Origin of the sequence: Clostridioides sp. ES-S-0049-02, assembly GCF_020658465.1 — a bacterium.
Classification (GTDB): Bacteria; Bacillota; Clostridia; order Peptostreptococcales; family Peptostreptococcaceae; genus Clostridioides.
Genome location: NZ_JACVWG010000003.1, coordinates 57,672 through 115,342 on the forward strand (window position 1 = coordinate 57,672; position 57,671 = coordinate 115,342).

60 protein-coding genes and 1 riboswitch (2 of these 61 cut by a window edge) are annotated in these 57,671 nt (G+C 29.2%); of the genes, 56 read left to right on the forward strand and 4 right to left on the reverse strand.

The genetic code is table 11. The features are described 5' to 3' along the window. From IC213_RS09020 to IC213_RS09075, 12 genes are all read left to right on the forward strand, one after another. Nucleotides 1-346: the end of an RnfABCDGE type electron transport complex subunit B gene (locus tag IC213_RS09020; RefSeq protein WP_227434326.1), read on the forward strand. Its footprint begins 626 nt before the window's first position; 346 of the gene's 972 nt are visible here — the last part of the coding sequence; its start codon lies off the left edge, out of view; the stop codon is at nt 344-346. Nucleotides 347-565: 219 nt separating this feature from the next. After that, the gene (locus IC213_RS09025) at nt 566-1,150 is read left to right on the forward strand and encodes a Maf family protein (RefSeq protein WP_227434074.1); all 585 of its coding nucleotides are present in this window, start codon (nt 566-568) and stop codon (nt 1,148-1,150) included. Between the two features lie 44 nt (nt 1,151-1,194). Continuing rightward, nucleotides 1,195-1,854, forward strand: coding sequence for a RadC family protein (gene radC, locus IC213_RS09030; RefSeq protein WP_227434327.1), 660 nt, complete (start codon nt 1,195-1,197; stop codon nt 1,852-1,854). Nucleotides 1,855-1,924: 70 nt separating this feature from the next. Continuing rightward, nucleotides 1,925-2,986 (forward strand): rod shape-determining protein, encoded by a 1,062-nt coding sequence (locus IC213_RS09035; protein WP_269469188.1) that lies wholly within the window; start codon nt 1,925-1,927, stop codon nt 2,984-2,986. Between the two features lie 9 nt (nt 2,987-2,995). Next, nucleotides 2,996-3,889 (forward strand): rod shape-determining protein MreC, encoded by an 894-nt coding sequence (gene mreC / locus IC213_RS09040; protein WP_227434075.1) that lies wholly within the window; start codon nt 2,996-2,998, stop codon nt 3,887-3,889. 15 nt (nt 3,890-3,904) lie between these two features. Next, entirely contained in the window at nt 3,905-4,393 is a 489-nt protein-coding gene (gene mreD / locus IC213_RS09045; protein ID WP_227834669.1) for a rod shape-determining protein MreD, read from the forward strand. Between the two features lie 11 nt (nt 4,394-4,404). Further along, nucleotides 4,405-7,383 carry a penicillin-binding transpeptidase domain-containing protein gene (locus IC213_RS09050; RefSeq protein ID WP_227434077.1) on the forward strand — a complete coding sequence of 993 codons (2,979 nt, stop codon included), beginning with the start codon at nt 4,405-4,407 and terminating at the stop codon, nt 7,381-7,383. A gap of 98 nt (nt 7,384-7,481) precedes the next feature. Continuing rightward, a complete protein-coding gene (minC, locus tag IC213_RS09055) occupies nt 7,482-8,165 on the forward strand; it encodes a septum site-determining protein MinC (RefSeq protein WP_227434078.1) in 684 nt (227 codons plus the stop codon). Nucleotides 8,166-8,188: 23 nt separating this feature from the next. After that, a complete protein-coding gene (gene minD / locus IC213_RS09060; protein WP_227434079.1) occupies nt 8,189-8,986 on the forward strand; it encodes a septum site-determining protein MinD in 798 nt (265 codons plus the stop codon). Nucleotides 8,987-9,003: 17 nt separating this feature from the next. Then, nucleotides 9,004-9,288 carry a cell division topological specificity factor MinE gene (minE, locus tag IC213_RS09065; RefSeq protein WP_054273171.1) on the forward strand — a complete coding sequence of 95 codons (285 nt, stop codon included), beginning with the start codon at nt 9,004-9,006 and terminating at the stop codon, nt 9,286-9,288. 84 nt (nt 9,289-9,372) lie between these two features. Then, complete coding sequence (gene rodA, locus IC213_RS09070; protein ID WP_227434080.1) at nt 9,373-10,503, forward strand: rod shape-determining protein RodA; 1,131 nt, start codon at nt 9,373-9,375, stop codon at nt 10,501-10,503. A gap of 40 nt (nt 10,504-10,543) precedes the next feature. Then, nucleotides 10,544-10,957, forward strand: coding sequence for a methylglyoxal synthase (locus IC213_RS09075; protein ID WP_227863018.1), 414 nt, complete (start codon nt 10,544-10,546; stop codon nt 10,955-10,957). 145 nt (nt 10,958-11,102) lie between these two features. Here the strand turns inward: IC213_RS09075 and IC213_RS09080 are convergent, their stop codons facing one another. Then, the gene (locus tag IC213_RS09080) at nt 11,103-12,296 is read right to left on the reverse strand and encodes an FprA family A-type flavoprotein (protein WP_227863019.1); all 1,194 of its coding nucleotides are present in this window, start codon (nt 12,294-12,296) and stop codon (nt 11,103-11,105) included. A gap of 307 nt (nt 12,297-12,603) precedes the next feature. Here IC213_RS09080 and IC213_RS09085 point away from each other — a divergent pair, with 307 nt between their 5' ends. The 9 genes from IC213_RS09085 (at nt 12,604) to IC213_RS09125 (ending at nt 20,929) form a co-directional block, all read left to right on the forward strand. Beyond that, nucleotides 12,604-14,448, forward strand: coding sequence for a TIGR03960 family B12-binding radical SAM protein (locus IC213_RS09085; protein WP_227482186.1), 1,845 nt, complete (start codon nt 12,604-12,606; stop codon nt 14,446-14,448). A gap of 1 nt (nt 14,449) precedes the next feature. Next, nucleotides 14,450-15,148, forward strand: a complete 699-nt coding sequence (locus tag IC213_RS09090) for a TIGR03936 family radical SAM-associated protein (RefSeq protein ID WP_227482187.1) — start codon at nt 14,450-14,452, stop codon at nt 15,146-15,148. Nucleotides 15,149-15,167: 19 nt separating this feature from the next. Continuing rightward, nucleotides 15,168-16,589, forward strand: coding sequence for an Rne/Rng family ribonuclease (locus IC213_RS09095; RefSeq protein ID WP_227482188.1), 1,422 nt, complete (start codon nt 15,168-15,170; stop codon nt 16,587-16,589). A 100-nt stretch (nt 16,590-16,689) separates the two neighbouring features. Continuing rightward, complete coding sequence (rplU, locus tag IC213_RS09100) at nt 16,690-17,001, forward strand: 50S ribosomal protein L21 (protein WP_003419082.1); 312 nt, start codon at nt 16,690-16,692, stop codon at nt 16,999-17,001. A gap of 14 nt (nt 17,002-17,015) precedes the next feature. Continuing rightward, nucleotides 17,016-17,333 (forward strand): ribosomal-processing cysteine protease Prp, encoded by a 318-nt coding sequence (locus tag IC213_RS09105; RefSeq protein ID WP_227434086.1) that lies wholly within the window; start codon nt 17,016-17,018, stop codon nt 17,331-17,333. A gap of 13 nt (nt 17,334-17,346) precedes the next feature. After that, nucleotides 17,347-17,637 carry a 50S ribosomal protein L27 gene (gene rpmA, locus IC213_RS09110; RefSeq protein ID WP_003419086.1) on the forward strand — a complete coding sequence of 97 codons (291 nt, stop codon included), beginning with the start codon at nt 17,347-17,349 and terminating at the stop codon, nt 17,635-17,637. A gap of 110 nt (nt 17,638-17,747) precedes the next feature. Further along, nucleotides 17,748-19,025 carry a GTPase ObgE gene (gene obgE / locus IC213_RS09115; protein ID WP_227434087.1) on the forward strand — a complete coding sequence of 426 codons (1,278 nt, stop codon included), beginning with the start codon at nt 17,748-17,750 and terminating at the stop codon, nt 19,023-19,025. Nucleotides 19,026-19,054: 29 nt separating this feature from the next. Continuing rightward, a complete protein-coding gene (locus tag IC213_RS09120; RefSeq protein WP_227434088.1) occupies nt 19,055-19,423 on the forward strand; it encodes a YhbY family RNA-binding protein in 369 nt (122 codons plus the stop codon). 93 nt (nt 19,424-19,516) lie between these two features. Next, nucleotides 19,517-19,623: riboswitch (SAM riboswitch) on the forward strand. A gap of 103 nt (nt 19,624-19,726) precedes the next feature. Next, nucleotides 19,727-20,929 carry a homoserine dehydrogenase gene (locus IC213_RS09125; RefSeq protein WP_227434089.1) on the forward strand — a complete coding sequence of 401 codons (1,203 nt, stop codon included), beginning with the start codon at nt 19,727-19,729 and terminating at the stop codon, nt 20,927-20,929. 131 nt (nt 20,930-21,060) lie between these two features. Here IC213_RS09125 and IC213_RS09130 read toward each other — a convergent pair whose 3' ends face one another. Both IC213_RS09130 and IC213_RS09135 read right to left on the reverse strand, forming a co-directional pair. Further along, nucleotides 21,061-21,627: a tyrosine-type recombinase/integrase gene (locus IC213_RS09130; RefSeq protein WP_227434090.1), complete on the reverse strand. Its 567-nt coding sequence runs from the start codon at nt 21,625-21,627 to the stop codon at nt 21,061-21,063. 268 nt (nt 21,628-21,895) lie between these two features. Further along, nucleotides 21,896-23,155, reverse strand: coding sequence for a sporulation integral membrane protein YlbJ (locus tag IC213_RS09135; protein ID WP_227434091.1), 1,260 nt, complete (start codon nt 23,153-23,155; stop codon nt 21,896-21,898). 124 nt (nt 23,156-23,279) lie between these two features. Between IC213_RS09135 and IC213_RS09140 the strand changes: the two genes are divergently transcribed. The 5 genes from IC213_RS09140 (at nt 23,280) to IC213_RS09160 (ending at nt 28,826) form a co-directional block, all read left to right on the forward strand. After that, entirely contained in the window at nt 23,280-23,993 is a 714-nt protein-coding gene (locus IC213_RS09140) for a FadR/GntR family transcriptional regulator (protein WP_227482189.1), read from the forward strand. A gap of 117 nt (nt 23,994-24,110) precedes the next feature. Next, nucleotides 24,111-25,385 (forward strand): nickel-dependent lactate racemase, encoded by a 1,275-nt coding sequence (gene larA, locus IC213_RS09145; RefSeq protein ID WP_227855013.1) that lies wholly within the window; start codon nt 24,111-24,113, stop codon nt 25,383-25,385. A 16-nt stretch (nt 25,386-25,401) separates the two neighbouring features. After that, nucleotides 25,402-26,190: an electron transfer flavoprotein subunit beta/FixA family protein gene (locus tag IC213_RS09150; protein ID WP_227863020.1), complete on the forward strand. Its 789-nt coding sequence runs from the start codon at nt 25,402-25,404 to the stop codon at nt 26,188-26,190. Between the two features lie 13 nt (nt 26,191-26,203). Then, nucleotides 26,204-27,424, forward strand: coding sequence for an FAD-binding protein (locus tag IC213_RS09155; protein ID WP_227836218.1), 1,221 nt, complete (start codon nt 26,204-26,206; stop codon nt 27,422-27,424). Between the two features lie 10 nt (nt 27,425-27,434). Further along, nucleotides 27,435-28,826: an FAD-binding oxidoreductase gene (locus IC213_RS09160; RefSeq protein ID WP_227482191.1), complete on the forward strand. Its 1,392-nt coding sequence runs from the start codon at nt 27,435-27,437 to the stop codon at nt 28,824-28,826. Nucleotides 28,827-29,130: 304 nt separating this feature from the next. On the opposite strand, the gene IC213_RS09165 is transcribed toward IC213_RS09160, so the two are convergent. Further along, nucleotides 29,131-30,411, reverse strand: a complete 1,281-nt coding sequence (locus tag IC213_RS09165; protein ID WP_227863021.1) for a nucleotidyltransferase — start codon at nt 30,409-30,411, stop codon at nt 29,131-29,133. 454 nt (nt 30,412-30,865) lie between these two features. Here IC213_RS09165 and IC213_RS09170 point away from each other — a divergent pair, with 454 nt between their 5' ends. From IC213_RS09170 to xseA, 30 genes are all read left to right on the forward strand, one after another. Further along, nucleotides 30,866-32,062, forward strand: coding sequence for an acetate/propionate family kinase (locus IC213_RS09170; protein WP_227434098.1), 1,197 nt, complete (start codon nt 30,866-30,868; stop codon nt 32,060-32,062). A gap of 92 nt (nt 32,063-32,154) precedes the next feature. Then, nucleotides 32,155-32,679 carry a YceD family protein gene (locus tag IC213_RS09175; protein ID WP_227434099.1) on the forward strand — a complete coding sequence of 175 codons (525 nt, stop codon included), beginning with the start codon at nt 32,155-32,157 and terminating at the stop codon, nt 32,677-32,679. A gap of 24 nt (nt 32,680-32,703) precedes the next feature. Next, nucleotides 32,704-32,880 (forward strand): 50S ribosomal protein L32, encoded by a 177-nt coding sequence (gene rpmF / locus IC213_RS09180; RefSeq protein ID WP_003419113.1) that lies wholly within the window; start codon nt 32,704-32,706, stop codon nt 32,878-32,880. Nucleotides 32,881-33,081: 201 nt separating this feature from the next. Then, on the forward strand, nt 33,082-33,639 hold the full coding sequence (gene fapR, locus IC213_RS09185) for a transcription factor FapR (protein ID WP_227434100.1): 558 nt from the start codon (nt 33,082-33,084) through the stop codon (nt 33,637-33,639). A 10-nt stretch (nt 33,640-33,649) separates the two neighbouring features. Continuing rightward, entirely contained in the window at nt 33,650-34,672 is a 1,023-nt protein-coding gene (plsX, locus tag IC213_RS09190) for a phosphate acyltransferase PlsX (RefSeq protein WP_227482194.1), read from the forward strand. Nucleotides 34,673-34,697: 25 nt separating this feature from the next. Then, a complete protein-coding gene (locus IC213_RS09195; RefSeq protein ID WP_227434102.1) occupies nt 34,698-35,684 on the forward strand; it encodes a beta-ketoacyl-ACP synthase III in 987 nt (328 codons plus the stop codon). 106 nt (nt 35,685-35,790) lie between these two features. Further along, on the forward strand, nt 35,791-36,720 hold the full coding sequence (gene fabK, locus IC213_RS09200; protein ID WP_227863022.1) for an enoyl-[acyl-carrier-protein] reductase FabK: 930 nt from the start codon (nt 35,791-35,793) through the stop codon (nt 36,718-36,720). Nucleotides 36,721-36,735: 15 nt separating this feature from the next. After that, nucleotides 36,736-37,686: an ACP S-malonyltransferase gene (fabD, locus tag IC213_RS09205; protein WP_227434104.1), complete on the forward strand. Its 951-nt coding sequence runs from the start codon at nt 36,736-36,738 to the stop codon at nt 37,684-37,686. Next, the gene (gene fabG, locus IC213_RS09210; protein ID WP_227434105.1) at nt 37,686-38,435 is read left to right on the forward strand and encodes a 3-oxoacyl-[acyl-carrier-protein] reductase; all 750 of its coding nucleotides are present in this window, start codon (nt 37,686-37,688) and stop codon (nt 38,433-38,435) included. Before fabD ends, fabG begins: the two co-directional genes overlap by 1 nt. A gap of 64 nt (nt 38,436-38,499) precedes the next feature. Continuing rightward, nucleotides 38,500-38,724 carry an acyl carrier protein gene (acpP, locus tag IC213_RS09215; protein WP_227863023.1) on the forward strand — a complete coding sequence of 75 codons (225 nt, stop codon included), beginning with the start codon at nt 38,500-38,502 and terminating at the stop codon, nt 38,722-38,724. 28 nt (nt 38,725-38,752) lie between these two features. Continuing rightward, nucleotides 38,753-39,991: a beta-ketoacyl-ACP synthase II gene (gene fabF, locus IC213_RS09220; RefSeq protein ID WP_227434107.1), complete on the forward strand. Its 1,239-nt coding sequence runs from the start codon at nt 38,753-38,755 to the stop codon at nt 39,989-39,991. A 243-nt stretch (nt 39,992-40,234) separates the two neighbouring features. Further along, nucleotides 40,235-41,953, forward strand: a complete 1,719-nt coding sequence (locus IC213_RS09225) for a diguanylate cyclase (protein WP_227482196.1) — start codon at nt 40,235-40,237, stop codon at nt 41,951-41,953. A 30-nt stretch (nt 41,954-41,983) separates the two neighbouring features. Next, a complete protein-coding gene (locus tag IC213_RS09230) occupies nt 41,984-43,984 on the forward strand; it encodes a sigma 54-interacting transcriptional regulator (RefSeq protein ID WP_227482197.1) in 2,001 nt (666 codons plus the stop codon). A 359-nt stretch (nt 43,985-44,343) separates the two neighbouring features. Next, on the forward strand, nt 44,344-44,589 hold the full coding sequence (locus IC213_RS09235; RefSeq protein WP_227434110.1) for a TIGR03905 family TSCPD domain-containing protein: 246 nt from the start codon (nt 44,344-44,346) through the stop codon (nt 44,587-44,589). A 35-nt stretch (nt 44,590-44,624) separates the two neighbouring features. Beyond that, nucleotides 44,625-45,350, forward strand: a complete 726-nt coding sequence (locus IC213_RS09240) for a gamma-glutamyl-gamma-aminobutyrate hydrolase family protein (protein ID WP_227863024.1) — start codon at nt 44,625-44,627, stop codon at nt 45,348-45,350. Between the two features lie 21 nt (nt 45,351-45,371). Then, nucleotides 45,372-46,685, forward strand: coding sequence for an APC family permease (locus IC213_RS09245; protein ID WP_227434112.1), 1,314 nt, complete (start codon nt 45,372-45,374; stop codon nt 46,683-46,685). Nucleotides 46,686-46,890: 205 nt separating this feature from the next. After that, nucleotides 46,891-47,430 (forward strand): GNAT family N-acetyltransferase, encoded by a 540-nt coding sequence (locus IC213_RS09250; protein ID WP_227434113.1) that lies wholly within the window; start codon nt 46,891-46,893, stop codon nt 47,428-47,430. An 89-nt stretch (nt 47,431-47,519) separates the two neighbouring features. After that, nucleotides 47,520-49,505: a fructose-1,6-bisphosphatase gene (locus tag IC213_RS09255; protein WP_227482198.1), complete on the forward strand. Its 1,986-nt coding sequence runs from the start codon at nt 47,520-47,522 to the stop codon at nt 49,503-49,505. Nucleotides 49,506-49,704: 199 nt separating this feature from the next. Next, nucleotides 49,705-50,673 (forward strand): stage III sporulation protein AA, encoded by a 969-nt coding sequence (spoIIIAA, locus tag IC213_RS09260; RefSeq protein WP_227823629.1) that lies wholly within the window; start codon nt 49,705-49,707, stop codon nt 50,671-50,673. Continuing rightward, entirely contained in the window at nt 50,663-51,184 is a 522-nt protein-coding gene (locus IC213_RS09265; RefSeq protein ID WP_227482200.1) for a stage III sporulation protein AB, read from the forward strand. The genes spoIIIAA and IC213_RS09265 overlap by 11 nt, the downstream gene beginning before the upstream one ends. 16 nt (nt 51,185-51,200) lie before the next feature. Next, entirely contained in the window at nt 51,201-51,398 is a 198-nt protein-coding gene (gene spoIIIAC / locus IC213_RS09270; RefSeq protein ID WP_009888937.1) for a stage III sporulation protein AC, read from the forward strand. A gap of 24 nt (nt 51,399-51,422) precedes the next feature. After that, entirely contained in the window at nt 51,423-51,800 is a 378-nt protein-coding gene (gene spoIIIAD, locus IC213_RS09275) for a stage III sporulation protein AD (protein WP_227434329.1), read from the forward strand. A 100-nt stretch (nt 51,801-51,900) separates the two neighbouring features. Then, nucleotides 51,901-53,106, forward strand: coding sequence for a stage III sporulation protein AE (spoIIIAE, locus tag IC213_RS09280; protein WP_227434117.1), 1,206 nt, complete (start codon nt 51,901-51,903; stop codon nt 53,104-53,106). Nucleotides 53,107-53,165: 59 nt separating this feature from the next. Next, nucleotides 53,166-53,777: a stage III sporulation protein AF gene (locus IC213_RS09285; RefSeq protein ID WP_227434118.1), complete on the forward strand. Its 612-nt coding sequence runs from the start codon at nt 53,166-53,168 to the stop codon at nt 53,775-53,777. 11 nt (nt 53,778-53,788) lie between these two features. Next, nucleotides 53,789-54,343 (forward strand): stage III sporulation protein AG, encoded by a 555-nt coding sequence (locus IC213_RS09290; protein WP_227863025.1) that lies wholly within the window; start codon nt 53,789-53,791, stop codon nt 54,341-54,343. Between the two features lie 26 nt (nt 54,344-54,369). After that, a complete protein-coding gene (locus IC213_RS09295; RefSeq protein WP_227434120.1) occupies nt 54,370-55,059 on the forward strand; it encodes a SpoIIIAH-like family protein in 690 nt (229 codons plus the stop codon). A gap of 109 nt (nt 55,060-55,168) precedes the next feature. Then, on the forward strand, nt 55,169-55,531 hold the full coding sequence (locus IC213_RS09300) for an Asp23/Gls24 family envelope stress response protein (RefSeq protein WP_227836211.1): 363 nt from the start codon (nt 55,169-55,171) through the stop codon (nt 55,529-55,531). An 84-nt stretch (nt 55,532-55,615) separates the two neighbouring features. Then, nucleotides 55,616-56,122: a transcription antitermination factor NusB gene (gene nusB / locus IC213_RS09305; RefSeq protein ID WP_227831238.1), complete on the forward strand. Its 507-nt coding sequence runs from the start codon at nt 55,616-55,618 to the stop codon at nt 56,120-56,122. After that, nucleotides 56,106-57,218, forward strand: coding sequence for an O-sialoglycoprotein endopeptidase (locus IC213_RS09310; protein WP_227831237.1), 1,113 nt, complete (start codon nt 56,106-56,108; stop codon nt 57,216-57,218). The genes nusB and IC213_RS09310 overlap by 17 nt, the downstream gene beginning before the upstream one ends. Continuing rightward, nucleotides 57,215-57,671 carry the 5' portion of an exodeoxyribonuclease VII large subunit gene (gene xseA / locus IC213_RS09315; protein WP_227863026.1) on the forward strand. Its footprint extends 749 nt past the window's final position, so 457 of the gene's 1,206 nt are visible here — the first part of the coding sequence; its start codon is at nt 57,215-57,217; the stop codon falls past the right edge of the window. The genes IC213_RS09310 and xseA overlap by 4 nt, the downstream gene beginning before the upstream one ends.

Sequence of the window (57,671 nt, forward strand, 5' to 3'; positions counted from 1 at the left end):
ATGTACTGCTGGATGTATTGGTTGTGGAATGTGTGTAAAAGCTTGTAAATTTGATGCAATAATATTTGAAAACAAAATAGCTAAAATAGACCCTAGTAAGTGTGTAGGTTGTATGCAATGTGTAGAAAAATGCCCTACAAAAGTAATATCAGGTGATATAGCTAAAAGAAAGAAAGTTACTATTGACCAAGAACTTTGTGTGGGATGTACAGTGTGCAAAAAACAATGTAAGTTTGATGCAATAGAAGGTGAATTAAAAGAAAAACATAAGGTAGATGCAGACAAATGTGTAGGATGCCATTTATGTATGGAAAAATGTCCAAAGAAAGCTATTAAAATTTTGTAATATGGACAAAATAAAGATATGGAATAATTTCCATATCTCTAATGAGTACATAAAACAGAGGTATGGAATAATTTCCATACCTCTATTTTATGTATATTTATTTTATTGGTAATAAATATAACAATAGTGTAACAAAAAAGGTTCGACATTTCTGTTGAATTTTTTACAATATAGTGATAGACTAAATAGGTACAAATTACGTACAAATGAGGTGAATAAATGAATATAATCTTGGCATCAGCCTCTCCAAGAAGGAAAGAAATTCTAGAGAATACAAATGTAAGATTTGATATAATTAAAAGTGAAATTGATGAGATTATATTGGAAGGTGAAGCACCAAAACATTTAGTTATGAGATTAGCTTTTGAAAAAAGTATGTTTGTAGCATCTAAACATAAGAAAGATGTTGTTATTGGAGCTGATACTGTTGTTGTTTTAGATAATGCTATTTTAGGAAAGCCTAAAGATGAGTCTTGTGCAAGAGACATGCTAAGTAGACTATCTGGAAGAGAGCATCAAGTCATAACAGGTATTAGCTTAATAAACTTGTGCAAAGATAAAAAAATAATTGACTATGTAATCAGCAATGTAAAATTTAAAACGTTATCAGAAAAAGATATTGAGGATTATCTGAAAACTAAAGAGTCATTTGACAAAGCAGGAGCTTATGGAATACAAGGATATGGAGCTTTGCTAGTTGAAGAGATTAGAGGCGATTATTTTAATATAGTTGGACTTCCAATTTCAAAGTTAGGTGACTTGTTAAAGGAACATTTTAATATAAATCTTTTTTATGGAGTGTGATTTATCTGAAAAAGTCATTTAATTCAACCATTAAGGTAAAAGAAATGGCACTAGAGGAAAGACCCAGAGAAAAGATGCTTGCTGAAGGAGTAGAAAGCTTATCAAATGCTGAATTGTTGGCTATACTTTTAAGAACTGGTAACAAACATAAAAATGCAATCGAGTTAGCCAACTATATAATAAATAAAGATATTCAGGGTATTAGACATTTAGAGGAAATGACAATAGAGGAGCTGTGTAATATAGATGGAATTGGATTGTCAAAATCAGCCCAAATTAAAGCAGCTTTAGAACTAGGCTTTAGAGTAGCTAGTTTTAAACCTATGAAGTATAAAATAAAAAATCCTTGGGATATACATAAATATTATATGAATAGTCTGAGGTATTTGAAAAAAGAGGTTTTTAAGGCAGTTCTTTTAAATACAAAAAATGAGATAATATCTGATGTAGATATATCTGTAGGGACTTTAAACTCATCATTAGTCCATCCTAGAGAAGTTTTTAAAGAAGCTATAAAGAGAAGTGCAAGTAAAATAATAGTGATGCATAATCACCCCTCAGGAAGTGTAGAACCATCAAAGGAAGATAAAAATATTACATCAAGACTTATTAAATGTGGAGAAATAATTGGGATTGAAATAATTGACCATATAATAATTGGAGATGGATTATACTTTAGCTTTAAAGAAAATATGATAATTTGACTTTATATGTGATAAAATAGTAGGAGAATGTTTTAAACATGATTCTTAATTAGTAGGAAGGAGTAAAATCATGGCTAAGGAAAAAAAGAAAGAAAAAAGAGGTTTTTTTAGTTTTAACAAGATGACAAAGGATATGGGAATAGATTTAGGGACTGCAAATACATTAGTTTACATAAAAGGACAAGGTATTGTTGTTAGAGAACCCTCAGTTGTTGCAATAAGAGATGACAGTAAAGAAGTTTTAGCAGTAGGTGAAGAAGCTAAAAAAATGATAGGTAGAACACCAGGAAATATAGTAGCTATAAGACCAATGAAAGATGGAGTAATAGCTGACTTTGATATAACTCAATCAATGATTAGTTACTTTATACAAAAAGCAGCTGATAAAAAAGGTGTTGTAAGTCCAAGAATAGCTATATGTGTTCCTTTTGGAGTTACAGAAGTTGAAAAGAGAGCTATAGAAGAGGCTGCAAGACAAGCTGGTGCTAAAGATGCATTTCTTATAGAGGAACCAATGGCAGCGGCTATAGGAGCTGGATTAAAGGTTGAAGAGCCAGAAGGTAATATGGTAGTTGATATCGGTGGAGGTACTTCAGAAATAGCTGTAATATCTCTAGGAGGAATTGTTACTGCTAAATCTATAAGAATTGGTGGAGACGAATTTGACGAGTCTATAGTTGCCTATGTAAAAAAAGAATATAATCTTATGATAGGTGAAAGAACTGCTGAAAATGTTAAAATTAGCATAGGTTCTACATTTAAAGATGATGAAGAAATAAATATGCAAATAAGAGGTAGAGATTTAATATCAGGGTTACCTAAAACAATAGAAATATGTTCTACAGAAGTTAGAGAAGCATTAAAAGAGCCTGTGAGTTCAATAGTAGATGCTATAAAATCTACATTAGAAAAGACTCCACCAGAATTAGCATCAGACATAATGGAAAACGGAATAATGCTAACAGGAGGAGGAGCTTTACTTAGAGGTCTTGATAAACTTATTACACAAGAAACAGGAATGTCTGTTCAAATAGCAGAAGCTCCTCTTGATTGTGTTGCACTTGGAACAGGAAAGTCTGTTGAAGACCAAGAAATTTTTGAAAAAGTATTAATGATGAATGCTAAAAATTAGAAGTTGGTGATGGCCTTGAGATTTGACAAGAATAAAAATGAGAAAAAAAGGATTAATGTTAAAGTGATAGCAACGGGCGTAGTTGCTATCACTTTAATTGGAATTGTGGGTATATCAATTGGTAAGTTTTCAAGTGGAAGCCCAGTAAACTTAGGTGTAGCATCAGATGCTATTACAAGTGTAGGAAAAGGAATAAATGATGGATTTTCATTTATAAAAAATGGTTTTAAAGATATCTTAAATTATAGAGATAACTCTGAAAAGGTAAAAAAATTAGAATCAGAAAATGAAAAGCTTAAAAAAGATGTTATAGCTTTAAATACCAAATTAGACAAGACAGAATCATTAGAAGAATTAAAGAAGACACTTAGCTTTGTAGAAGAAAAATATAAAGCAACGAGTATTTCTACAAGTGTTGTAGGTAAAAATGATGGAAACTGGTATGAGAGTTTTATAATAGGTGCGGGAAAAAATTCAGGTGTAAAAAAAGAAAGTATAGTTATGAATGGCAGTGGTCTAGTTGGTATAGTTTATGAAGTTTCCAACGATTATAGTAAGGCAATTTCACTATTAGATTCTAAATCATCTGTAAGTTTTAAATTAGCAAAAAATGCTAGTGCTAAAGGAGCAATTACTCAAAATACTACTTTAGACAATAAGGATAGTTATAATAGTAAAGGTTATTTACAAGGTTATATGTTTGACTCATCATATAATGTAATTCAAGGAGATATAATAACAACATCTGGTCTTGGATTTTTCCCAGAAGGCATACCAATTGGTGAGGTTGAAAAGGTAATTGATGATAAAGATAAATCACTAAAATATGTAGTTGTAAAACCTTATGTTGATTTTAAGAATATAGATGACGTTGTAGTCATAGAACCAAGAAATATAGGATAAAGGGGATAAAAAACAATGAAAAAAGTTTTACTTTGTCTATTGGGTATTGTGGTTATGACTCTAGAAAATAGTATAACAAATTATATAAATATTTTTGGAATAAGCTTTAACTTAGTTCTTATATATGTAACTATAATTTCTCTTTATTTGGATGAATTAGAAGGTGGGATTATAGCAGCCATAATAGGGCTTATTAAGGACATAACCATTGGTGGAATTCTTGGTGTAAATGCATTAGTTTTGTTTGTTATTGCATATGCGATTGGACACATGAGGGATCAACTATATAAAGGTAGCTATATTATTACTTTCGTTTTGGTTTTAATAGGAAGTTTAATTGATTCAATTGTCAATATAGGTACATCTAGTATAATCTATCAAAGCTATAGCATATCAACACTTTTAGTAAAGGGTCTACTAGTAGCACCAATAGTGAATAGTTTAATTGGTTTAATAATATATCGCTTGTCTAAAAGAGCAGTTTTAAAACTTAAAGAAGATTAGTTGGTGATTTCATGGAAGAAAATAAACAAGTTGATAGATTTAAAATAATGAAAATAGTCATAAGCGTGATATTTTTAGCTATTTTAGTAAAAATAGTCTACATGACTACATTTAAATATGAATACTACAATGAGTTAGCTGAAAATAAAACATATAAAAAATTGGCAATAGAGGCTCCAAGGGGAGAAATAAAAGATAGATATGGAAGATTGCTAGCAGGAAATAAAAATTTATTTACTGTTCAAGTTTCAGGTAACGATATTAATAAAAAAGATGCTAATAAGCGTTCAAGAGCAAATGAAATATCATTGAAGCTTATAAATTTACTTGAGAAAAATGGTGAAGAATATGTAGATGAATTTCCTATATATGTAGAAAATGGAAAGTACTATTATACATATGACAGAGAGATTAGAGAATATAAATCAGAAAATGGAATACCAAGTGATTATAATGCTAAAGAGAGTTTTTATTACTTGGTAGATAAACTTATATCAGCAGGAATCTTGTCTCAAGAAGATAAAAGGTTAGATGCAACAAAATTACAAGCAAAACTAAATGAAAATGGATACTATCCTCCTATTTTAGTTAGTAAATGGATGTTTACAGCAGAGAGAGATAAGAGAGATTGGTTGGCCAGTTATAAAATAAAAGAGACTAATTTGAGTGCTGAAAAAGCGTTTGAAAAAGTAAGAAATAGCGATGCATTTAAGATTGATAAAAGTTTAAGTAATGAAGATGCAAGAAAAATAATGGTTGTAAGAGATTTAATAAAATCAAAAGGATATTCTCAATATAATCCAGTAACAATTGCAAAAGATGTAGGAGAAACTACCATTGCACAGATTGAGGAAAGTGCTATGGACCTTGTTGGTGTTTCAGTAGCAGTTGAACCAGTAAGATATTATCCTAATGGAACTTTAGCTTCACATATGTTAGGATATGTAGGAAAAATGCCATCAACTCAAATAGAATCATATCTACAAAAAGGATATAAAACAGGAGATATGGTAGGTCTTGCAGGAGTAGAAAAAAGTAATGAAAGCAAGCTAAGAGGAACTGATGGTTATAAAATGGTTAAAGTTGATGCATTGGGTAGAATCAGTAAAGAAATTGAATCAAAAAAACCTAAATCAGGAGATACTGTATACCTTACATTAGATAAAGATTTACAAGAAGTTTCAGATAATGCATTAAAACAGATAATAGAAGTTGCTTCAAAAGGAGGTACTTTTAAAAGTAAGTTTGGGGATAAGCCAATTAGTGCATATGCAGGAAAGGCACAATCAGCAGCTCTTATAGCTATTGATGTTAAAAATGGAGAGGTTTTAGCTTCATCAAGTTATCCTGACTATGACCCAAATAAATTTGCAAAGGGTATTTCTACAGAAGACTATAAAGCACTACAACCAAAGAATCCAAATGACTTACTAGCAGGAAGTCCACTATTAAACTTAGTTACACAAGGGGAATTCCAGCCAGGTTCTTCATTTAAGATGGTAACCTCAATGGCAGCTTTAGAAAATGGTCTAAATCCAAATTTCACTATAAATGACCCTGGAGTTATTATGCTAGGGAAAAAATCATTTGGGGACTATGTGTGGAACCATGGTAGAGGAAATCATGGTATGACAAATTTATATAAAGCTATACAAGAGTCTTGTAACATATATATGGCAACTATTGGTACAGGTAAGACATGGCCAGATGGAAAAAGTATTGGTATAGATATGAATGCAAATAAGATACTTGAGTATGCAAAACTATTTGGATTAGATGAAAATACTGGGCTTGAAGACGAAGTAGAAGAAAGAGCAGGTAAGGTGCCTAGCACAGAGGATAAATTAAAATCAACACAAGCATTGTTAAAATCAGCTTTAGATAGAGAAATGGCCAATGACTTTGTTGATATAACTAGAGATAAAAATCCTAAAGAATACGAAAAAAGAATTGATGAAATTGTAAGTTGGGCAGCTGAAAAGAAAACTCCTGGTAGAGTAGAAACGATGAATAGATTGAAAAAATTGGATGTTAAAGAAAATAGAGTGGAAGATGTAGCGGATATGGCGGTATTTAGTTACTTTAACTTTGCAAAATGGAGTACTGCTGATACATTCAACTTAGCTATAGGGCAAGGTGAAAATGCCTATACACCAGCTCAAATATCAAGATACGTAGCTGCTATAGCAAATGGAGGTAATTTAGTAGAATTATCTGTAGTTGATAGAGCTGTTTCAAGTGATTATTCATCAGTAAAAATTAATGACCAAAAGAAAGTGGAAAAAATACCTTTCAAAAATCCAGACAATCTAAAGGAACTAACAAAAGGTATGAAATTGGTTGCTAGACAAGGTACAGCAAAAAGTGCTTTTGCTGATTTCCCAATAGATGTAGCAGCAAAGACTGGTACAGCTGAGAAAAGTGGTAAAATACCTACAGATAATGAATATGAATATTTAAAGAGTCATATGTCATCTTATAATGTTAATCTAAATGATGCAATTAAAATGGCTGATAAGATGAAGGCAGAAAAAGAAAAAGAACTTTCATTAGCTAAAGAAAAAGAAATAAAGAAAAAACTAGAAAATAAAGATTTAAAAGACGAAGAAAGAAAGAAATTAGAAGAAGAATTAGAAGATGGAGTAAAAGTTAAATTAGAGGATACTGATAAAGTGAATTCTTCATATTTAAGAAAAGCTATAAAAGAATTAAATCCAAAAATAACAGATGACCAAATAGATAAGTTTAAAGCAGATTATGGTTCTTTTACATGGACTGTTGCATTTGCACCAGCAGATGACCCAGAAATAGCTGTTGTATGTGTAATTCCTCAAGGTGATTCAAGTGTATTCTCACTTTTACCAACTAGAGAAGTTATTGGAACATATATGGGATTAGAGCCAACTAATGGTAAAAAAGACAACAAGACGGATGATGTTAATAATTCTTCTGACGAAAATATAAATTTCGAGTCACAAATCAATAGATAAGTTAAATCCATTTATAAACTTTAGCTTTATGTAGAAAAAATAAAAGGGTTTAAAGCGCATTTGAAGAATATAAATGATATATCACTCTGGAGGTTGTTATGTCTTTAAGAGAAATTTGTAGTCAAGAACTAGTAGAGTTCAAGGGTAATAAAAGAGGGATAATAGTAAATATAAAAAGAGAAGCTCCATTTGAAGAAATACAAGAAAATATAATAAACAAATTGGAAGCGTATGTTGGTTTTTTTAATGGTGCTAAAATTAGTAAAATTAACAGTGATTATTTAACTGACATGGAGATTCTAGAATTAAAAGAAGGAATTACTTCTAGATTTGATGTGGAATTTGTTGAAGATCAAAAAATTGAAGAAAATAATAATTTTCAAACAAAATATGTCAATACCCTAAGATCTGGCGAAAATATTGAATTTGAAGGTGATGTAGTCATATTAAATGATATGAGACCTGGTTCAAAGGTCATTTCAAAATCAAATACAGTTGTTATGGGAGATATAAATGCTGGCGCTAAGGTTGTAGCAGGAGGAAATGTTTTTGTAATGGGGAAAATAGAAGGTTTTGTGCATGCAGGTTCAGAGGGCAATGAGTTTGCTTATGTTGTTGCTGGAAATCTTAATCCAAAAATATTGCAAATAGCAGATAATATTGCAGAAGCTCCAGATGATGAAGAAAATTATGAAATTGAATCAGAAATTAGCCCAGAAATAGCCTTTGTGAGTAATGGAAGAATTGTAATCGAAAGCTATTTGTCAAAGTTGGACAAATAGAAAGAAAAATAGGGGGTAGTATTATGAGCGAAGTTATAGTTATAACATCCGGTAAAGGTGGAGTTGGAAAAACTACTACCGCAGCAAACTTAGGAACTGCGCTAAGCCTAGAAAATAAAAAAACTGTAGTTGTAGATGCAGATATTGGACTTAGAAATTTAGATGTAGTAATGGGTCTTGAAAATCGAATAGTTTATGACATAGTAGACGTTGTTGAAGGAACTTGTAGGCTTAAGCAAGCTCTAATAAAAGACAAAAGATTTGATAATCTATATTTATTACCAGCAGCACAAACTAGGGATAAAAACGCTGTATCAGTTGAGCAAATGGTTGACCTATGTGAAAAATTGAAAGAATCTTTCGAGTATGTAATAATAGACTGCCCAGCAGGTATTGAACAAGGATTTAAAAATGCAATAGCAGGTGCAGATAGAGCTATTGTGGTTACAAATCCAGAGATATCAGCAGTAAGAGATGCAGATAGAATAATAGGTCTATTAGAAGCAAATGAAATAAAAGAAATAAGATTAGTTATAAATAGAATTAGAAATGATATGGTTAAGCGTGGAGACATGATGGACAAACAAGATATAATAGAGATACTAGCAATAGATTTATTAGGTCTTGTTCCTGATGATGAAAGTATAATTATATCAACAAATAAAGGTGAACCAGCAATACTTGATTCAAAATCTCTTGCTGGTCAAGCATACAAAAATATCGCAAAAAGGATACTAAATGAAGAAGTTCCTCTACTTGAACTTGAAGTTGAAGATGGATTCTTTGGTAGACTAAAAAAAATGTTTAGCATGGCTAAGTAGCAAAGGAGGATACATCTGTGTTAGATTTATTTAGAGTTTTTTCTAACGAAGCTAAAACTAGTAAATCTGTTGCTAAAGAGAGGTTAAAACTAGTTTTAGTTCATGATAGAGTAGATTGTTCACCACAACTTTTAGAGATGATAAAAACAGATATTTTAAAAGTAATAGCCAACTATGCAGAAATAGAAGAAGATGGCCTTGAAATCAAAATGTCTAAATGCAGAGGTGAACATGATGACAAACCTGTATCTGCATTAGTTGCTAATATACCATTAAAGAATATTAAAGATAGATGTATGTAATTAGTGCTTAAAAGGGGGATATCCTTATTGGTATATGCCCCTTTTATTTAATTATATGTTTAAAGATAGAAAGACGGTGATTCTTTGAAAAAAATCAATATTAATTATAAGTCGACAATTAAGTTGATAAAACAGTTAGACTGGAAACTTATAGTTACAGTATTAGCTATCTTTATTTTTGGGCTTGTTATACTTAGTAGTGCAACACATGCTAATTCTACAGGTTCATATAATCAATTAGTTAAGCAAGGACTAGCTTTTGTGCTTGGAATAGGAATGATTATAGTAATACTATTTTTTGATTATAATCTTCTAGGAAGGTACTATAAGGCTCTTTATATAATAAGCCTTGTTTTATTAGCTGTAGTTTTATTACCTGGAATTGGTACTGAAAAAGGCGGTGCGAGGTCTTGGATTAACTTAGGTCCACTTGATTTGCAGACTTCTGAAATAGTAAAATTAACATTTATACTTAGTTATGCAAAGATACTTGAGACAAAGAAGGATAAATTAAATACATTAAAAGAGGTTATACCTGTTGTAGTTTATTCTCTCCCATTCATTGGATTACTACTTGCTCAACCAGACTTAGGAACAGGAATTGTATTTTGTTGTATGGTATTTGCAATGCTGTTTACAGCAGGTCTTAGTTCTAAGCTAATAAAAAGAGGAATAATAATACTCTTGGTATCAATGCCATTGATGTATTTAATGATGGCAGACCATCAAAAAGTAAGAATAGAAGCCTTCCTAAATCCAGAAGATGTAACCTTAAAAGGAAACTATCAGGTTATGCAATCTTTGATAGCGATAGGTTCTGGTGGTATGACTGGAAAAGGTCTGTATAATGGAAGTCAAAACCAAGAAGATTTCTTACCAGTACAAGATAGTGACTTTATATTTGCTGTTGTGGGTGAAGAACTTGGTGTAATAGGAATGACAGTGCTTATAATCTTATTTGCAATATTTTTATTACGGATTTTAGCAATTGCAAGAGATGCTAAGGATTTTTATGGGACCCTCATTGTAGTTGGTGTTATGGGTATGTTTGCTTACCAGATAATTCAAAATATTGCTATGACTGTTGCGTTAATTCCAGTAACAGGAGTAACATTACCTTTTGTAAGTTATGGAGGAAGTTCACTATTAACATCTTTAGCCAATCTAGGATTAGTACTAAATGTGTGTATGAGAAGAAAGAAAATAAATTTCTAAGTGTAAGAGTTCTAAACATAAATTGAGGAGATTGAGTATAATGAATATAGCATTAGTAGCACATGACCAAATGAAAAATACCATAGTAGGATTTTGTATAGGTTATGAATCAATTTTAAAAAAATATGGACTATATGCAACTGGAACTACAGGAAAAAGAATAATGGATGAAACTGAATTAAAGATTACTAGATTGGCATCTGGACCTTTAGGTGGAGACCAGCAAATAGGTTCTTTAATCGTAACACAAGAAATAGATTTAGTTATCTTTTTAAGAGACCCACTTACATCTCAACCTCATGAGACAGATATACAAGCTTTGATAAGACTTTGTGATGTGTACCATGTTCCAATAGCTACAAATCTAGCTTCTGCAGAAATATTTATAAAAGCTCTTGATAGGGGAGAACTATCATGGAGAGAAGTTAGGAGGAGCAAAAGTCAACGTGTTTAATAAAAGTAAATAATATATAAAATTAAGAGGTAGCTAAAATAGCTACCTCATTTTAATTTGTTCTATAAGATAAAAACTCTAATGTGAGTTTTTTTATATAATTTAAATGATGGACTATAGATATATGTCATTTAAATAAAAATAACTATTTAACTAATTTTGCAAATTCTGCACCAAACTCCATACATTCTTTTAATGTTTCCTCACTAGGGAAGAATTTTTTCTTAAGAGATTCTACAGGCATTTTGAATGTCATAGCTTTAAGTAAAGTTTCAGCCATAGTTATACCTTCACCACTCCAACCAAATGAACCAAATACTCCTGCTATCTTACCTTGGTTAGCCATTGGGTCTATAACAGAGAATAAATCCCACATAGGTTTAACCATTGTTTTATTTATAGTTGGAGAACCTAATAGTATTACTTTTGATACTACTAATGTATCATGCATTTCTGTTAATGTCATATTTTCTAAATCATATAATTCAGCTTTTGCACCTTCTTTATCAAGTCCCTCTTTTATCTTTTTAGCCATTTCTAAAGTATTGCTATAAGCTGATAAGTAGAATATAGAAACTTGATTTTGATTAGTTGTATTAATAGCTTCTGTAGACCACTCAACATATCTCTTTACAGCAGCCATTGGGTCTTTAGTAAGCATTGGACCATGAGAAGTTAATATAGTATTAAATTCTAAGTTTAGCCCTACAACCTTGTCTACAGCACTCAACACGTGCTTAGCAAATGGCTTAACTATGCAATCATAGTAATGTTTAGCTGATTTTAGATAATCTTCACTGTTTACTACTTCTGAATCAACACTTGCAAAATGACAACCAAATGCGTCACAAGTTAAAAGAGTCTTGTCCTCTTCAATGTAAGTAAACATTGTATCAACCCAATGTAAGAATGGAGCAGTTATAAATTTAAGATTTCTCTTACCGATATTTAAAACTTCACCATCTTTTATTACATGACAATTAAAAGGTCTATTTATTTGACCATCTAAGTATAATTTAGCAGCTTTAGTACAATAAACTTCTATATTAGGATTTAAATCTAATAAGTATTTTAAACTACCAGCATGGTCTGGCTCTGTGTGATGGACTACAACATAGTCAATTTTAGCTATATCAGTAACTTCTGATAAATTACTTAAAAATTCATCCTTAAAATTTGCTTTTACTGTATCAAATAAAACCGTTTTTTCGTCCTTTATTAAGTAAGAATTATAAGTTGTCCCAAACTCTGTTTCCATTATTATGTCGAATACTTTTAAACCTTCATCTACTACGCCAGTAAAGTAGATATCTTTTTTTACTTCGAAAACTTTACTCATTTTTAACCCTCCTAAAAATTATCATTATATAAATAACATACCCCATTTTGAGGTCAGTGAAACAAAAGATGTCATTATAAGTCATCAAAAACATAGTTTTATGTTTATAATATATCATATTTGGTAAAAAATCTGTATTTTAATAAAAATTTAATAGAAAATATTTTTAGATATACTATTTTGTGAATAATATAGATTTTAAATTCAATATTTTAGTTATATTTTTGATAGAAAATATTTTATCGTGTATAATATTACTTATAAATAAGAATAAAAATAAAGAACTTGTTTGGAGGAATTTTAATAAATGAATAAAGTAGACTTGAAAAAAATCTTAAAAAAAGTAGAAAAGCCTGCTAGATATCTTGGGAATGAAATAAATTCAATTCATAAAGATACTAGCAATAGTGAATTGATAAGATATGCACATTGTTTTCCAGACCTGTATGAAGTTGGGATGAGTCACTTAGGAAGTCATATATTATACGATGTAATAAACAAAGATGAAGATGTATTTTGTGAGAGAGTATATTCTCCTGCTGTTGACATGGAAAATATAATGAGAGAAAAAAATATACCATTATTTGCATTAGAGTCAAGAGAGCCTATAACAAACTTTGATTTTGTTACTTTTACACTTCAATATGAACTTTCATACACTAATATCTTAAATATATTAGATTTAGCCAATATACCAATATTAAAAGAAGAAAGAAAATTGGAAGACCCATTTATAATGGTTGGAGGTCCTTGTGCTTATAATTCGGAACCTTTAGCAGATTTTGTAGATATAGTAATATTAGGTGAAGGTGAAGAAGTTAACTTAGAAGTAGTAAATGAGTATAAAGAGTGGAAGAAAAATAAAACAACTAGAGGTGATTTTTTATACAGAATATCAAGTATAGAAGGAGTATACATACCAAGTTTTTATGATGTTAAATACAATGAAGATGGTACAGTTCAAAGTGTAACTCCTAATAGAGAAGGGGTTACTAAGAGTCCTACTAAGAGGATAATAAAAAATGTTGAAACTGTAGATTATCCAGAAAAATTAATAGTACCTTATATAGATACTGTTCATGATAGAATAGTGTTAGAATTGTTTAGAGGCTGTACAAGAGGATGCAGATTTTGTCAAGCTGGTATGATATACAGACCAATAAGAGAAAAGAGTGTTGAAAGACTTAAAGAGATACTTGACAAATTAGTTAAGAATACTGGATATGATGAAATATCATTATCATCACTTAGTACAAGTGACTATAGTAAGTTGTCTGAGCTTACTGATTATTTAGTAGATGAATATGCATCTAATAATATAGGAATTTCACTTCCATCGCTTAGACTAGACAATTTCTCAATGGAGATTGCTGATAAAATACAACAAGTAAGAAAATCTGGACTTACTTTTGCCCCAGAGGCAGGAACTCAGAGACTTAGAGACGTTATAAATAAAGGTGTTACAGAAGAAGACTTAGAAAATGCAACAGAAAGAGCTTTCGAAATGGGATGGAATAGTGTTAAACTATACTTTATGATTGGTTTACCAACTGAAACTTATGATGATTTGGATGGAATAGCCAAATTAGCTTATAAAGTTATTGATATTTACAGAAAAGTAAATGGAGGTAAGCTAAAAAGAAGTTTTAGTGTTACAGTAAGTACATCTACATTTGTACCAAAACCATTTACACCGTTCCAATGGCATGGTCAAGATACAACAGAGGAAGTAGTTGATAAGCAAAGACATTTAGTCAATAAATTGAGAAATAACAATATAAAATATAACTATCATGATTCAAAGACTAGCTTGATGGAAGCTGTAGTAGCTAGAGGAGATAGAAAGATAGGAAAAGTTATATATGATGCATTTAAATTAGGTGCAAAATTTGATGGCTGGGCAGAACACTTCAGTTTAGATATATGGAAGGAAGCTATGGAAAAAAACAATCTTTCTATAGACTTCTATGCACATAGAAATAGAGGATATGAAGAGGTATTCCCTTGGGACCATATAGATGTAGGTGTAAGTAAAAAATTCTTGATTAGAGAAGATGAAAATGCTAAAAAAGAAAAAATCACTTCTGATTGCAGACATAATTGTAATGGTTGTGGAATAAATATACATGATATAGGAAGGGGGCTTTGTTAATATGAGTAAAATAATTAGAGTCAAATTTAAAAAAGAAGGTGATATGATATATATATCACATCTTGACCTTCAAAGATTATTACAAAGAGCATTTAGGAGAGCTGAAATAAATTTATCACATTCTCAAGGATTTAACCCTCATCCTAAGATGAGTTATGGTAATGCTTTAGCATTAGGGACAGAAAGCCAAGGCGAGTATGTGGATATTGAGATAGAAGATGATTTATTGGTAGATGAGTTTTTAGATAAAGTGTCAGTTCAGCTTCCAGAGGGGATAGAATTTATTAAAGCAAAGGAAATTGATAGACAGACACCTTCTCTTTCTTCCGTAATAGATTATGGAGAGTATCTGTTTAATATAGATTTAAAAAGGTCTTTGACTAAAGAGTTTGTAAAAAGAAAAGTAATTGACTTTATGAATAATAAAGAGATAATCATAACAAAAAAGAATAAAAAAGGAAAATTGGTTGAAGTTGATATAAGGCCCATGATAAGAACTTTTGATGTTTTAAATTTAGAAGATGAGCATATTACTCTTACTGCTACTATAGCTACAGGTTCAAAAACTAATTTAAATACTAATATACTTATTCCTAAAATGTTAGAGATGTTTGAACTGGATATTGACCCATTAGAAGTTGATATATTGAGAAGAGATTTATATGTATTAGAAGATGGGGAATTAGTGACTCCTATGTAAGTTCGTGAGAGGTGAAGTTGTGAAGAAGATAGTTATTGAGTCCTTAATAGGGTCTCAGAAAACAGCAGTGCTTGAAGATGGAAAGTTAGTAGAACTTTTTGTTGAAGATAACTTAAATAAAAAAACTGTATCCAATATATATCGTGGAATTGTAAAAAAAGTTATACCAGGAATAGAAGCATGTTTTGTAGATATTGGATTTAAGAAACTTGCTTATTTACAGTTAAAAAAAGAAAGTACCATAAAATCTGGTCAAGAGATTTTGGTTCAAGTAAATAAAGAAGAAATTGGTACTAAGGGTGCAAAATTAAATACTGAAATTAGTATATCTGGAAGGTATATTGTCTATATACCTTCCAACGACAGAACTACTATATCAAATAAGATTACTGATGAAAGAGAAAGATTTAGATTAAAAAAAATCACAAAAGCAGTGAATAAAGAAAACTTGGGATTAATAATAAGAACTGAAGCTCAAGGCTGTACTCATGATGAAATAAAAAAAGATATAGAAGAGTTAAAATTAAAGTATGATAATATTTTAAAAGAATATAAACTTGGTATGGGACCAAAGCTATTATATAAGTCCTTAGATTTTGCAACTAAATATGTAAAAGATAATGTAAATGATGAGATTGAGTCTATAATTATCAATAATTATGATAAATATCATGAATTAAAACCTATTTTGAAGCTTATAAATAATGATTATATTGATAAATTATACCTTGAAGAAAATAAAGATGTATTTGATTTATATAGAATAGAATCTCAAATAGAAAAATTATTAAATGAAAAAGTATGGTTAAAGAGTGGTGGTTATTTAATAATAGAAAAAACAGAAGCTCTTACTGTTATAGATGTAAATACAGGTAAGTTTGTTGGAACTGGTAAACTTGATGAGACTGTTTATAAAACAAATATTGAAGCTGCAAAGGAAATTGTGAGACAGCTTAGAATTAGAGATATAGCTGGAATAATAATAATTGATTTTATTGATATGTATAAAAAGAAATATCAAAATGAGGTATTACACATACTAGAGGAAGAGTTTAGTAAAGATAAGAGAAAAGCTGAAGTGTTAGGAATGACAAAACTTGGCTTAGTAGAAGTTGCAAGACGAAGAGAAAAAGAGTCTATTGATAAGTATTATTTAATGGCTTGCCCATGCTGTGATGGAACGAAAACTATAAAATCTATACATCATATAGTGGATAGTGTCGAAAAAGAAATTATGAGAATAAGTGAGCATACAGTTTATAAAAACGTAATAATAGAATTCAATGATTTTGTTTTTAAACAAATAAAAGAAGATTATATGGATATAATTGATAAAATTGGTGAAAAATATAATATGAAAATTTCTTTAAACGCAAACTGCGCATTAAAACACAACAAAACAAATGTTATTTTTGATAAAATAGTTGACAATAAAATGTAAATATTTTATAATTAATAATTGTAATGCCGCACAGTAAAGGTCTAAATCTTCTAATGAAGTACCTTGTACTGGCGAGTTTGAGACCGAGGAGGTGTATTTAATGTACGCTATAGTAAAGACTGGTGGAAAGCAATATAAAGTTTCTGAAGGTGATGTATTATTCGTTGAAAAGTTAGAAGCTAACGCAGGTGATGTTGTTACTTTAAACGAAGTATTAGCTTGCTCTAAAGATGGAGAATTAAAATTAGGTTCTCCAGTAGTAGAAGGAGCATCTGTTCAAGCAAAAGTTGTTGAACAAGGTAAAGCTAAGAAAGTTATAGTTTTCAAGTATAAAGCAAAAAAAGATTACAGAAGAAAACAAGGACATCGTCAATCATATACTAAGATAGTTGTAGAGAAAATCAACGCTTAATTATTGGACTAGTTATGATAAAGGTTAAATATTATTATAATGATGATTTCTTGTTACAAGGTTTTTGTTTAAAGGGACATGCTGATTTTGCTGAAATAGGCTATGATATAGTTTGTTCTGCAGTTACGTCTAATGCTATTGCAGTTATAAACTCTTTAGACAAGTTACAAAAGATTGAATTTGAAAAGGTAGTAGGAGAAGAAGGGCATATAGAATGTATAGTTAAAGATGCATATCTAAAAGATGCACAGTTATTACTAAATCACTTTCAATTAGCGGTTGAAGAAATTAAACGGGAATACCCAAAAAATATAAAAATTTTAAAAAAGTAGGGGGTGACTCCATATGTTAAACATGAATTTACAATTATTAGCATCTAAAAAAGGGGTAGGTTCTTCTAAAAATGGTAGAGATTCTATATCTAAAAGATTAGGTGTTAAGAGATTCGATGGGCAATTAGTAACTGCTGGAAGTATAATAGTTAGACAAAGAGGAACTAAAATACATCCAGGAACTAATGTTGGAAAAGGTAGCGATGATACTTTATTTGCATTAGTTGATGGTACTGTTAAATTCGAAAGAAAAGACAAGAAGAGAAAAAAAGTTAGTATATATCCAGTAGCAATAGCTGAGTAATATACATAAAAGGAGTGTTGATGCACTCCTTTTTCTTATAATACTGATGAATTTATAATAGTATTTTTGGTAAAGCTAATTAAAAGTTTTTAATTAAGTAGGTGAAGAATTTGTTTATAGATAAAGCGAGAATATTTGTAAAAGCTGGAAATGGTGGAAATGGTTCGGTAGCATTTAGAAAAGAAAAATATGTTCCAGCTGGTGGGCCAGATGGTGGAGATGGTGGTCGTGGAGCGAGCATCATATTTGAAGTTGATTTAGGTCTTAGAACATTAATGGACTTTAAATACCAGAAAAAATATCAAGCTCAACACGGTGGCGACGGTAGCAAAGGTAAAAGGGCTGGTAAAAATGGAGAAAGCTTAATATTAAAAGTACCAGCAGGTACAGTAATAAGAGATGAAGCTACAGGTCTTGTACTAGCAGATTTAAAGAAAGAAGGAGATACAGCAGTAGTTGCAAAAGGTGGTATAGGTGGTAAAGGTAATCAACACTTTGCAAATGCAGTAAGACAAGCTCCAGCTTTTGCAAAGTCTGGTACAGATGGAGAAGAAAGATGGATAACTCTTGAACTTAAAATGATAGCAGATGTAGGTCTTTTAGGATTTCCAAATGTAGGTAAGTCAACATTTTTATCAGTTGTAACCAAAGCTAAGCCCAAAATTGCAAACTATCATTTTACAACATTGACACCAAATTTAGGTGTTGTTCAAACTAAGTTTGGAGATAGTTTTGTACTTGCTGATATACCTGGAATTATAGAGGGTGCTTCTGAAGGTATAGGATTAGGTCATGAATTCTTAAGACATGTTGAGAGAACTAAGGTATTGATACATATTGTAGATATATCTGGACTGGAAGGTAGAGACCCAATTGAGGATTTTGACAAAATAAATGATGAACTTAAATTATATAATGAGAAGCTTTCAACAAGACCTCAGGTTGTAGTTGCAAATAAATTTGATATATTGGAAGATGAAAGCCAATTTGAAAAATTTAAGGATGAATTAGAAGGTAGAGGATATACAGTATTTAAGATGTCTGCAGCAACTCGTCAAGGAATAGATGATGTAATTGCCTACGTTTCTAAAATGTTAAAAGAAGTAGAAGATGTGGAATTAGTTTCAGAAGAAGAAATGTATAGACCAGAACTTGATATTGGAACAGAAGAAGGATTGAACATAGATGTTGAAGATGGTGTATATGTAGTTACAGGTAAGGCACTTAGAAGAATAATGTATTCTGTAAATTTTGATGATATGGAATCACTTCAATATTTCCAAAAAGCTATGGAAAGTCAAGGTGTATTTGATAGGCTTAGAGAGATGGGAATTGAAGATGGGGATGTAGTTAGAATTTACGAATTGGAATTTGAATTTTACAATTAATTTTGATATAGAATTATAGAGGTGATAATATGTTAAAAGGAAAGCAAAGAGCATATTTAAGATCTTTAGCAAATACTTTAAAGCCTACTACACAAATTGGTAAGGAAGGCGTTACAGAAAGCTTTTTAGAGCAATTAGAGGATATGCTAAGAGTTAGAGAACTAGTAAAGGTTACTATACTAGAAAATGCAGGTCTTGATGCTAAAGAAACTGCTAATGCAGTATGTGAAGCTTTAAGAGCAGAGTTTGTTCAAGCTATTGGTTTTAAGTTTACTATTTACAAGAGAAATATTGATGAGCCCAAGATACTTTTTCCAGGTCATGAACAGGCAAAAGCTAAGGTCAAAAATAACAATGTTACAAAAAAAGGTAAACCAACTAAAAGAGCAGTTAGATAATTAATTAGATTATTTTAGAAGAAATAAGTTAAAAAATATAGTGACAATTGGGAAAAATTGTATTATACTATTAACAATAAATTTAAATTAGCAATCTTATCAAGAGAGGCAGAGGGACTGGCCCTATGAAGCCCGGCAACCAGTATATTTTAATATACATTGGTGCTAAATCCTGCAGCAATTACGCTGAAAGATGAGTATAAACCCGTCATATGGCTTGAGTTTATACTCAAGCTTTTTTAATTGGCATATTTATATATATAAATAAATTAATATAATCAAAAGTGATGGGGGTATGTAACAGTGAAGATAGGAATACTAGGGTATGGAACAGTAGGAAGTGGATTAATAGATTTAATAGAGAATAATACTTTAAAAAGAGAAATAGAAATAGCTGGAATTTTAGTTAAAAATAAAGAGAAGCATAAATCAAAGAGATATTTTGATAAGGTAACAACAGATATAGAAGATATATTTAACAAAGATGTTGATATATTAGTTGAAGTAATTGGAGGACTAAATCCAGCTCTTGATTATGTAACAAGAGCTCTAAATAAAAAAATACATGTAGTAACAGCAAATAAAGATTTATTAGCTGAAAGAGGTAGTGACCTTATAGAGCTGGCTAACTTAAATGATGTTAGCATTAAATTTGAAGCATCAGTAGCAGGTGGTATTCCAGTTTTAAAGCCATTAATAGAATCATTAGAAGGTAATAATATAAAAAGTATAAATGCTATTTTAAATGGAACATGCAACTTTATATTATCAAAGATGTATGATGAAAATTTACCATATGATGTAGCTTTAAAACAAGCACAAGAACTAGGATTTGCAGAAGTTAATCCAGATGCAGATGTATTAGGATATGATAGTGCTAGAAAACTATCTATATTATCTACTTTATCTTATGGGAAAATAGTGTATTGGAAAGATTTGTTATTAGAAGGAATAACTTCAATAGATGAAAAGGATATAGAATATGCTAAGAAATTAAATTGTAAGATAAAATTAGTTGCTAGAAGTAAATATGAATTGGGAGAAGTAAGTGGATTTGTTAGACCTGCATTGGTGGATAATGATAATATGCTGTCTAAAATAGATAATGAGTTTAATGTAGTAATTATAGTGGGAGATTCTGTAGGAGAACTTTCTTTTGTAGGTAAGGGTGCTGGAAGAGGTGCAACAGGAAGTGCTGTTTATGCTGATATCATAGATATAATAGATAATAGGAGTTCAAATATAAAGTCTTTTTCAAAAGGTAAATTGGATTTGAGTGGGCTTATAGAAGATGAATGTAGTGCAGTAGTTAGATTTAGTGAATATAATAAAGATGGAATTTTAAAATGTTTAGATAAATATGTAGATAGCTATAATATTATAGATGAAGAAGAATTTGCTATTTTTATAAATGCAAAATCAGAACATGAAATTGATAGGTTCTTAGAAGATGTAAAGAGAAATGAATATAGTAAGTCAGTTAAAAAACTATTAAAAGTAGATTAAAATATCTATGTAATGACTGTAAAAATTTAAAGGTGAAGAAAAACAAAAAGTTTATTTTGTTTTTCTTCACCTTTTTAACAGCTGGTGACTTAATAAGATAATAGAAAAATAGATAGATTATAACATTTTACTTATTCAATAAAAAAATTTTCACTCGCCTCGTTAATAGCTTGCTGAGTTACCCTTATATATCGCTGTGTAGTGGCTACAGAGCTATGGTTTAAGAGTTCCTTAACTAATTCTAAGTTATTGTTACTCTTTTCAAATTGAGTAGTAGCATAGAGCTTTCTAAAGCTATGTGTGCTTATGTTATACAAATTTAAGTATTTACAAATTATTCTCAATTGTTTCTGGATAGCTTTTGTCTTTATATTTACTAAGTAGTCATCTGATTTAAGATTATACTTTCTTGCATGTTCATTTATAGATTCAATTATATTTTTGTTAACAGGTCTATACTGTAGTTTACCTGTCTTTTTTTCATTTATTTCCAACATATTACCTTTAAAATTACCTATTTTTAATCTTAAAATATCTGATATTCTTAGACCTAAATTAGCTTCTAACATTAGTGCTAATGCAACCTTAGGATTCTTTCTAAATCTTTTTTCAACGCCATTTTCACTATAAATAAAGCCCGTATGTAGTAGTTCCATTATCTTTTTATATTCGTCTATTTCTATAGGTCTTGTTGCCATTTTCAACCACTCCTCTTAGTTTGATTTGATAAGTTTAGGTCGGTATTTATTATATAATATAAATGAAATATTATATATTGGAAAAATATACCAATTACTTTATATAAGTGTGCTATATGTGATTAAGGAGAATTTTTGAAAAATATTGTTATAAAAAATTATCAAAATTGTGATGAAATAACTATGCTGATAAAGTAATTAAAAAGGTTATTAAGATTATGACAAATATAATTAGAAAATGGAAGTATTTAGTTAATTTTTATACATTTTATTTTTTTCGAAATAAGTTTTTTATAAAAAAAGTATTTTTATATCTAATTAATTTTCCACTTGTAGATAAATTTCTCATGTGTTTTTTAGCAACAAATAAAGCTGAAATTAAGTAGATTATTATTACAATTTGAAGAATAGTGTCATAATAGCTAAGATAATAGAACCAAATTAAGTTATTATATATAACATTATATGTATCAGCAAAGCTAGAAACTAATACAGTAGAGTTTGCAATAGGATAAAGTATAAAAATAAATAAACCTGCTAAAAGTCCATGTGCAAACTTACTTAATATGTATAATTTTAAGTCTATATCTGTTTTTGATAAAAATGTACAACATTGAGCTAGTATGGACAATCCGCTAAATCCTATCAGAAAACTAGCCAAAGATGCTCTTAGGATTTCTGGGGCACTTGTTATACTAGATACCTTATTACAACCAATTGTGATTTCAAATAGACCGCTTACAAATGCTTGACAGAGCTCCTTATTGACACCTAAAAGTGAAAGTGGTAAATATATAACTGATGCTATTAAAGAGATTACATTAAATAGTGATAGTATTTTAAATACTACCGAAAAAACAATTACAAATCCACCAACTGTAAGTAATGTATTTACTCCATTAAAGACAGCATTTCCAAATAGAACAAAAAAACCATTACCACTAGAACTTCTAATATTAATTATGTTTTTTATGTTTGTTTTTAAATCTAATTTTGTCTTTGGAAGATTTTCATTTCCATAATTTCTGAAAAAAAGACCAACCAATATAGTTCCCAAGTAATGGCATAAAATCATCAAGTAACCTAAATTTGAATTTTGAAACATACCTGTACCAACTGAGCCTATTATAAATAAAGGTCCTGATGTAGAACAAAAAGATACCAGTCTTTGGGCTTCATGCTTAGAAATCTGTTTATTGCTTCTAAATTCAGAAGCTAGACTTGCTCCCACTGGATAACCAGATACTGCTGATATTGCAAAAGCTAAAGCACTTTTTCCTGATACATTAAACACAAGTCTAGTTATGGGATTAATAATAAACCCTATAATATCTACTATTTTTAAATCGACAATTAGGTTTGCACCAATTATAAAAGGGAGTAGCGATGGGACTAGAACATTAGACCATATGGAAAAACCCTCTCTTGCAGATTTTATAGCTTCATTTGGGTATAAGATAATGCCTAAAACTAGAACCCCAACTATGATAGCTGGAGCGAAAAAACCAATAATTTTATTTTTTTTCATAATATCACCTGTAAATTTGAGTTATAAGATATTATATTAAAAGTAACAAAAATATATGAATGTAATGGCTTAAGATATATAATAGATATATATTATAACAACGACTACTACATGGGAGGAAAAAATGTTTAATAGTATAGCTAGTAAAAAAGTTTATGAACAAGTAATTGAGCAAATTCAATATAAAATATTAAATGGAGAGTTAAAAAAGGGTGATAAACTACTATCTGAAAGAGAATTATCTGAACAAATGAATGTAAGTAGAACCTCTATTAGAGAAGCTATCAGGGTTTTAGAAACTATGGGTGTGATAGAAAGTAGACAAGGTGAGGGTAATTTTATATGCACAAATATAGAAAAAACTTTAATAGAACCTTTATCTATGATTTTTAAACTGAATAATGGTACACTTGAAGACATACTAGAGCTTAGAATAATTTTAGAAATTGAGATTGCAAAACTTGCTTCAAAGAGAATAACTTCTTCTGAATCTATAGAATTAAAAAGTATAATAGATGAAATGAGAATAGAAACCAATAAAAAAGATAATAATCAAATTTTGGTTTTATTAGATCAAAAATTTCACAGCAAATTGGCTACAATAAGTAAAAATTATTTAATTCAAAGTCTTTTTATAACAGCCTCAAAATTGTTTGATGGATTTATAGAGGATGCAAGAGAGAAGATAATTGCAGAACCTTTAAATGAAACTATCTTGCTTAAGCAACATGAAGCTATATATAAGGCAGTTATAGAAAACAATACTGAACTTGCACATGAAAAAGCGAAAGAGCATATGAGATTTATAAGTAAAAACTACAGAAAAAATGAAAATTAAAAGTTTGTTATAAAATAAATTATTCTTGCAAATAGAAGATAATGGTACTATTATATAAATGTAAAACTGGTATGACCACATACCAATTTTATAGTTTATTATAATGGGAGATTAAAGATGGTAAAGTTAAAAGTACCTTATTCAAAGCAAGGAATGATTTTAGAAATACCTAACAAACGTTTTCTTGGTGTCTTGGAATCAAAATCGGATAATTATGTAGAACATAAGACACAAGAAGAAATAGTTGAAGAATCTATGAATAATCCAATAGGCTCTTTATCATTGGAAGAGTTAGTTAAAGGAAAAAAGAATGTAGTCATAATTACAAGTGACCATACAAGACCTGTTCCAAGTAAAGTAACTATGCCAATTCTTTTAAGAAGAATTAGGAAAGCTAATCCTAAAATTGATGTGAAGATTATAGTAGCAACTGGTTTTCATAGGCCAAGTACAAGAGAAGAATTAGTTTATAAGATGGGAGAAGAAATTGTAGATAATGAAGAAATAATCATGCATATATCTACTGATGATGAAGCTATGTGCAAGGTGGGTGTATTACCTTCAGGTGGGGATTTATATATAAATAAACTTGCATATGATGCAGAACTTTTAATCGCAGAAGGTTTTATAGAACCACACTTTTTTGCAGGTTTCTCAGGAGGAAGAAAAAGTGTACTTCCAGGAATAGCCTCTGCAAAGACTATAATGTATAACCATTGTAGTGATTTTATAGATAGTGACAATTCGAGAACTGGAAAATTAAAAAATAATCCTATTCATGAAGATATGGTATATGCAGCTAAGGTTGCCAAACTAGCATTTATATTGAATGTTGTAATAGATAAAGAGAAAAAAGTAATAGCATCATTTGCTGGTGATGTCGAAAAAGCACATACCCGAGGTTGTGAATTTGTAACAGAACTCTCAAAAGTAAATTCCATAAAGTCAGATATTGTAGTGAGTACAAATGGTGGATACCCATTAGACCAAAATATTTATCAAGCAGTTAAGGGGATGACAGCAGCAGAGGCTACCTGTAAAGAAGGTGGAGTAATAATAATGATTGCAGCATGTAATGATGGTCATGGAGGTCAATCCTTTTATGAAAATGTAGCAAATGCAGATTCTCCAAAACAACTTTTAGAAAAAATTAGAAGTGTTGACAGATGTGATACAATTCCAGACCAATGGGAATTTCAAATATTAGCAAGAATACTATCTAAGTATACTGTAATAATGGTAACAGATAAGTGTAGTCCTGAAATGATAAATAAAATGCATATGAAACATGCATTTAATTTTAAGGATGCTTTAGAGATGGCTACTAATATAGTCGGTGAAGATAGTAAAGTTACAGTTATACCTGATGGAGTATCAGTGATAGTTAAATAAAAAAGGGGTGTAGTTTATGGAAATTTTGACATGTATTAAACAAGTACCTGGAACAACCACAGTAGAGGTTGATGAATCCACAGGTGTATTGAAAAGAGATGGAGTAGATTCAAAAATGAATCCTTATGATTTATATGCTTTAGAAACAGCACTTAGAATAAAAAACGACATAAAAGCTAATTTAAAAGTACTTACTATGGGTCCTCCGCAAGCAAAGAAGGTAATAGAAGAGAGTTTTATGATGGGGGCAGATGAAGGAGCTTTAATAAGCGATAGAAGATTTGGAGGAGCAGATGTCTTGGCAACTTCTTACACTATATCGCAAGGTATTAAAAAAATGGGTAGAGTAGACTTAATAATTTGTGGAAAACAAACTACTGATGGTGATACAGCGCAGGTTGGACCTGAAGTAGCCGAGTTTTTAGATATACCTCATGTAACTAATGTTACAAAATTAATTGAAATCAAAGAGAAAAGCATAGTTGTTGAAATAGATATGCCAAATGATTTACAAGTATGTGAAATTGAGTATCCTTGTTTGATAACAGTAGAAAAAGATATTTTTCAACCAAGATTGCCTTCATTTAAGTTAAAGTTAGAAACTAAAGAAAGAAAAATACCTGTGTACAGTTTAGATGATTTTGAAGATAAGGACGAAGATAATTATGGATTAAATGGTTCCCCTACTCAAGTTGTAAGAATATTTCCTCCTAAGCCAAATACAGATAAAAATATTATGAGAGGAAATGCAGAAGAGTTAAGTTCTGTGCTTATAAATAAATTAGAGGAATTAAAATTAGTCTAAGGGGGAAGAAGAAATGTCAAAAATAGTTGTAAATCAAGATAAAATAACTGATTTAAAAAGAGTACTAGAAATTTGTCCTTTTGGTGCTATAGAAGAAAAATCAGGTAAGGTAGAAATAAGTGCTGGCTGTAAGATGTGCAAATTGTGTGTCAAAAGTGGACCCAAAGGTGCATTTGAATTTATAGAAAGTAATAAAGCAAAAATAAATAAGGATGAATGGAAGGGAGTGGCAGTATATGTAGAACATCATAATGGAAATATACATCCTGTAACATATGAACTTATAGGAAAAGCTCGCAAAATGGCATCAAAAATAAAGCAACCTGTATATTGTGTATTTGTAGGAAAAGATATAAAAGATAAATGTAAAAATCTTATCTCCTATGGTATTGATGAAGTATTTGTATACGATGAAGATGAATTTAAAGAATTTAGGATAGAACCATATGCAAAGGCAATAGAAAACTTTATAAATAAAATAAAACCAACAATAATGTTGGTTGGTGGAACTACATTAGGTAGGTCATTAGCTCCAAGGCTTGCTGCTAGATTTAAAACAGGGCTTACAGCAGATTGTACAATACTTGATGTGCAATCAAACACTGATTTAGACCAGATAAGACCAGCATTTGGTGGAAATATAATGGCTCACATAAATACACCCAATAATAGACCTCAATTTGCCACTGTAAGATATAAAATATTTTCAGCTCCAGAAAAGGTAGAAAATGCTACAGGGAAAATAACTTTATGTGAAATAGAAAAAAAAGAATTAAAATCTAAGATTAAAGTACTAAGTGTAAAAGAAAAAAATAAAGAAGTTGGTCTTGAAGAAGCAGAAGTAATAGTAGTTGCAAGTAGAGCAATAAAGAAACAGGAAGATATGGATATGATATATAAATTAGCTGACAAGTTAAATGCTCAAGTAGCAGGAACAAGACCAATTATAGAAGCAGGTTGGATAGATGCTAAAAAACAAATAGGTCTTAGTGGTAGAACTGTAAAGCCTAAATTAATAATAACTTGTGGTGTATCTGGAGCTGTTCAATTTGTTGCAGGAATGCAAGGAGCTGATTATATAGTAGCTATAAATAAAGATGATAAGGCACCTATACTTGATGTAGCACACTTAGCTTTAATAGGAGATATTTATGATATTATTCCTAAATTGATAAAAAAAATAGAAAATAATAAAAATGATAAGCAAATATATGTGGCATCAGCAGCTGAATAGGGGGATAGAGATGTATAAATCAATTGATAAAAAAGATATAGATTTTTTAATAGATATTTGTGGAGATGAAAATGTAGTAGTTGGAAGTGATATAAATGAAGATTTTTCACATGATGAACTTGGAGGAATAGAAAAATATCCTGAGGTTTTAGTAAATGTGATTGAAACCGAGCAAGTATCTAAAATAATGAAATATGCATATGAAAACAATATACCAGTTACGCCAAGAGGACAAGGAACTGGTCTTGTAGGAGCTGCTGTTGCCATAAATGGTGGAATAATGATTAATCTATGTAAAATGAATAAAATACTTGAGGTTGATTATGAAAATCTAACATTGACAGTAGAACCAGGAGTTTTGCTTATGACAATAGGTCAATATGTTCAAGAGAGAGACTTATTTTATCCACCTGACCCAGGTGAGAAGAGTGCTACAATAGCAGGTAATATAAATACTAATGCAGGTGGAATGAGAGCAGTAAAATATGGTGTTACAAGAGATTATATTAGAGGTCTTGAAGTAGTATTACCAAATGGAGAAGTTATAAATATAGGGGGAAAAGTAGTTAAAAATAGTTCTGGATATAGTATAAAAGATTTATTAATAGGTTCAGAAGGAACTTTAGGAATAGTTACAAAAGCGATATTAAAATTGCTTCCTTTACCAAAGAAAAGTGTAAGTTTACTTATACCTTTTCCTAATTTATCAATGGCAATAGAGACTGTTCCTAAAATAATAAAATCGAAATCAATACCAACAGCCATAGAATTTATGGAGAGAGATGTAATATTGGCTGCGGAAGAATTTTTAGGTAAAAAGTTTCCAGATAATACATCAGATGCTTATCTTCTACTTACGTTTGATGGAAATAGTATTGAAGAAATTGAAAAAGAATATGAAAAAGTTGCTAATCTGTGTTTAGAAAATGGAGCATTAGATGTATTTATATCAGATACGCAAGAAAGAAATGATTCTATATGGTCAGCCAGAGGCGCTTTCTTAGAAGCTATAAAGGCATCTACAACAGAAATGGATGAATGTGATGTCGTTGTACCAAGAGACAAGGTAGCAGAGTTTATAAGATATACTCATGAGCTTCAAGATGAGTTAAAAATAAGAATAAAAAGTTTTGGTCATGCAGGTGATGGAAATCTACACATATATATATTAAAAGATAGTATGGATGAACATACTTGGAAAGTAAGATTAAAAGAAGCTTTTGACTGTATGTATAAAAAATCTAGAGAACTTAATGGTCAAGTCTCAGGTGAACATGGTATAGGATATGCAAAAAAAGAGTATTTACATGAATCAAAATCAGATGCCTATATGATGTTAATTAAAAATATAAAAATAGCTTTTGACCCTAAAAATATTTTAAATCCAGGAAAAATATATTAAATATATAAATGTTATTTTTAAACATAAAAGTTATAAAAAACAGGTTTAAATTTAATAACTTAAATTTACTTTTTAATGTTAATAGTATTTGTAAATATTAATATTATTTATAAAGATTTTAGGATGGCAATGTTTATTTAACTTTAGAAATATGAAATATTATTTAAGTTAAGTTGGTGTTACCATCCTAAAAATATGAATACACATGTGAAGCGTATTTTATTTATAAAAAATATTTGTAATTATAAATACATCTTATTAATTTAATGAGGTTATTTAAAATTTATAAGGTTATTTAAAAAACTTATTTTACATATATTGGACGAGTGTAAAAGTCCATAGGACCTTTTACTAAACCTTTATTATTTCTATAATATACTGAGTTGTATATATTTGTAGATTTTATATCATAACTTATAAGTGTTTTAAAAATAGCATCATCTAATGAAAATGATATATTTGAAAATTTATTTATTATGTCTATGTTAGATTTATTTTTTATCTCTTTTAGAACTTCTCTACCTTTGTCATTAAAAGCAAGTATTCTTATATAAGGAACAATATCTATATCTTTTACAAGGTGAATATCGCTTTTTTTTATGCCTAACAATATATTATTTAAAGTTCTCTTGATTTTAGTTAAAGTATATCTCTTAGATTTAATTGATAATTGTAATTCGTATAAAGAATTAGATGTAAAAATATCTTTGTAAATTTTATTTTCTATACCTTCATTTACTTCAAAATAATCCTTTAAATTGGATATGTCCCTAAGTATGATTGTCTTTAAAGTATCAAAAAATAATTCATCAAACATAGGAAAAAATTTATTATCTATTTTTTCGTTTAATATACTATAAGTTTTTTCTGGAATAACTTTTTTTAATTGAGAGATATTACAATTTTCCTTAAGTGAAGTTCTTATAGCAGTAGCAGAGCAAATACTATTATCAATTTCTTTAGAGTTGTACTCTGACTGAACTCTGGAAATAGTAAATGGCTTTATATTGCTGTTTAAATTGATAAGATTTTTTATATATTCTATACCAAGTATATTATTTGATGAATTTAATATTTTTAATAATTGTTCTTTTGTAGTTTTTTGAGATAAGTCGTTGTTTTCATATTGGTGTATATAATCAAAAAGTGAATTAGCTCTAGCCACTGGAAATAACATACCATCATCTAAATATTTTTTTAAAAGTAATTTAAATTCTTTTGGCTCATTTGCTAAAATCTCTGCAATACTATAAAGAATATCTGTGTTTCCCTCTTCACTACCAAAACATACAGAACTTATGCAGTTTAGAGAATTTAAAATTGTTATGGCACCATGAGAAAAAATTTCGGCACTTTGGCAAGCAAACATAGTTGGTAATTCTATAACTAAGTCTACACCATTTTCGACAGCAATTTTTGCTCTAGTATATTTATCAAATAAAGCGGGCTCACCTCTTTGAAGAAAGTTTCCACTCATGATTGCCACTGTATGTGTTGCATTTGTTTTTTCTATAGATTTAGATAAATGATAGATATGTCCATTATGAAATGGGTTATATTCAACTATTAATCCAAGTATATTCATAAAATGCTCCTTTTTCCTTTGTTTATTTTATCTATATTGTAATTTATTATAATATGTATAAAATTTAAATTTTTAATTACCTAGCTAAAAAACATAAAAAAATTTGTTAAAATGTAGAAATACTACATAACAAGAAATCAGTTAAGTGTTATTAAAATAACTTTATTAAGCCTTTATATTATATTATTATAGCAAATGGGAAAGAATAATCTACATTAAGTTAATTTGTTAATAAATTGTTATTAAAACACACAATTTGCTGTAGTAGAAATATGATATAATATAAAAAAAAGTATATACTTTTATATTAAAAGGTGATATATTATTTATGAAAATCGTTTAATGTATACAATAATATATCTATGACAAAATAATAAAATATAAGTTTTTAGACATTTATTATGAATCAAAATTGATTACATATCATTTATAAAAATCTAAGGAGGAAATAATAATGAAAATATTAGTATTAAACTGTGGGAGTTCTTCATTAAAATATCAATTAATAGATATGAGTAATGAAGAAGTTTTATGTATAGGATTAGTTGAAAGAATAGGAATCGAAGGTTCTATACTTAAACATGAAAAAGCAGGAAGAGATGATAAATACATTGTTGAACAACCAATGAAAGACCATAAAGATGCAATAGCATTAGTATTAGAAGCTGTTGCTCACCCAGAATTTGGTGCAGTTAAAGAAATGAAAGAAATAGATGCAGTAGGGCATAGAGTTGTTCATGCTGGAGAAAAATTTGCAACTTCAGTAGTAATAACTCCAGAAGTAGAAGAAGCTTTAAAAGAATGTATAGATTTAGCTCCACTTCATAATCCAGCAAACATAATGGGAATTGATGCTTGTAAGGCTATACTTCCAGGTGTACCAATGGTAGGAGTATTTGATACTGCTTTCCATCAAACAATGCCTAAATCTTCATACTTATATGGTTTACCTCATGAATTATATACTAAATATGGAGTAAGAAGATATGGGTTCCATGGAACTTCTCATAACTATGTATCTCAAAAAGCAGCAGAGATGTTAGGAAAAGATATAAAAGACTTAAAAATAGTAACTTGTCACTTAGGAAATGGTGCTTCTATAGCTGCTGTTGATGGTGGAAGATGTATAGATACATCTATGGGATTCACTCCATTAGAAGGATTAATAATGGGAACTAGATGTGGAGATATAGACCCTGCTATACTACCTTTCTTAATGAGAAAAGAAGGTTTAGATGCTGATGGATTAGATAAATTAATGAACAAGGAATCTGGAGTATATGGAATGACTGGAATTTCTAGTGATTTCAGAGATATAGAAGATGCAGCTAAAAATGGAGATGAAAGAGCTCAAGCAACATTAGAAGCTTATGTTAAAAAAGTACAAAAGTATATAGGTGCTTATGCTGCTGAAATGAATGGATTAGATGTTGTAGTATTTACTGCTGGTGTAGGTGAAAATGGAAAGGCTATAAGAGCAGACATAGCTTCTAATATGGAGTTCTTAGGAATGAAACTAGATAAGGAAGCTAATGATGTTAGAGGAAAAGAAACAGTAATATCTACTGATGACTCTAAAGTAAAAATGCTTTTAATACCAACTAACGAAGAATTAATGATAGCTAGAGATACATTAAGATTAGTAAAATAATTTAATTAAACTTATGCCTATCAAGTAAAAATACTTGACAAACAAATGCTAGATTTGTATAATAAATTTGGTGATATGTTGAGGTGAACTTAATGAAAGTTAGCATAGAAAAAATAAATAGAAAAGAAACTGACAAAATAGACTTGAATTTTTGTGAAAAAATTGATACTATTAGTTATTGTGATGAGATTTACAAATTAGTATCACCTGTAAATTTAAAAGGTAAAGTATCAAAGACTAATAAAGGTTTGTATCTAGATATAGATGTTAATTTTACAATTGTTGACAATTGTTCAAGATGTCTTAAAGAAGTAGAAATACCATTAGAGTATTCTATACAAGGTTTTTTAGTAAAAGAAGAAGATTATGATGAAGATGAATTTGAGGAGTTTGATCCTTTTATATTTGATGGTGAAGAAATCGACCTTATTGATATAATAGAACAGACATTAGATTTTAATGTGCCTCATAAAGTTCTTTGTAGTGAAAACTGTAAAGGTCTTTGTCAAGGATGCGGAGCAAACTTAAATAAAGAAGAATGTTCTTGCAGTGAAATTACAAACGATGAGGAATACATAGATCCTCGTTTTGCTAAATTAAAAGATTTATTTAATTAAATTTTGACTAAGGAGGTGGCGTAAATGGCAGTACCAAAGCGTAAAACGTCTAAATCAAACACAAAAATGAGAAGAGCAGCTAACTCAAAGATGGAAGCAACAGGATTTGTAAGTTGCCCACAATGTCATGAGCCAAAATTACCACATAGAGTGTGTCCAGACTGTGGATATTATAAAGGTAAAGAAGTTGTATCTAAGTAATAGCTTCTAAAAAACATGTAGAGTGTACTCTACATGTTTTTTTTGTACATATAAAAAAGATGATTTACTAGAGAAATAAATGGATTTTATGCATATTAAAAATTAGAAAAATAATAATATAAGTATTGAAAATTTTTGTGTGTTACTATATACTACTATTAGTAGCTGGTACTAATTACAGCTATAAAATTTGGAGGGAACATGAAAAAGAAGAGTAAAGCCCAAAGACAACAAGAGCTTATAGATATGCTAAAGACTGATCCTTTTTATACTGATGAAGAATTATCAAGTTTGTTTAATGTTAGTATACAGACAATAAGATTAGATAGAATGAGTCTAAACATACCAGAGCTAAGAGAAAGAGTCAAATCAATAGCAGAAACTCAGAGTTCAAAAGTAAAGACTTTAGGAGTAAAGGAAATTACAGGCGAAATCATTGATTTATCTGTAGGGCAATTAGGTATATCTATGTTAGAAGTTACAGAGGACATGATTTACTCTAAAACTAATACTTTGAAAGATACGTATATATTTTCTCTAGCAGATTCATTAGCAATGGCTATAATAGATGCACCTAAAGTTATTATGAGAGTTGCAAATGTAAAATGTTTTAAGTTGATAGAACAACAAGACAGACTTATAGCAAAAGCAGAAGTGTATAGAAATATAGACAAAAAGCATTATGTAAAAGTTGTTATCAACAATAAAGCCCAAGAGCAAATATTTAGAGGGAAGTTTATCTTTGAAGAGTTAGATTAGGAGGAAAATCATGAAAATAGTAATAGATGGAATGGGTGGAGATAATGCACCAAAATCTAATGTAGAAGGCGCAGTAAATGCTATAAAAGAATATCAAGTAGATTTAATAATCACAGGAGATAAAGATTTATTAGAAAAGGAATTTTCAAATTATGAATTTGATAAAAATAAACTAGAAATAGTTCATACTACTGAGATTATAGAAAATGAAGATAAACCAGTTAAGGCTATAAGAAGCAAAAAAGATTCATCTATGGTAGTAGCATTAAACCTCGTAAAAGAAGGTAAGGCAGATGCTATAATATCAGCTGGAAACACAGGAGCTTTACTTGCTGGTGGATTATTTGTAGTCGGTAGAATAAAAGGAATTGATAGACCTTGCTTATGCTCAGCAATACCAAATGTAAAGCGAGGAATGACACTTATAGCAGACTGTGGTGCGAATGCAGATTGTAAATCTAAGAATCTAGTTGAATTTGCAGCTATGAGTAATATTTACTCAAGAAAAGTGTTGGGACTTGAAAATCCTAAAGTGGCACTAGCAAATGTTGGACTAGAAGAAGGTAAAGGCAATGATTTAGTTAAAAAATCATATGAGGAAATTAAAAAATTAGATTTAAATTTTATAGGGAATGTAGAAGCTAGAGAGGTTATAAATGCATATACAGATATAATTATTTGTGATGGATTTACAGGTAATATATTACTTAAATCTGCTGAAGGGGTAGCCCTTTCAGTTATGAGTCTTATAAAGGAAACTTTTATGGCTAGTACAAAAAGCAAAATAGGAGCATTACTTATAAAAGATGATTTAAAAAAATTAAAGAGTTTTATAGATTATTCTGAGTATGGTGGAGCTCCACTTCTAGGATTAAATGGAGGAGTTATAAAGGCTCATGGTAGCTCTGATGCTAAAGCTATAAAAAATGCTATAAATCAAGGTATAAAATTTACAAAAGGAAAAGTTGTTGAGGATATCAATCAATTTATAAGTAAATATAATGAAGAAAATAAAAATAACGAAGATGAATAAACTCGTTTTGGAGGTTTAATATATAATGAATACAAAGGCTGGAATATTAGGTGTGGGAAGTTATCTACCTGAGAAATCATATGATAATTTTCACTTCGAAAAAATAATGGATACATCAGATGAGTGGATAAGCACTAGAACTGGTATTAAGGAAAGAAGATTTGTAGAAGATAATGAAGCAACTTCTGACCTAGCATCTAAGGCTGCTTTAAAAGCTATAGAGTGTGCAAAGTTAAACGTAGAGGACATAGAGTTGATTATTTTGGCAACAATTACTCCTGATATGTCTTTGCCTTCAACTGCATGTATAGTACAAGAAGCAATAGGAGCAGTGAATGCTACTGCATTTGATATATCAGCAGCTTGTTCTGGATTTGTATATGGAGTAACTATTGCAAAGCAATTTGTGGAAACTGGTTGTTATAAAAATGTACTTGTAATAGGAGCAGAAACTTGCTCAAAGTTTCTAAACTACAATGATAGGTCAACAGCAGTATTATTTGGAGATGGTGCTGGAGCAGCTGTTATTGGACCTGTAAGTGAAGGCGGAATCCTATCTACACATATGGGTTCTGATGGTAGGGGAAAAGATTGTTTAAAGATACCTGCTGGAGGTTCAAGACTTAGAGCAAGTAAAGATACTGTAGAAGCTAATCTACATACAATAGAGATGGCAGGTAGCGATGTATTTAAGTTTGCAGTTAGAAAGATGGCAGAAACATCTTTAACAGCTCTTGAAAAAGCAAATTTAAATACAACTGATATAGACTATCTAATACCACATCAAGCTAATATAAGAATAATACAAGCTTCTTCTAAGAGATTAGGGCTTGATATGAATAAGGTTTATGTAAATATAAATAAGTATGGAAATATGTCTGCTGCATCTATACCTGTTGCGCTAGATGAAGCATATAAAGAAGGAAAAATCAAAAAAGGTGATAATGTAGTTTTAGTTGGATTTGGTGGAGGTTTAACTTGGGGAGCTTCAGTTGTTAAGTGGACTTTATAGTACAAAACATCTAAAATTCTTTAATTAACAAAATTAGCTTTATCTAAAAATTAAAGTTAATTTACAATAAAAAGTTTACTTTTGATTTTAAGTGAAGGAGAATGATATGAATAAAATTTGCAAACTGTTAAATATAAAATACCCAGTTATCCAAGGGGGAATGGCATGGGTAGCTACTGCATCATTAGCAAGTGCTGTATCTAATGCAGGTGGACTTGGAATAATAGCAGCAGGAAATGCACCAAAAGAAGCTATAAAGGAAGAAATTGTTAAATGTAAAGAATTAACAGATAAACCTTTTGGTGTAAATGTAATGCTTATGTCACCATTTGTAGATGATATAATAGATTTAATTATAGAAGAGAAGGTTCAAGTTATTACTACTGGCGCTGGAAATCCTGCAAAGTATATGGACAGATTAAAAGAAGCTGGAACAAAAGTTATACCTGTAGTACCAACAATAGCTTTAGCGCAAAGAATGGAAAAGTTAGGAGCTACAGCAGTAATAGCTGAAGGGACAGAAGGTGGAGGACACATAGGAGAGCTTACTACTATGGTTTTAGTTCCACAAGTTGTTGATGCTGTTAATATACCTGTAATAGCAGCAGGAGGTATTGTAGATGGTAGAGGTATTGTTGCTTCATTTGCACTGGGTGCGAATGCAGTTCAAGTAGGAACTAGATTTATTTGTAGTGAAGAGTGTTCTGTACATTTAAACTACAAAGAATTAGTGTTAAAAGCAAAAGATAGAGATGCAATTGTTACAGGAAGAAGCACAGGTCATCCAGTAAGAACATTAAAAAATAAATTATCAAAAGAATTCTTAAAGATGGAACAAAATGGAGCTACTCCTGAAGAATTAGACCAAAAAGGTACAGGTGCTTTAAGATTTGCAACAGTAGATGGAGATATAGAAAAAGGTTCATTTATGGCAGGTCAAAGTGCTGCTATGGTAAAAAAAATAACACCTTGTAAAGAAATTATAGAAACTATGGTAAATCAAGCAAAAGAGATTATGCCAGGCATAGAACTGTAAATCAGGAGGAGCATGATGGGAAAAGTTGCACTAGTATTTCCTGGTCAAGGAGCCCAGTATGTAGGGATGGCTAAGGATTTATATGAAAATAACGAGGTTGCTAAAAATGTGATAGACGAGGCTTGTAGTGCCTTAAATATAGATTTAAAAAAGCTTATGTTTGAGGGTAGTGAAGAAGAACTTTCTAAAACTGAAAATACTCAACCAGCTATGGTTACACATAGTGTAGCTGTACTAAAAGCGATACAATCAAAAATAGATTTAAAATATGATGCATGTTTAGGTTTATCTTTAGGAGAATATAGTGCATTAGTTGCAGCAGATGCAATTGATTTTAAAGATGCTGTATGCCTAGTTAAAAAAAGAGGTAAATTTATGCAGGAAACAGTACCAACAGGAGTTGGAGCTATGGCAGCGATTTTAGGTTTAGATAGAGAAATATTAGGAAGTGTTGTAAAAGACATACAAGGAGGGATTGTAGAAGTAGCAAATTACAATTCTCCTGGTCAGATAGTTATATCTGGTGAAAATGAAAAGATAGAAGAAGCAATGGTAAAATGTAAAGAGGCAGGAGCAAAAAGAGCTGTTAAATTAAATGTAAGTGGGCCTTTCCACTCATCAATGTTAAGAGAAGCTGGAGTAAAACTAGCTAGTGAATTAGACAAAGTTAATATAACTAAGCCTAAAGTTGATGTAGTAGCAAATGTAAATGCAGATTACTATGAAAATGAAGGTAAAGACTTGCTTATAAAACAAGTAAGTTCTTCTGTACTTTGGGAAGATTCTATAGAAAGATTATTAAATGATGGGTATGATACTTTTATAGAAATGGGACCAGGAAAAACTTTAAAAGCATTTATTAAGAAGATAGCCTCTAATAAAAAAGCAAGTGTGAATATTTACAATATAGATGGTATAGATTCTTTAAATGAATTTGTACAAGATTATGGAAATGGAGAGATATAATGATAAATCTTACAGGACAAGTAGCAATTGTTACTGGTGGCTCTAGAGGTATAGGGAGAGAAATAGCAAAGAAACTAGCATCTCTTGGAGCTGATATAGTAATCAATTATACTTCTAAAGAGGATGAAGCCCTAAAAACTAAAAGTGAAATAGAAGGTATGGGTGTAAAATGTACTTCTATAAAATGTGATGTATCTAAATCTGATGAAGTAAATCAAATGATGGACTCTATTATAAAAGAGTTTGGAAAAATTGATATATTAGTTAATAATGCAGGTATAACTAAAGATGCATTACTTATGAGAATGAAAGAAGAAGATTTTGATAGAGTTATAGATATAAATTTAAAAGGTGTATTTAATTGTACAAAAGCAGTTATTAAACCTATGATGAAAAAGAAATATGGTAGAATAATAAATATGACTTCAGTAGTTGGAATCATGGGAAATGCAGGTCAAACTAATTACTGTGCATCAAAAGCTGGCGTGATTGGATTTACAAAATCTTCTGCAAGAGAATTAGCATCAAGAAATATAAATATAAATGCAGTGGCACCAGGATTTATAGAAACAGATATGACTAAAGTACTAAGTGATGAGGTAAAAGAATCAACATTATCAAATATACCAAAAAAATCTTATGGTAAACCAGAAGATGTAGCCAATGCTGTAGCATTTTTAGTTAGTGATATGTCAAGTTATATAACAGGACAAGTGTTAAATGTAGATGGTGGAATGGTAATGCAATAATAAAAAATAATACTTTAAAAAGTAGAGAAATCTATTTAAAATAAAAAATCTTAGGAGGAACACAATGTTTAATAAAGTTGTAGAAATAATAATAGAACAATTAGGAGTAGAAGATAAAGAAATAACTATGGAAACATCATTAATGAAAGATTTAGAAGCAGATTCATTAGATGCAGTAGAAATAATAATGTCACTTGAAGATGAATTTGGTATAGAAATACCAGATACAGAAGCAGAAAACTTCAAATCTATAGGGGACATAGTTAACTATATAGAAGCTAACAAATAGTCGAGCTTTAAAAAAGTGGAGGTATCAGATGAATAAAAGAGTAGTAATAACGGGACTTGGATGTGTTACACCATTGGGAACAGGAAAAGAAGAGTTCTGGAACAATATAAAATCTGGAGTATCTGGTATAGATAAAATAACTAATTTTGATGCTAGCACATATCAAACTCAAATAGCAGGAGAAGTTAAGAATTTTCATCCAGAGGAATATATAAGCAAAAAAGAATTAAAGAGATTAGATAAATTTGCTCAATTTGCAATAGTTTCTGCAAAATTAGCAGTTGAAGATGCAAATCTTGATTTAGATAAAGTTGATAGAGAACGTGTTGGAGTTATAATAGGCTCTGGTATAGGTGGGGTTGAAGCAATAGAAACTCAACATAAAATTCTTTTAGAAAAAGGAAACAAAAGAGTAAGTTCACTATTTGTACCTATGATGATAGGAAACATGGCAGCAGGTCAAGTTTCAATATTTTTAGGAGCAAAAGGACCTAATACTAATGTATGTACAGCTTGTGCATCAGGAACTCATTCAATAGGTGATGCCTTTAAGGTTATACAAAGAGGAGATGCAGATATTATGGTAGCAGGAGGCTCTGAAGCTGCTGTAACAGGACTTGCATTTGCTGGATTCTGTAATATGAAGGCTATGTCAACTAGAAATGATGACCCTAAAACTGCATCACGACCATTTGACAAGGACAGAGATGGATTTGTAATGGGAGAAGGAGCAGGTATTGTTATATTAGAAGACTTAGAACATGCTTTAGCAAGGGGTGCAAAAATATATGCAGAAGTAGTAGGATATGGTTTAACTGCTGATGCATATCATATGACAACTCCAGCTGAAAATGGAGAAGGAGCAGCTAGGTCTATGAATATGGCTTTAAAAGATGGAAATGTTCCACTAGAAGAAGTAGATTATATAAATGCTCATGGAACTTCAACTTATTATAATGACCTATATGAAACTATGGCTATAAAAACTGTATTTGGAGAAAATGCATATAATTTATGTGTATCATCGACAAAATCTATGACTGGTCATTTATTAGGAGCATCAGGTGCAATAGAAGCAGTTGTTTGTGCAATGAGTATAGAAGATAATTTTGTACCTCCAACTATAAATATACAAGAAGTTGGCGAAGATTTAGATTTAGATTATGTTCCAAATAAAGGTAAAGAAAAAGATATTAGATATGCACTATCAAATTCTTTAGGTTTTGGTGGGCATAATGCTACAATTGTACTAAAAAAATATGTATAAATAAATGACAAATATTAAAAATAACATTAAAAAACAAGCACTTGTTTTTGACCTTATAAATTTATATTAACTAAATTAAAAGTCCCCTAAATTAGAATAAATGTCTAATTTAGGGGACTTTTTTATTAAATTTTAATTCTAGCACATGTTGTAAATCATTTTGATATATTGTATCATAAATTATTGAGAGGTTATATATATGCAATTTTTCATTCTACAATATACAGAAGGAGGGCTAAAATTTTGAATTTTAGACTACCAAAGAAAAGTTTACCCAAAAAGATAATTTTTATAGCTATAATACTTATTAGTATTATTTTGTTTATAGGGTATGATCAAAATGGACTTAAAGAAAGAGAAATTATAAATAAAGGAAAATATATATCTGAAAGTCTTGTGTCAGATAAGAAGTATGATGAAGCAAAAAAAATGGTCAAAACTTCTTTTGAATCTATCCCAGAAAAAAAATACAATAAAGTATATAATGAAGTTTGGGATATGTTAAAGACTATTTCATATGTCCCAGATGGAACGAAGATAATTATTGATTCGTTAGAAAAGATGAGAACATCAGATGTAAAATTATCTGATGAATGTAGATTTAGTATAGAGAAAAGACTAGCATCAGTGTACATAATGGATAATAATTATTCTAGCGCAGTAGATTTAACTGTAAAGTCTATAAAATTAGCTGAGAAATTAGGGGATAATTATGAAAAAGCAAGACTAGATGTTGATTTGGCGAGCATACTTTTAAAGGTAGGTGGATATGAAACAGGAGAAAAATTAATAAAGGATTCTTTTAAGATAGATGTTGATGAAGATGAAAAAAATGGAATGGTTAGATTATATGCTCTTATAAATTTAGCAGAAATATATGTAGAGTTGGGAGAATATGATAAAGCCATTGAAACATGTAGCAATGTAAAAGACTATAAAAAGTTTGTAAACATAGATGATTACAATGATTTTGAAATAATGGCTTCTATAATGCAGGCAAATGCACATGTAGGAAAAAATGAGATATCAAAGGCAATGACTCTTTTAGAAAGAGCTGATTATCTTATAAAATATGATAAATCAATTCATATATTAGATAAAGGTATGTATTACTATATGGCAATGGGAAATTTGGAATATAAAAGTAAAAACTATGATTCTGCAATAGATAACTATAAAAAAAGCCTAGAGATATCTACTAAAAGAAAGTTAACTCAAGAGAAAATAAAAACCTTAAATGAAATATTGAATATATATGAGAAACAAGGGAATGTAAACTCTGTAAATAAGTACCAGAAGATATTAATAAATGAATATAAAGAGAGCAAAAGTATAAGAGATTCGGAAATTAGTTTTTATATAATTGATAAGGTATCACGTGAAAGTGAGTTTTTTGAAAAAAGTAAAAAAGAAATTAAGTCTTATAAAATATTATTTAGTGTAATTTTAATTATTACATTAGGTTCTACTTTTTTATATAATAGATTGAAGTACTTTAAAGCACAAAATTTACATGATGGACTTACAAATGTTTATAATAGGAAAAGTTTTGATATTATGTATAATAAGTACAGAGAAAAAGATGATAACTTTGCACTTGTAATGATAGATATAGATAATTTTAAACTTATAAATGATAATTATGGACATAAATTTGGAGACGTTGTCATAAAGGGCATAGTAAATACTATTTGTGTTATGCTTGAGCAAGAAGATAAAGTATTTAGATATGGTGGAGAAGAGTTTTCTGTATTGATAAGAGATAAATCTGGTGAAGAAGTGTTTGATATAATTAACAATATAAGAAATGCAATTGAAAATAAAAAATGGGGTGAAGATGTGACTGTGACTATAAGTGCAGGTATAGCCCATGTCTCTGATAGCAAAAACATATTAGAAGAAGCTGATAAAAATCTATATAAAGCAAAACAGCTTGGAAGAAATAAAGTAGTGTACAAATAATTGTATATTATATAGATATGAGGTATAAATATGAAGCAGTCAATAGCTATAGTAACAGATAAGATAACTAAACTATCATCTTTCTTGGAAGAAAATATACGATTAGTTTTAGAAAATTATCTTGATATAAATCATTATTATTTAGAAAATTTAAAAGATGATGATAAAATACAAGGTGATTTTGTTTTAGTAATGAATGATGACAGATTAAATAGCATGAGAAAGCATTTAGTACAAGATAGTAAAATTATAGTTGTGAGAAGAACTCTTAAAGAAAAAGAAATATATGGATTGTTTTCAATACCATATGGAACAGAAGTATTAGTTGTAAATGACACAAAAGAAACTACATTAGAAACAATAAGTCTGTTTTATAAGATAGGAGTAAAAAATTTAAAGCTTACTCCATATATTGAAGGACAAACCTATGAAAATATAGATATAGCCATAACACCTGGAGTAACCCAAAAAGTACCAAATTATATAAATAAGGTAATTGATTTAGGAAATAGATACATTGATATATCTACTTTTATAGAGATAATAAATGGGCTTAAAATTGATGTGAAGGAAATAAGAAAAAATCTGATGGTATATTCTGAACGTCTAATAAGCTTAGATAATGGTGTCAAAGACAATTATAGACAATTATTTCTAAAAATAGAAGAACAAGATGTTATATTAAATTTGTCAAAGGATGGAATAATATTTACTTCAATAGATGGTGTTGTAAATACATTTAATAAAGAAGTATTAAAAATTTTAGGTATAGACAGAAATATACGAGGAAAAAACATAAAAGATATTATCTCTAAAGATTTGGATATTTTACTTGAAGATAAAGAAATTGCTGATGAAGTTGTATTTACAAATAAGAAATATATAAATGTAAATAAAAAAAATATATTTTCTATGGGTAATAAAGCTGGTATATACTACAATTTACAAGAAATAACCTATATAAAAAAATTAGAACAAAATCTTACCAATAAATTAAGAGAGCAAGGTCAAATAGCAAAGTACACATTCAAAGATATAAAAACTAAGAATAAGAGGATGACAAAGTGTATAGAGTTAGCTAAAAAAATATCTAAATCAGACCTTTCTGTTTTAATAATAGGAGAGAGTGGAACTGGTAAAGAATTATTATCCCAATCAATTCACAATAACTCTAATAGAAGTAATCAGCCTTTTATAGCAGTTAATTGCGCTGCAGTTCCAGATAGCTTATTAGAAAGTCAGTTATTTGGCTATGAAAAAGGCTCTTTTACAGGAGCATTAAGAGAAGGGAAAAAAGGTCTATTTGAACTTGCAAACAATGGAACTATATTTTTAGATGAGATTGGAGATATGCCTCCATTATTACAGACAAAATTACTTAGAGTACTTCAAGAAAAACAAGTTATGCCTATAGGTTCCCACAATGTTATAAATATAGATGTTAGAATTATAGCTGCGACAAATAAAAATTTACCTAAAATGATTAGAGAAGGTAAATTTAGAGAAGATTTGTATTATAGATTGAATGTACTACCAATAGACATACCATCATTGAGGGAGAGAAAAGAAGATATAATAACTCTCATGAATTTCTTTTTGGAAAAGGATATAAAAATTTCTCCTGAAGTTGAGGTTATTTTAGAAAAATACAATTGGCCAGGAAATATAAGAGAGTTGCAAAATGTTGCTTCTTATGTAAGTTTAATGTGTGAAAGTATGGTTTTTAAAGATGACCTTCCACCTTATATAAAGACAGAATATATTAGTAGCTTTGATGATGGGGTTAGTTATACAAAAAAAGAATTTGAGTATATACTTAGAATACTATATGAAAGAAAAGATTTAACTTCTGGAGTTGGAAGAGGCTTTATAATAGAAAAACTTACAGAGGAGGGTATTGAAATATCTGAAAGTAAAGTAAGAAAAGTATTGTCTTATTTGAGTGAGTGTGGATACATATCATCTAAATCTGGAAGATGTGGAAGTCAAATAACACAAGAAGGTATAAAGTTTTACAATAATATAAATTAGGTATATTAAAGTAAAAGATTCTAAATAGAAATATCTTAGAACTTGGAAAGATATATATAAAAGTTAAACCATCTTATGCTCAAATTAACATTTAATACTATATATTAAAAGCATATAAAAATAAATTAAATATAAATAGGTTTAGATAATAGGTTTAGATAGGTAATAGGTTATAAGTAAATAACCCATTACCTATTTTTATTTGCAAAAAAATTTGTATTTATATCTAAAAATAAAAAAATATTTGATGGAAGCATTGTGAATACTTGATAAATAATAAATAAACGTAAAGTATAAATTTTGGCATATATATTGCTAACTATATAGATAAGACAACAAAATAATTGGGAGGTTTAATTATGAAATACAAAACAACAGGGACTTGTGCTACAGAAATTGAATTTGAGGTAAAAGATGACAAAGTTACAAATGTAAATTTTGTTGGTGGATGTGATGGAAATTTAAAAGGATTAAAAGTATTGGTTGAAGGTATGAATATAGAAAATGTAATTCAAAAACTAAAAGGAATAGAGTGTAAAACAAAACCAACATCTTGTCCAGACCAACTTTCTCTAGCATTAGAGAATTATATAAATAAAAAATAAGTACATAAAACAATCAACTAGTTAGGAGTTTAATTATGAAACCAATAATAGGTATTTTAGGAAATCTGATAATAATGGAAAATGGAATGTTTCCTGGGCTTGAAAGATCCTATGTAAATAATGATTATATAAACGCAGTATTAAAGGGAGGAGGTAGCCCAGTTATTATTCCAGTAAATACAGATAGAGAAGTTATAAAGAGACAGATTGAGATGGTTGATGGAGTTTTAATATCTGGAGGATGGGATGTTAATCCTCAATTATATGGTGAAGAAACAAGAGAAGAAACAATGTTTATATATCCCGAAGTAGATGAATTTGATTTAATTGCTATAAGTATAGCTTTAGAACTTAAAAAGCCAATACTAGGTATATGCAGAGGGCTACAAATATTAAATGTAAGCCTAGGTGGAACTTTATATCAAGATAATAGTCTTGTTAAAGGAAGTTACATAAAACATACACAATCTTCTAAAAGACATGTAGCTACTCATAAGGTAGATGTTCAAGACGGGAGTATTTTAGAAGGTATTTTAGGAAAACAATTACTTACAAATAGTTATCATCATCAAAGTATTAAACAACTTGGTGAAGGATTAAAAGCCATAGCATACTCAAAAGATGGTATAATAGAAGCTATTGAAAAAGAGGATGAAAATTTTGTAGTAGGAATACAGTGGCATCCAGAAATGATGGTAGATTATTGTGATAAAATGGAAAAGTTATTTAAATATTTCATAAATATTTGTTCAACTTTATAATATACCTTGGGGGGATTAAACATGAACGAAAAAAATAAAATGGGATTAATAAGTATTATACTTTTAGGTATTAATGCGGTTGTAGGAGCAGGAGTTTTCCTATTACCAGGAAACGCAATGAAAGCATTTGGTGTTGCGAGTATATTTGTATATATGTTTGATATGCTATTAGTTTTATCTATGGCGTTTTGTTTTGCTGAAGTGGCAGGTAAATTTAATAAAAATGGTGCTGCATATGTGTACACCAAAGAAGCATTTGGAGATTTTTTTGGATTTGAAGTAGGTCTTATGAAATGGGTAATAGGATGTATTTCTTGGGGAGCGTTAATAGTAGGTTTTCCTACATCTTTATCAGCAGTATGGGCTCCTGCAGGTGACCCACATATACAAAAAATTATAATAGTAGCTATGATAGTTGGACTTACAATTATAAATTTATTAGGAGTATCTTTATCAAAAATTGTACAAAATGTTATAACAGTAGGTAAGCTAATTCCATTAGTATTATTTATAGTAATAGGTGTATTTTTTATAAAAGGAGCTAATTTTACTAATTCAACAATGGTACCACCAGGAGCAGGAGTTACAGAATTTGGAGCAGCAGCACTTTTAATGTTTTATTCATTTACAGGGTTTGAATCTATAGCAGTAGCAGCAGAAGATATGGAGAATCCTCAAAAAAATATACCTATAGCAATTATAAGTGTAATAGTAATTGCATCAATAATATATATATTAAATCAAGTTGTGTGTGTTGGTATTTTAGGAGATAAATTATCCAGTACAGCTACTCCTGTTGCAGATGCGGCGAGAATATGTTTTGGAAATATGGGTGCAGGATTAGTTACTTTTGGGACATTAGTTTCTGTTGGTGGAATTTGTATGTGTGGTGCTTTTGTAAATCCAAGAAGCTGTGTAGCTTTAGCTGATGACAAAATGTTACCAAGAATGTTTGCAAGAAAAGATAAAAATGGTACACCATATGTAGCGATAATAGCAACTATGATAATTACTATACCAATAGCTTTGTCTGGAAGTTTTGCTGAATTAGCAGCAATAAGTGCAGTTGCTAGATTTATACAATATATACCTACTTCTCTATCAGTGTTAGTATTTAGAAAGAAAAGACCAGAATTAGTAGGGACTTTTAGAACTCCATTTGGAGCAGTAATTCCTTTAATTGCAGTGTGTGTTGGTACATGGTTATTATTCCAGGCGTCTATGCACCAATTAGTTATGGGATTAGGAGCATTAGCAGTTGGAGTACCACTATACTTTATAATGAAGTCTTATAACAGAAAAGTTTATGGAGAAGATTTAAAGAAAGTTGTTTAAATTATATTGTAAATACTATTTAACTAGCAGAGGAATATTATCAAAAAATTGAATATAAATAAATATATAAGGTTATATTAAAATATTATTAAATTTTTATTTTAGTATAACCTTATATTGTTATTAATACATGAAAAATATTGTAATAGATGTAAAATAATAGTATTATGTTTATTAGATAAAAAACTTGTTAGGAGGTAAATTTATGTCAGAAATAACTTTAAAGAATGGTATAGAAGTATCTATTAGAGAAGGCGTAAAAGAAGATGCCCAAGCTATTATAGATTTTTATAATGAAGTAGGTGGGGAAACTCATTTTCTTTCATTTGGGAAAGATGAATATAAAATATCTTTAGAAGACCAAGAAAATTCTATAGAGTCAGCAAAAGCATCTGATAACTCAATAAAATTAATTGCATTTATAGATAGAGAGATAGCTGGTATTGCTACAATTGATTCCAATCAAAAAGCAAAAGGAAAGCATGTTGGAGTTTTAGGAATTGTTGTTAAAGAAAAATACTGGGGAGCTGGATTAGGCAAAAGACTTATGTTAGACCTTATAGAATGGTGTAAATCAAATGGAATAACTAAGAAAATAACTCTTGTTACTAATGAAGAAAATCATAATGCTATAGAATTATACAAAAGAGTCGGATTTGAAGTAGAAAGTATATTAAAGAAAGAATGTTATTACAATGGTGTTTATACTGATTTGATAGGGATGTCACTTTTATTAGGAATATAATTAGTGTACATTTTATCTCGAAAAAATCATATTAAGTATGGTATAATTAAAAAAAGAATATAACTTAATATAATTTTGGAGGACGAATTATGAAAAATCTGTGTAAAATATCAGATGAATATTTAAATAGTAAACTTAAATATTTAAAGTTATTATCAAAACAATATCCAAGCATATCGAAAGCAAGTACAGAAATAATAAATTTAGAGGCTATATTAAATCTTCCAAAGGGAACTGAACATTTTATAACAGATGTACATGGCGAATATGAGCCATTTGTACATGTTTTAAAAAATGGTTCTGGTGTAATAAAAAGAAAAATAGAAGAATTATTTTCAAATACAATAAGAGATAGTGAAAAAAAGATGCTAGCAACTCTTGTATACTATCCTGAACAAAAACTAGACTTAATAATTAAACAAGAGGAAAATATAGATGATTTTTATAGAATAAATATCTATAGACTTATAGAACTTTGTAAGTATGCTTCCAGCAAATACACTAGGTCAAAAGTTAGAAAACTTTTACCAGAAAATTTTAAATACATAATAGAAGAACTTTTACATGAGCATATTAAAAGTGAACATAAAGAAGAATACTATAAAAGTATAGTTGAGACAATAGTTGATATAGGTATAGCTAAAGAGTTTATAATTGCAATTTCCACGGTTATACAAAAGTTAGTTGTTGACAGACTACATGTAATAGGTGATATTTATGATAGAGGTCCAAGACCAGATATAATTGTAGATAAGCTTATTGAACATCATTGTGTAGATATTCAATGGGGAAATCATGACATACTATGGATGGGTGCAGCATCAGGTGAAAAAACTTGTATAGCAAATGCACTTAGAATTTCGGCTAGATATGCAAACCTAGATATCGTAGAAGATATATATGGGATAAATCTATTACCTTTAGCTACTTTTGCAATAGAAATGTATAAAGATGACCCATGTAAAGAATTTATTCCTAAGATTAATGACCAAAGTGTGACAACAACAGAAAAGTCTTTAATGGCAAAAATGCATAAGGCAATAAGTATAATTCAATTTAAACTTGAAGGTGAAGTGATAAAGAGAAGACCTGAGTTTGAAATGGAGCATAGGCTTTTGCTTAACATGATAAATTATGAAGAAGGAACAATTACTTTAAAAGGAAAAACATATAAACTAAAAGATACTTATTTGCCTACAATAGACAAAAAAGACCCATATAAATTGAGTATTGAAGAAAAAAATGTTATTGAAAAATTAGTGTCTTCATTTAGAGGTAGCGAAAAATTACAAAAGCATGTTTCATTTTTATTTTCTAAAGGAAGTATATATTTAAAGGCAAACTCAAATTTATTAATTCATGGATGTGTCCCATTGAATGAAGATGGAAGCTTTATGTCTATGAATATAATGGGAAAAGAGTATAAAGGTAAAATCCTTATGGATAAGATGGAATCTCTAGCAAGAGAAGGTTTTTTCTTTAAAGATAAAGCAGAAGAAAAATTATATGGTATGGATATTATGTGGTATTTGTGGACTGGAAAATGTTCATCATTATTTGGAAAAGACGATATGACTACATTTGAAAGATATTTTATAGCAGAAAAAGAGACTCATAAAGAAAATAAGAATCCATATTTTAAGCTTAGAGAAAGTGATGTTGCTTGTGAAAGAATATTTGAAGAATTTGATTTAGAACTTGATGAATCACATATAATAAATGGGCATGTTCCTGTAGAAAGTAAAAATGGAGAGAGTCCAATAAAAGCTAATGGAAAAATTCTTGTTATAGATGGTGGTTTTTCTAGAGCCTATCAAAAAACTACTGGTATAGCTGGATACACTTTGATATATAATTCTAGAACTTTACAACTAGTATCACATGAACCATTTAATTCTGCTGAAGAGGCTATTGCAAATGAAAGCGATATCTTATCGACAACTGTTGTAGTAGAGCATAAGGCAAAGAGAAAAATGGTGAGAGATACTGATGAGGGTGTAAAAATACAAGAAGAAATAGAAGACTTAAAATTGCTTTTAATGGCCTATAAAAAAGGGCTAATAAAAGAAATGTAGATAATAAAAAACTAAGATAACTCTATGTTTGAGAGTGGTCTTAGTTTTTATTTTTATAATAATTTACTTATTAAGTGAATCCTAAACAATAGGGTTCATTTTTTTATAGATAAATATTATTAAAAAAATTATATAGGTTTTGGTAATATTCCTTGTCCTTTATAAATAGAATTATATAAACAAAGGAGGAGGACAAGAAATGAATAAACTTTCAGATGAAATAATAAACTCTCTTTCTACAAACATAAGAGAGAAGGTAGAAAAAATCTCAGACAATAATCTAAACATAGAAGAAATTAGATTACGTTCACAAAAACCATTGATACTAAATGCAAACTCTAAAGATTATTTTTATAATCAAAAAACTATGGAACTTGATTTAAATCAGCACAATTCATATATAGTGACAAGGGAAGATATAGAGCAAACTTTTCAAATAATATGTAAATACTCAATACATTCATTTATGGATGATATAAAAAAAGGGTTTATAACTTTGAGAGGAGGCCATAGAGTAGGGTTAGTTGGAAAAGTAATAGTAGAAGATGGGCAAGTCAAAAATATAAAACACATATCATCTTTAAATATAAGAGTATCAAGAGAAGTCATAGGATGTTCAAATAAGATTTTAAGTCATATCATAAAAGGTAAAAATCAAATTAATAATACTTTGATAATATCGCCACCTCAATGTGGAAAGACAACTTTAATTAGAGATATAGTAAGAAATTTAAGTAATGGTAATGAAGAATATGGATTTAAAGGATTGAAGGTAGCACTAGTAGATGAACGTAATGAGATAGCAGGAGCTTACTTAGGTGCTCCACAGATGGATGTTGGAATAAGGACTGATATAATAGAAACTTGCCCAAAAGATTTGGGTATTACAATGCTTTTAAGGTCAATGTCGCCAAATGTTATTGTGACAGATGAAATTGGAAGTGAGAAAGAAATAAAGGCATTATATACAGCATTAAATGGAGGTATTGGATTAATAACTACTGTACATGGAGATTCAATGGAAGATATACAAAATAGAAAAGAGTTAAACAGACTCTTAGACAAAGAATTGTTTAAAAAAGTTATAATTCTTTCTGCTAAGAAAGGTGCAGGGACAATTGAAAAAATTTATGATTTAGAGGAAAAGAGATGGTACTTTGCAAATTAAGATAATTATTATAGCACTCTTAATAGGAAGTAGTTATTTGATAGGTGAACATATATACAAAACCTATACACGAAGACACAAACAACTAAATGATTTAATAAGAGTTTTAGAAATATTAAGGATGGATTTATCTTTTGGGCTTTATACATTAGAAGAAATTTTTAGAAGGATAGGATGCAATAAAGACTTTTGTTTTTGGAGTTTTTTCTATCAAATTTCAGAAGAACTTCACAATGAACAAAGCAAAACTTTAGAAAAAATAATATCAGAGAATACTGAAATTTTAGTTAAAGAAACTTATCTTGGAAGTAAAGAAATTGAGGAATTAAAAAATCTAATTCTTACATTGGGAAAAAGTGATATAGAGTCCCAACAAAGAATGATAGATTTATCTATAGAAAATCTGAAAAAACAAACCTATGAAACAAAAGAAGACATAAGTAAAAAAGGGTTGCTATATAAAAAATTAGTAACCTTTATAGGCATAGGTATATGTATTATATTGATTTAATATGGGGAGGTTTATTATGGAGATATCATTGATATTAAAGGTTGCAGGTGTAGGTATTCTAATATCAGTATTAAATATGATATTGGAAAAAACAGACAGAAAAGATTGGGCAGGGCTTACTACTTTGGCAGGTGTAATAATCGTGTTGGGGATGGTAATAACAGAAATAAGTGATTTATTCAATACTGTAAGAACAATGTTTCAACTTTACTAAAGAGGAGGGAGTAATTTGGAAATAATGCAATTAATAGGAATTGCAATCATTTCAACTACACTCTGTTTAGTAATAAAAAAAGATAGACCAGAAATAGCAAATTTCATAGCAATAATAACTGGAGTAACAATATTATTATCAGTTATGTTTAAGTTAAATTTTATAATAGATAGTATACAAGATTTAGCTAATAAAGCTAATATTCCAACTATGTATATATCTTTAATAATAAAATTAATAGGAATAGCATATTTAATGGAATTTGCAATACAACTTTGTAAAGATTGTGGGGAAGGAAACATTGCTTCAAAACTAGAGTTTGGAGGAAAAATAATAGTTATGTCAATGTCTTTCCCTATACTTTTATCCATTGTAGAAATGGTGGTGAATATAATTCCATAGTTATTTATATTAAGGTAGATAGCTATAGATATATTAGTTGTTATTTAAAGGATATTTTGTTGTATTGAGGTTTATAGAGTGAAGAGAGGCATGGTTGCTTATGAAAAAAAGATTTTTACCAATGATTATGGGATTTGTATTGACTTTCTTTTTTGTAAATATCTTTGCCATTATAATATTTGCTAATGAGGTTCCAAGTAGCGAAGATAAAGAATATGGTGAAGCTAAGAGTAGCATAGATAAATATATTGATGGTCAGTTAGACAAGTTAGATATAAATGAAATTCAAGATTATATAAATAAAGAAATAGTTATTAATGATGTTAATTTAAAATCGTTTGTAAAAGACCTAATTAGTGGAGAAAAAAATATTTTAGATTTATTTAATAAAGATGGACTGAAGATATTGATGTTTGATGAGTTTAAAGCAAGTTTAAAGGTAGTAGCAGTAATTTTAGTATTAGCTTTATTGTCATCTATTTTAAAAAGTTTAGAGAATTCTTTTTCATCAGGTGCAGTTAGTCAAATAGCAACGTATATAATATTTATTACAATGGTATCGCTCACTTTAATTGGATTTAAAGATGTACTACAAATTTGTTATGATGCAATAGACCATACTGTAGGTCTTATGCAAGTTATAATGCCAATACTAATAACATTTTTACTTTTAATTGGATTTCCAATAACATCTACTACTTTGAATCCTATTTTTATAGGAGGAGTGACATTTATAAATGTATTTTTCAAGAAATTTTTATTTGTATCAGTAACTGTTGCATTTGGAATTCTAATAATAAACAATTTATCAAAAAACATAAGGCTAAAAAGATTTTTTTCTTTTGTCAAACAAATAAATTATGTTTCTATTGGGGCTATGTTTACTGTATATTTAGGACTTGTATCTATACAAGGCTTATATGTAACTAGTTTTGATAAATTCAGTGTAAAAACTGCGAAGTTTGCTATAGGTAACTTTATACCAGTTGTTGGTGGATTTGTATCAGATTCTGTGGATATTTTACTATCTTCATCTCAACTTATAAAAAATATATTTGGTGGAATAGGGCTTATCTTACTCATTGGGATTTGTTTGCTTCCAGTGATAAAAATTTTATCCGTCATAGTGGTATATAAATTGGCAGCAATAATTGTAGAGCCTGTTGGAGAAGATGGAATATCAAATTTTTTAAATGAAGTTGCAAATCTAATGATAATAATGTTAGCATCAGTAATTGCTATAACAATAATGTTCTTTGTGACTGTAGCTATTTTGACCTCGATAAGTGTTGTAAGTCAAGGATAATGTATAGATTAATAAAGAGTAATTACTTTTAATCTAAATATTTTAGAGAGGAGGATGCTATGTTAGAGGGCATAAAGGCATGGATAGTTAGTATTTTAATAGGAGCATTTATAGTAAATATAGTTGATATGATTTTACCTAGTTCCAAGATAAAGCCGTATGTGAACTTGGTGTTAAATTTTATATTCGTATTTATTGTAATAACTCCAGTGGTAGGATTTTTTTCAAAAGACATGAGCTTAGAAGATAGAATTTTAAAATCTATGGGAAATTACAATAAGGAATATGTAGATAGTACAAATGCTTTAGCAGAAGAGACTGGAAATACTAGCTTATCTAAGGGATATGAAGATGGTTTGAAAGAAGTGCTTAAGCTAAAGCTTGATGAATATGGTTATGATTTAGAAGATATAGAGCTTAATGGTGCAAATATAAATAATATAAAAATAAAAGAAAAAAATAATATGTCAAAGAGCAATAGTGATGAAGAAAATGAAAATAATAGTACTAAAGGAGATGAAGATAGCATAAACTCTAATGACAAAGAAAATTCTAAACAAGTTTTTAAAAAAGGTACAGAGTATGGACTGAATCTAAATGAAGACAAACTAAAAAATGACCTAATAAAAGTGCTTGATGTTTCTATAGAAACTATACAAATTGATAAATAGGAGTTGGAAGAATGTTTAAAAACTTAAACGACAAAGATAAGAGAAAGGTATATTCACTAATAACTATAGCTGGAATATGTGTGGTATCATTAGTACTATTATCTTGTTTTCCAAGTAGCAAAACTGATGAAAAAGTTGGAAAAACAGATGCTGACAAAAAGACTGAAAAACAAGTTGCTAAGGAACATGAAAAAGAAGATTTAGAATCAAAATTAACAACAATACTATCTAAAATTGATGGAGCAGGAGATGTTGATGTAATGATTACATTTGAGTCAAGTGAAGAAATACAACCTGCTTTTAACTCAAACCAAACAACAGAAACAACAGAGGAGAAAGATGCACAAGGTGGAGAAAGAACAGTTACAACTTCAAGTGAAAATAAAACAATGATAACTTCAAATTCAAGTGACCCTGTAGTTATAAAAACTACAGAGCCAAAGATAAAAGGAGTGATAGTAGTAGCAAGTGGAGCTAGTAATCCAAATGTCAAAGAAACACTTTATAGTGCAGTTCAAACATCATTACAAGTAGCAGGTCATCAAGTAGAAATATATTCTAAATAAATACATATAACCGGGGGGATAAATGAATGAAGTTTAATTATAAGGGAAGAGGATTTGTAATAATAACTTTAACTGCAATGTTAGTAATAGTAGGAACAGTAAATTATCAACTTAGTAAGAAATCTTTACTAGAAACATCAAAAGAATTTAAAGCATATGAAGAAGCTCAATTACAGAAGAATACTACTGATGATAGTGATAGTAGCAATAAAGAAGACTCAGATGCTACAGATAAACAAAATAGCAAAGAGAGTGCTGACATTGATATAGTTGATAGTAAGGCTAGTAAGGTTAAGGAAAAAGTAACTGAAACAAGTAAAGAAATAAAAGCTCAATTATCATCTGAAAAGAATATGAAAAAAGCATCTTATATTTTAGATATGAAAATGAATAGAGAAAAACAAAGAAATGAATTAGTTCAGGATTTAAATGAAATGATAAATAATCCATCTACAACAGAGGAATCTAGAAAAGAAGCTTCTAATATGAAATTAAATATAGTTAAAACTCAAGAAAAAGAGCTTCAAATAGAAAATCTTTTGAGTACAAAGGGATATGAAGAAGCATTAGTTTATATAAGTGATAGCAAAGTCAATGTTGTTGTAAATGAAGCTAAATTAGATAAAAAAGATGCAGCAAAAATATTTGATTTGGTTGCAGAACAGGCTAATGTAAAGTATGAAAATATTAAACTTACAAATAATAATACTAAGTAAAATATAAACCTCAGAATTAACTGAGGTTATTTTCTTGCAAAGTAGAGTTGTATTTGGTATTATTATACTTATAAAAATAGTTCCTTAAAATCAGGAGGTAAGTTTTAATATGGAAGATAATAAATTTGGACAAGTAAAAATATCTAATGATGTAATAGCTACAATAGCTGGTTTAGCAGCATTAGAAGTTGAGGGCATAGAAACTACAGCAACATTAACAGATAAGTTGTTAAAAAATAATGGAGTAAAGATACAAATAGAAGAAGAGGATGTTAATTTAGACGTAATGGTTATGATAAAATATGGCATGTCAATACCAGATACAGCTTTTAAAGTTCAAGAAAATGTAAAAAATACTGTTGAGACAATGACAGGACTGAAGGTTTCTCAAGTAAATATACACATTCAAGGAATCAGCTTTAAGAAAGATAAAGCTGATAAAGAAGAAGTAAAAGCAACTAAGAAAAATTAATATTAGCCCTCTGAAAAGTCAGAGGGTTTTTTGTTGGCATTTGATTTTATATAGATAATTAAACTTAAAGGAGAATTTTAATTGATGAAAAAAGATAGGGCACAAAAAAGTACAACAAGGGAATATATAATGAAACTTATATACCAAATAAATATTAATAAAGAGGAGTTTGAAGGTTTAGACGATAAAGTGGATTCTTTCTTAAAAGATAATTCAGAACATATTATAAATAGATATGAAGAACTTACACTTAAGTACTCAAATAATGCAAAATTAAAATTAGAAGATACTAAACTTGAAGATATAGTAGATAGAGAATATATAAATACAGTATGTAAAGCACTAAGAGAGAATCATGATGAGATAGATGAATTAATAAATAAGCATGCTAAAAATTGGACAGTAGATAGAATGCCAAAGGTAGATGTGTCTATACTTAGATTATCCGTGTGTGAAATAGTTTATTTAGACACTCCTAATAAAGTATCAATAAATGAAGCTGTGGAACTTGCAAAGATATATTGTGATGATAAATCTCCTAAATTTATAAATGGAATATTAGGAAGTGTTGTTGATGAAATTGGACAATAATATAATAATTGGAATTGATACTAGCTGCTATACTACTTCTATAGCAGCTATCTCTTTAGATAAAAAAGTTATTTTTAATGAAAAAATAATGCTAGAAGTAAAGGAAAATTCAAAAGGATTGAGACAAAGTGAAGCTGTGTTTCAACACATAAATAATTTAGGATTACTTAGTGATAGGATAAAATCATTTGGGGACAAATTTGTCATAGAGGGAGTTTGTTCATCTATTAAGCCTAGACCAGTTGAAAATTCATACATGCCTGTATTTAATGTTGGGTACAATTTTGGAAAGTTATTATCAAGTATACATGGATGTAAATTTTATGAAACGACTCATCAGGAAAATCATATTGAGGCTAGTTTATTAAATAGTAAATTAAAAAATAATAACAAATTTATTTCTGTTCATATGTCAGGTGGCACTACAGAGATACTTTTAATAACTAAGCATGATAATAATTATGATGCAAATAACAAAGATTTAGATGTAATAACTAAAATAAGCAATAAAAAAAACTTAGATGCAATAGCTAAAATAAATACTAAAAAAGATGATAAAAGTAAGTTATACAATAATTTTGGATATAATATAGATATAATTGGAGGAAGTAAAGATATTAGCTTTGGGCAACTTATAGATAGAATAGGTGTCAAGCTAGGATATAAATTTCCTTCAGGAAAATATCTAGATGAAAATGCTTTAAATTGTAATCTTAAAATAGAAAGTGGTCTAAAAACTTCTGTAAGAGAGGGATATATGAATTTATCTGGATTAGAAAATCAGGTGAATAAAATTATAGATGACAATAGAGATAATATTAGTAAAAATAAAAAAGAATATATATCTAAATTAGTACTGGATTCAGTAGTTAGAAACATGTTTAAATCTTTAATATATTTATGTGAAGCTTACAATGTAGAAGAAGTAGTTTTTGCAGGTGGAGTTTCTGCAAGTAAGTATATCCTCAAAGAATTAAGTTTAAAACTAAGTAAAAATTGTATAAAAGCTCATTTTACAGAGCCACAATATTCAACTGATAATGCTGTTGGGTGTGCTATAATAGGATTGAATAACTTTTTAGGAGAAAAAATATGAAACTAAGAGCTTTAGATATAAGTGAAGCAAATTCATATATTAAAAGAATTTTAATAAATGACCCAATACTTTCTAATCTTAAAGTTAAGGGAGAAATTTCTAATTTTAAAATACATAGCAGTGGAAATGTTTATTTATCGTTAAAGGATGAAACTTCAAAACTAAACTGTGTAATTTTTAAAAGTAATTTTAATCGTAATCTAAAATTAGACAATGGAGTAAAGGTTGTAGCTAGTGGATATATATCAGTTTATGAAAGAGATGGTGCATATCAATTATATATTAATGAAATTGAAATAGAGGGAATTGGGAATTTACACATAGAATTTAACAAATTAAAAGAAAAACTTAATAAAGAAGGTTTGTTTGATTCCAAATACAAAATACCTATCCCTAGAATGCCAAATTCAATTGGAGTTATAACATCTCCAACAGGAGCTGTTATAAGAGATA

Coding starts and splice junctions, on each gene's coding strand:
- rplU (WP_003419082.1), top strand. CDS start 16,690: ATGTACGCTATAGTAAAGACTGGTGGAAAGCAATATAAAGTTTCTGAA.
- radC (WP_227434327.1), top strand. CDS start 1,195: ATGGCACTAGAGGAAAGACCCAGAGAAAAGATGCTTGCTGAAGGAGTA.
- IC213_RS09230 (WP_227482197.1), top strand. CDS start 41,984: ATGAAGCAGTCAATAGCTATAGTAACAGATAAGATAACTAAACTATCA.
- IC213_RS09135 (WP_227434091.1), bottom strand. CDS start 23,155: ATGAAAAAAAATAAAATTATTGGTTTTTTCGCTCCAGCTATCATAGTT.
- fabK (WP_227863022.1), top strand. CDS start 35,791: ATGAATAAAATTTGCAAACTGTTAAATATAAAATACCCAGTTATCCAA.
- IC213_RS09080 (WP_227863019.1), bottom strand. CDS start 12,296: ATGAGTAAAGTTTTCGAAGTAAAAAAAGATATCTACTTTACTGGCGTA.
- IC213_RS09300 (WP_227836211.1), top strand. CDS start 55,169: ATGGAAGATAATAAATTTGGACAAGTAAAAATATCTAATGATGTAATA.
- mreC (WP_227434075.1), top strand. CDS start 2,996: ATGGCCTTGAGATTTGACAAGAATAAAAATGAGAAAAAAAGGATTAAT.
- IC213_RS09075 (WP_227863018.1), top strand. CDS start 10,544: ATGAATATAGCATTAGTAGCACATGACCAAATGAAAAATACCATAGTA.
- IC213_RS09035 (WP_269469188.1), top strand. CDS start 1,925: ATGGCTAAGGAAAAAAAGAAAGAAAAAAGAGGTTTTTTTAGTTTTAAC.
- fabD (WP_227434104.1), top strand. CDS start 36,736: ATGGGAAAAGTTGCACTAGTATTTCCTGGTCAAGGAGCCCAGTATGTA.
- IC213_RS09255 (WP_227482198.1), top strand. CDS start 47,520: ATGAAAAATCTGTGTAAAATATCAGATGAATATTTAAATAGTAAACTT.
- IC213_RS09250 (WP_227434113.1), top strand. CDS start 46,891: ATGTCAGAAATAACTTTAAAGAATGGTATAGAAGTATCTATTAGAGAA.
- mreD (WP_227834669.1), top strand. CDS start 3,905: ATGAAAAAAGTTTTACTTTGTCTATTGGGTATTGTGGTTATGACTCTA.
- acpP (WP_227863023.1), top strand. CDS start 38,500: ATGTTTAATAAAGTTGTAGAAATAATAATAGAACAATTAGGAGTAGAA.
- IC213_RS09170 (WP_227434098.1), top strand. CDS start 30,866: ATGAAAATATTAGTATTAAACTGTGGGAGTTCTTCATTAAAATATCAA.
- spoIIIAD (WP_227434329.1), top strand. CDS start 51,423: ATGCAATTAATAGGAATTGCAATCATTTCAACTACACTCTGTTTAGTA.
- fapR (WP_227434100.1), top strand. CDS start 33,082: ATGAAAAAGAAGAGTAAAGCCCAAAGACAACAAGAGCTTATAGATATG.
- plsX (WP_227482194.1), top strand. CDS start 33,650: ATGAAAATAGTAATAGATGGAATGGGTGGAGATAATGCACCAAAATCT.
- IC213_RS09285 (WP_227434118.1), top strand. CDS start 53,166: ATGTTAGAGGGCATAAAGGCATGGATAGTTAGTATTTTAATAGGAGCA.
- IC213_RS09090 (WP_227482187.1), top strand. CDS start 14,450: ATGAGTAAAATAATTAGAGTCAAATTTAAAAAAGAAGGTGATATGATA.
- IC213_RS09160 (WP_227482191.1), top strand. CDS start 27,435: ATGTATAAATCAATTGATAAAAAAGATATAGATTTTTTAATAGATATT.
- IC213_RS09085 (WP_227482186.1), top strand. CDS start 12,604: ATGAATAAAGTAGACTTGAAAAAAATCTTAAAAAAAGTAGAAAAGCCT.
- IC213_RS09050 (WP_227434077.1), top strand. CDS start 4,405: ATGGAAGAAAATAAACAAGTTGATAGATTTAAAATAATGAAAATAGTC.
- IC213_RS09120 (WP_227434088.1), top strand. CDS start 19,055: ATGTTAAAAGGAAAGCAAAGAGCATATTTAAGATCTTTAGCAAATACT.
- spoIIIAA (WP_227823629.1), top strand. CDS start 49,705: ATGAATAAACTTTCAGATGAAATAATAAACTCTCTTTCTACAAACATA.
- IC213_RS09175 (WP_227434099.1), top strand. CDS start 32,155: ATGAAAGTTAGCATAGAAAAAATAAATAGAAAAGAAACTGACAAAATA.
- IC213_RS09105 (WP_227434086.1), top strand. CDS start 17,016: ATGATAAAGGTTAAATATTATTATAATGATGATTTCTTGTTACAAGGT.
- IC213_RS09290 (WP_227863025.1), top strand. CDS start 53,789: ATGTTTAAAAACTTAAACGACAAAGATAAGAGAAAGGTATATTCACTA.
- IC213_RS09155 (WP_227836218.1), top strand. CDS start 26,204: ATGTCAAAAATAGTTGTAAATCAAGATAAAATAACTGATTTAAAAAGA.
- IC213_RS09195 (WP_227434102.1), top strand. CDS start 34,698: ATGAATACAAAGGCTGGAATATTAGGTGTGGGAAGTTATCTACCTGAG.
- larA (WP_227855013.1), top strand. CDS start 24,111: ATGGTAAAGTTAAAAGTACCTTATTCAAAGCAAGGAATGATTTTAGAA.
- IC213_RS09295 (WP_227434120.1), top strand. CDS start 54,370: ATGAAGTTTAATTATAAGGGAAGAGGATTTGTAATAATAACTTTAACT.
- spoIIIAE (WP_227434117.1), top strand. CDS start 51,901: ATGAAAAAAAGATTTTTACCAATGATTATGGGATTTGTATTGACTTTC.
- rpmF (WP_003419113.1), top strand. CDS start 32,704: ATGGCAGTACCAAAGCGTAAAACGTCTAAATCAAACACAAAAATGAGA.
- nusB (WP_227831238.1), top strand. CDS start 55,616: ATGAAAAAAGATAGGGCACAAAAAAGTACAACAAGGGAATATATAATG.
- IC213_RS09150 (WP_227863020.1), top strand. CDS start 25,402: ATGGAAATTTTGACATGTATTAAACAAGTACCTGGAACAACCACAGTA.
- fabF (WP_227434107.1), top strand. CDS start 38,753: ATGAATAAAAGAGTAGTAATAACGGGACTTGGATGTGTTACACCATTG.
- IC213_RS09025 (WP_227434074.1), top strand. CDS start 566: ATGAATATAATCTTGGCATCAGCCTCTCCAAGAAGGAAAGAAATTCTA.
- IC213_RS09165 (WP_227863021.1), bottom strand. CDS start 30,411: ATGAATATACTTGGATTAATAGTTGAATATAACCCATTTCATAATGGA.
- IC213_RS09235 (WP_227434110.1), top strand. CDS start 44,344: ATGAAATACAAAACAACAGGGACTTGTGCTACAGAAATTGAATTTGAG.
- spoIIIAC (WP_009888937.1), top strand. CDS start 51,201: ATGGAGATATCATTGATATTAAAGGTTGCAGGTGTAGGTATTCTAATA.
- minD (WP_227434079.1), top strand. CDS start 8,189: ATGAGCGAAGTTATAGTTATAACATCCGGTAAAGGTGGAGTTGGAAAA.
- IC213_RS09310 (WP_227831237.1), top strand. CDS start 56,106: ATGAAATTGGACAATAATATAATAATTGGAATTGATACTAGCTGCTAT.
- fabG (WP_227434105.1), top strand. CDS start 37,686: ATGATAAATCTTACAGGACAAGTAGCAATTGTTACTGGTGGCTCTAGA.
- rpmA (WP_003419086.1), top strand. CDS start 17,347: ATGTTAAACATGAATTTACAATTATTAGCATCTAAAAAAGGGGTAGGT.
- minC (WP_227434078.1), top strand. CDS start 7,482: ATGTCTTTAAGAGAAATTTGTAGTCAAGAACTAGTAGAGTTCAAGGGT.
- IC213_RS09140 (WP_227482189.1), top strand. CDS start 23,280: ATGTTTAATAGTATAGCTAGTAAAAAAGTTTATGAACAAGTAATTGAG.
- IC213_RS09130 (WP_227434090.1), bottom strand. CDS start 21,627: ATGGCAACAAGACCTATAGAAATAGACGAATATAAAAAGATAATGGAA.
- IC213_RS09240 (WP_227863024.1), top strand. CDS start 44,625: ATGAAACCAATAATAGGTATTTTAGGAAATCTGATAATAATGGAAAAT.
- IC213_RS09245 (WP_227434112.1), top strand. CDS start 45,372: ATGAACGAAAAAAATAAAATGGGATTAATAAGTATTATACTTTTAGGT.